Source organism: Pseudomonas sp. BN417, from assembly GCF_029871205.1.
In the GTDB taxonomy this organism is placed as follows: domain Bacteria; phylum Pseudomonadota; class Gammaproteobacteria; order Pseudomonadales; family Pseudomonadaceae; genus Metapseudomonas.
This window is the reverse complement of sequence record NZ_SSOJ01000156.1, coordinates 1-56,524: the sequence shown is the minus strand read 5'-3', so window position 1 is coordinate 56,524 and position 56,524 is coordinate 1. Positions and strand designations below refer to the sequence as shown.

At 66.8% G+C, this 56,524-nt stretch carries 49 protein-coding genes; 24 read left to right on the top strand and 25 right to left on the bottom strand.

Annotated features, from left to right (window positions below):
• Window positions 1-131: 131 nt before the first annotated feature.
• The 6 genes from E8F11_RS25475 to E8F11_RS25450 form a co-directional block, all read right to left on the bottom strand.
• The gene (locus tag E8F11_RS25475) at window positions 132-1,700 is read right to left on the bottom strand and encodes a FadD3 family acyl-CoA ligase (protein ID WP_280291700.1); all 1,569 of its coding nucleotides are present in this window, start codon (window positions 1,698-1,700) and stop codon (window positions 132-134) included.
• 64 nt (window positions 1,701-1,764) lie between these two features.
• Window positions 1,765-2,538, bottom strand: a complete 774-nt coding sequence (locus tag E8F11_RS25470) for an SDR family oxidoreductase (RefSeq protein ID WP_280291699.1) — start codon at window positions 2,536-2,538, stop codon at window positions 1,765-1,767.
• 316 nt (window positions 2,539-2,854) lie between these two features.
• Window positions 2,855-3,913 (bottom strand): ferredoxin--NADP reductase, encoded by a 1,059-nt coding sequence (locus E8F11_RS25465; protein WP_280291698.1) that lies wholly within the window; start codon window positions 3,911-3,913, stop codon window positions 2,855-2,857.
• Between the two features lie 13 nt (window positions 3,914-3,926).
• On the bottom strand, window positions 3,927-4,685 hold the full coding sequence (locus tag E8F11_RS25460) for a glucose 1-dehydrogenase (RefSeq protein ID WP_280291697.1): 759 nt from the start codon (window positions 4,683-4,685) through the stop codon (window positions 3,927-3,929).
• On the bottom strand, window positions 4,682-6,358 hold the full coding sequence (locus tag E8F11_RS25455) for an FAD-binding protein (protein WP_280291696.1): 1,677 nt from the start codon (window positions 6,356-6,358) through the stop codon (window positions 4,682-4,684). The genes E8F11_RS25460 and E8F11_RS25455 overlap by 4 nt, the downstream gene beginning before the upstream one ends.
• A gap of 9 nt (window positions 6,359-6,367) precedes the next feature.
• Entirely contained in the window at window positions 6,368-6,874 is a 507-nt protein-coding gene (locus E8F11_RS25450; protein WP_280291695.1) for a flavin reductase family protein, read from the bottom strand.
• Window positions 6,875-7,209: 335 nt separating this feature from the next.
• Between E8F11_RS25450 and E8F11_RS25445 the strand changes: the two genes are divergently transcribed.
• Both E8F11_RS25445 and E8F11_RS25440 read left to right on the top strand, forming a co-directional pair.
• Entirely contained in the window at window positions 7,210-8,394 is a 1,185-nt protein-coding gene (locus E8F11_RS25445) for a flavin-dependent monooxygenase (RefSeq protein ID WP_280291694.1), read from the top strand.
• 256 nt (window positions 8,395-8,650) lie between these two features.
• Window positions 8,651-9,784: an LLM class flavin-dependent oxidoreductase gene (locus E8F11_RS25440; protein WP_280291693.1), complete on the top strand. Its 1,134-nt coding sequence runs from the start codon at window positions 8,651-8,653 to the stop codon at window positions 9,782-9,784.
• A 194-nt stretch (window positions 9,785-9,978) separates the two neighbouring features.
• Here the strand turns inward: E8F11_RS25440 and fusA are convergent, their stop codons facing one another.
• Complete coding sequence (gene fusA / locus E8F11_RS25435; protein WP_280291692.1) at window positions 9,979-12,081, bottom strand: elongation factor G; 2,103 nt, start codon at window positions 12,079-12,081, stop codon at window positions 9,979-9,981.
• Between the two features lie 305 nt (window positions 12,082-12,386).
• Here fusA and E8F11_RS25430 point away from each other — a divergent pair, with 305 nt between their 5' ends.
• Window positions 12,387-13,103, top strand: a complete 717-nt coding sequence (locus E8F11_RS25430) for an EthD domain-containing protein (RefSeq protein WP_280291691.1) — start codon at window positions 12,387-12,389, stop codon at window positions 13,101-13,103.
• Between the two features lie 64 nt (window positions 13,104-13,167).
• Here E8F11_RS25430 and E8F11_RS25425 read toward each other — a convergent pair whose 3' ends face one another.
• Together E8F11_RS25425 and E8F11_RS25420 are read right to left on the bottom strand one after the other, a co-directional pair.
• Window positions 13,168-13,458, bottom strand: coding sequence for a GYD domain-containing protein (locus E8F11_RS25425; protein WP_280291690.1), 291 nt, complete (start codon window positions 13,456-13,458; stop codon window positions 13,168-13,170).
• 135 nt (window positions 13,459-13,593) lie between these two features.
• The gene (locus E8F11_RS25420; protein ID WP_280291689.1) at window positions 13,594-14,424 is read right to left on the bottom strand and encodes a methyltransferase domain-containing protein; all 831 of its coding nucleotides are present in this window, start codon (window positions 14,422-14,424) and stop codon (window positions 13,594-13,596) included.
• A 271-nt stretch (window positions 14,425-14,695) separates the two neighbouring features.
• On the opposite strand from E8F11_RS25420, the gene E8F11_RS25415 reads away from it, so the two are divergent.
• Both E8F11_RS25415 and E8F11_RS25410 read left to right on the top strand, forming a co-directional pair.
• Complete coding sequence (locus E8F11_RS25415) at window positions 14,696-15,349, top strand: peroxiredoxin (protein ID WP_280291688.1); 654 nt, start codon at window positions 14,696-14,698, stop codon at window positions 15,347-15,349.
• Between the two features lie 56 nt (window positions 15,350-15,405).
• Window positions 15,406-16,164 carry a Mut7-C RNAse domain-containing protein gene (locus E8F11_RS25410; protein WP_280291687.1) on the top strand — a complete coding sequence of 253 codons (759 nt, stop codon included), beginning with the start codon at window positions 15,406-15,408 and terminating at the stop codon, window positions 16,162-16,164.
• A gap of 257 nt (window positions 16,165-16,421) precedes the next feature.
• Here E8F11_RS25410 and E8F11_RS25405 read toward each other — a convergent pair whose 3' ends face one another.
• Window positions 16,422-20,909, bottom strand: a complete 4,488-nt coding sequence (locus E8F11_RS25405) for a DEAD/DEAH box helicase (protein ID WP_280291686.1) — start codon at window positions 20,907-20,909, stop codon at window positions 16,422-16,424.
• Between the two features lie 96 nt (window positions 20,910-21,005).
• Window positions 21,006-21,278 (bottom strand): hypothetical protein, encoded by a 273-nt coding sequence (locus tag E8F11_RS25400; RefSeq protein WP_280291685.1) that lies wholly within the window; start codon window positions 21,276-21,278, stop codon window positions 21,006-21,008.
• A gap of 949 nt (window positions 21,279-22,227) precedes the next feature.
• Here E8F11_RS25400 and E8F11_RS25395 point away from each other — a divergent pair.
• The 4 genes from E8F11_RS25395 (at window position 22,228) to E8F11_RS25380 (ending at window position 27,919) form a co-directional block, all read left to right on the top strand.
• A complete protein-coding gene (locus E8F11_RS25395; RefSeq protein ID WP_280291684.1) occupies window positions 22,228-23,661 on the top strand; it encodes an NAD(P)/FAD-dependent oxidoreductase in 1,434 nt (477 codons plus the stop codon).
• Window positions 23,662-23,697: 36 nt separating this feature from the next.
• Entirely contained in the window at window positions 23,698-24,702 is a 1,005-nt protein-coding gene (locus tag E8F11_RS25390; protein WP_280291683.1) for a 2-dehydropantoate 2-reductase, read from the top strand.
• Between the two features lie 340 nt (window positions 24,703-25,042).
• Window positions 25,043-26,440: a nucleotide 5'-monophosphate nucleosidase PpnN gene (gene ppnN, locus E8F11_RS25385; RefSeq protein ID WP_280291682.1), complete on the top strand. Its 1,398-nt coding sequence runs from the start codon at window positions 25,043-25,045 to the stop codon at window positions 26,438-26,440.
• A gap of 204 nt (window positions 26,441-26,644) precedes the next feature.
• Window positions 26,645-27,919, top strand: a complete 1,275-nt coding sequence (locus E8F11_RS25380; protein ID WP_280291681.1) for an MFS transporter — start codon at window positions 26,645-26,647, stop codon at window positions 27,917-27,919.
• Between the two features lie 97 nt (window positions 27,920-28,016).
• Here the strand turns inward: E8F11_RS25380 and E8F11_RS25375 are convergent, their stop codons facing one another.
• Window positions 28,017-28,436 (bottom strand): hypothetical protein, encoded by a 420-nt coding sequence (locus E8F11_RS25375; protein ID WP_280291738.1) that lies wholly within the window; start codon window positions 28,434-28,436, stop codon window positions 28,017-28,019.
• A gap of 166 nt (window positions 28,437-28,602) precedes the next feature.
• Between E8F11_RS25375 and E8F11_RS25370 the strand changes: the two genes are divergently transcribed.
• Window positions 28,603-29,193: a Crp/Fnr family transcriptional regulator gene (locus E8F11_RS25370; RefSeq protein ID WP_280291680.1), complete on the top strand. Its 591-nt coding sequence runs from the start codon at window positions 28,603-28,605 to the stop codon at window positions 29,191-29,193.
• Here E8F11_RS25370 and E8F11_RS25365 read toward each other — a convergent pair.
• Window positions 29,171-30,901, bottom strand: a complete 1,731-nt coding sequence (locus E8F11_RS25365) for an AMP-binding protein (RefSeq protein WP_280291679.1) — start codon at window positions 30,899-30,901, stop codon at window positions 29,171-29,173. The genes E8F11_RS25370 and E8F11_RS25365 overlap by 23 nt on opposite strands.
• A gap of 208 nt (window positions 30,902-31,109) precedes the next feature.
• On the opposite strand from E8F11_RS25365, the gene E8F11_RS25360 reads away from it, so the two are divergent.
• On the top strand, window positions 31,110-31,595 hold the full coding sequence (locus E8F11_RS25360) for a heme-binding protein (RefSeq protein WP_280291678.1): 486 nt from the start codon (window positions 31,110-31,112) through the stop codon (window positions 31,593-31,595).
• Window positions 31,596-31,604: 9 nt separating this feature from the next.
• Here the strand turns inward: E8F11_RS25360 and E8F11_RS25355 are convergent, their stop codons facing one another.
• Together E8F11_RS25355 and E8F11_RS25350 are read right to left on the bottom strand one after the other, a co-directional pair.
• The gene (locus E8F11_RS25355) at window positions 31,605-32,009 is read right to left on the bottom strand and encodes a VOC family protein (protein WP_280291677.1); all 405 of its coding nucleotides are present in this window, start codon (window positions 32,007-32,009) and stop codon (window positions 31,605-31,607) included.
• Window positions 32,010-32,069: 60 nt separating this feature from the next.
• Entirely contained in the window at window positions 32,070-32,945 is an 876-nt protein-coding gene (locus E8F11_RS25350; protein ID WP_280291676.1) for a LysR substrate-binding domain-containing protein, read from the bottom strand.
• Window positions 32,946-33,127: 182 nt separating this feature from the next.
• On the opposite strand from E8F11_RS25350, the gene E8F11_RS25345 reads away from it, so the two are divergent.
• Together E8F11_RS25345 and E8F11_RS25340 are read left to right on the top strand one after the other, a co-directional pair.
• Entirely contained in the window at window positions 33,128-33,478 is a 351-nt protein-coding gene (locus E8F11_RS25345; RefSeq protein WP_280291675.1) for a RidA family protein, read from the top strand.
• Window positions 33,479-33,514: 36 nt separating this feature from the next.
• Complete coding sequence (locus E8F11_RS25340; protein WP_280291674.1) at window positions 33,515-34,906, top strand: FAD-dependent oxidoreductase; 1,392 nt, start codon at window positions 33,515-33,517, stop codon at window positions 34,904-34,906.
• 13 nt (window positions 34,907-34,919) lie between these two features.
• On the opposite strand, the gene zapE is transcribed toward E8F11_RS25340, so the two are convergent.
• On the bottom strand, window positions 34,920-36,026 hold the full coding sequence (zapE, locus tag E8F11_RS25335) for a cell division protein ZapE (RefSeq protein ID WP_280291673.1): 1,107 nt from the start codon (window positions 36,024-36,026) through the stop codon (window positions 34,920-34,922).
• Between the two features lie 133 nt (window positions 36,027-36,159).
• Window positions 36,160-37,398 (bottom strand): diaminopimelate decarboxylase, encoded by a 1,239-nt coding sequence (lysA, locus tag E8F11_RS25330; protein WP_280291672.1) that lies wholly within the window; start codon window positions 37,396-37,398, stop codon window positions 36,160-36,162.
• 120 nt (window positions 37,399-37,518) lie between these two features.
• On the opposite strand from lysA, the gene E8F11_RS25325 reads away from it, so the two are divergent.
• From E8F11_RS25325 to E8F11_RS25310, 4 genes are all read left to right on the top strand, one after another.
• Window positions 37,519-38,445: a LysR family transcriptional regulator gene (locus tag E8F11_RS25325; protein WP_280291671.1), complete on the top strand. Its 927-nt coding sequence runs from the start codon at window positions 37,519-37,521 to the stop codon at window positions 38,443-38,445.
• A gap of 637 nt (window positions 38,446-39,082) precedes the next feature.
• Window positions 39,083-40,579 (top strand): PLP-dependent aminotransferase family protein, encoded by a 1,497-nt coding sequence (locus E8F11_RS25320; RefSeq protein ID WP_280291670.1) that lies wholly within the window; start codon window positions 39,083-39,085, stop codon window positions 40,577-40,579.
• A gap of 117 nt (window positions 40,580-40,696) precedes the next feature.
• A complete protein-coding gene (locus E8F11_RS25315) occupies window positions 40,697-41,770 on the top strand; it encodes a TIM barrel protein (protein WP_280291669.1) in 1,074 nt (357 codons plus the stop codon).
• 52 nt (window positions 41,771-41,822) lie between these two features.
• Window positions 41,823-43,088: an MFS transporter gene (locus E8F11_RS25310; RefSeq protein WP_280291668.1), complete on the top strand. Its 1,266-nt coding sequence runs from the start codon at window positions 41,823-41,825 to the stop codon at window positions 43,086-43,088.
• Window positions 43,089-43,168: 80 nt separating this feature from the next.
• On the opposite strand, the gene pbpG is transcribed toward E8F11_RS25310, so the two are convergent.
• The 3 genes from pbpG to E8F11_RS25295 all read right to left on the bottom strand — a co-directional run bounded on the left by pbpG (window position 43,169) and on the right by E8F11_RS25295 (window position 45,190).
• A complete protein-coding gene (gene pbpG / locus E8F11_RS25305) occupies window positions 43,169-44,110 on the bottom strand; it encodes a D-alanyl-D-alanine endopeptidase (protein WP_280291667.1) in 942 nt (313 codons plus the stop codon).
• Between the two features lie 237 nt (window positions 44,111-44,347).
• A complete protein-coding gene (locus tag E8F11_RS25300) occupies window positions 44,348-44,737 on the bottom strand; it encodes a DUF488 family protein (RefSeq protein WP_280291666.1) in 390 nt (129 codons plus the stop codon).
• Window positions 44,738-44,749: 12 nt separating this feature from the next.
• Window positions 44,750-45,190 carry a thioesterase family protein gene (locus tag E8F11_RS25295; protein ID WP_280291665.1) on the bottom strand — a complete coding sequence of 147 codons (441 nt, stop codon included), beginning with the start codon at window positions 45,188-45,190 and terminating at the stop codon, window positions 44,750-44,752.
• A gap of 98 nt (window positions 45,191-45,288) precedes the next feature.
• Here E8F11_RS25295 and E8F11_RS25290 point away from each other — a divergent pair, with 98 nt between their 5' ends.
• Window positions 45,289-46,248 carry a helix-turn-helix domain-containing protein gene (locus tag E8F11_RS25290; protein ID WP_280291664.1) on the top strand — a complete coding sequence of 320 codons (960 nt, stop codon included), beginning with the start codon at window positions 45,289-45,291 and terminating at the stop codon, window positions 46,246-46,248.
• A gap of 16 nt (window positions 46,249-46,264) precedes the next feature.
• Here the strand turns inward: E8F11_RS25290 and E8F11_RS25285 are convergent, their stop codons facing one another.
• Window positions 46,265-46,744 carry a nuclear transport factor 2 family protein gene (locus E8F11_RS25285; RefSeq protein WP_280291663.1) on the bottom strand — a complete coding sequence of 160 codons (480 nt, stop codon included), beginning with the start codon at window positions 46,742-46,744 and terminating at the stop codon, window positions 46,265-46,267.
• A gap of 181 nt (window positions 46,745-46,925) precedes the next feature.
• On the opposite strand from E8F11_RS25285, the gene E8F11_RS25280 reads away from it, so the two are divergent.
• From E8F11_RS25280 to E8F11_RS25260, 5 genes are read left to right on the top strand one after another with little or no spacing between them, the layout of a single operon-like run.
• The gene (locus tag E8F11_RS25280) at window positions 46,926-47,351 is read left to right on the top strand and encodes a nuclear transport factor 2 family protein (protein WP_280291662.1); all 426 of its coding nucleotides are present in this window, start codon (window positions 46,926-46,928) and stop codon (window positions 47,349-47,351) included.
• On the top strand, window positions 47,348-48,205 hold the full coding sequence (locus tag E8F11_RS25275; protein ID WP_280291661.1) for an SDR family oxidoreductase: 858 nt from the start codon (window positions 47,348-47,350) through the stop codon (window positions 48,203-48,205). Before E8F11_RS25280 ends, E8F11_RS25275 begins: the two co-directional genes overlap by 4 nt.
• Window positions 48,202-48,969 carry an SDR family oxidoreductase gene (locus tag E8F11_RS25270; protein WP_280291660.1) on the top strand — a complete coding sequence of 256 codons (768 nt, stop codon included), beginning with the start codon at window positions 48,202-48,204 and terminating at the stop codon, window positions 48,967-48,969. Before E8F11_RS25275 ends, E8F11_RS25270 begins: the two co-directional genes overlap by 4 nt.
• A gap of 13 nt (window positions 48,970-48,982) precedes the next feature.
• Window positions 48,983-49,738, top strand: coding sequence for an SDR family oxidoreductase (locus E8F11_RS25265; protein WP_280291659.1), 756 nt, complete (start codon window positions 48,983-48,985; stop codon window positions 49,736-49,738).
• A gap of 14 nt (window positions 49,739-49,752) precedes the next feature.
• Window positions 49,753-50,529 carry a glucose 1-dehydrogenase gene (locus E8F11_RS25260; protein WP_280291658.1) on the top strand — a complete coding sequence of 259 codons (777 nt, stop codon included), beginning with the start codon at window positions 49,753-49,755 and terminating at the stop codon, window positions 50,527-50,529.
• A 419-nt stretch (window positions 50,530-50,948) separates the two neighbouring features.
• On the opposite strand, the gene E8F11_RS25255 is transcribed toward E8F11_RS25260, so the two are convergent.
• The 4 genes from E8F11_RS25255 to E8F11_RS25240 all read right to left on the bottom strand — a co-directional run bounded on the left by E8F11_RS25255 (window position 50,949) and on the right by E8F11_RS25240 (window position 55,509).
• Complete coding sequence (locus E8F11_RS25255; RefSeq protein WP_280291657.1) at window positions 50,949-51,854, bottom strand: NAD-dependent epimerase/dehydratase family protein; 906 nt, start codon at window positions 51,852-51,854, stop codon at window positions 50,949-50,951.
• A 78-nt stretch (window positions 51,855-51,932) separates the two neighbouring features.
• A complete protein-coding gene (locus E8F11_RS25250; RefSeq protein WP_280291656.1) occupies window positions 51,933-52,811 on the bottom strand; it encodes an SDR family NAD(P)-dependent oxidoreductase in 879 nt (292 codons plus the stop codon).
• Window positions 52,812-52,848: 37 nt separating this feature from the next.
• Entirely contained in the window at window positions 52,849-53,685 is an 837-nt protein-coding gene (locus tag E8F11_RS25245) for an SDR family NAD(P)-dependent oxidoreductase (RefSeq protein WP_280291655.1), read from the bottom strand.
• A gap of 72 nt (window positions 53,686-53,757) precedes the next feature.
• Window positions 53,758-55,509 (bottom strand): FAD-binding protein, encoded by a 1,752-nt coding sequence (locus E8F11_RS25240; protein ID WP_280291654.1) that lies wholly within the window; start codon window positions 55,507-55,509, stop codon window positions 53,758-53,760.
• A 296-nt stretch (window positions 55,510-55,805) separates the two neighbouring features.
• Here E8F11_RS25240 and E8F11_RS25235 point away from each other — a divergent pair.
• A partial coding sequence (locus tag E8F11_RS25235) for a DUF1302 family protein (protein ID WP_280291653.1) occupies window positions 55,806-56,524 on the top strand: 719 nt, incomplete at its 3' end.

Below are 56,524 nucleotides of genomic sequence, written 5' to 3'. Positions count from 1 at the left end.
GCAGCAGCCCCAAGCTGACTCCCAGGCCGAACCTGCGGTCCGGTTCGCGAATGAATTCGCCCCCACAGAAAAGCGGCAAGCCTTTTGACCCCACCTTGATTGGCCAACAGGCTTGCAAGCGAACATAGAATCTACCCCGCCAGGGCGCGCAGCGCGTCCTTGGTGACCTTGCCGGCGGCATTCAGCGGCATCGCGTCGAGCAGCAGCGCTCGGCGCGGCACCTTGTAGTTGGCCATCTGCTCGCGGCACCAGGCGAGGAACTCGCCGGTGTCCAGGCGCTGGCCGGCAGCGGGCAGGAGGAAGGCCATGGCCACTTCGCCCAGACGCTCGTCGGGAATACCGATCACCGCCGCCTGCGCGACGCCCGGATAACGCAGGATCACCAGCTCGATCTCCGCCGGGTACACGTTGAAGCCGCCGGTGATGAACATGTCCTTGATGCGGTCGGTGATCCGCAGGTAGCCCGCTTCGTCGAGCACACCGATATCGCCGGTGTGCAGCCAGCCCTCGGCGTCTATGGCCTCGGCCGTGGCTTCAGGGTTGTTGAAGTAGCCCTTCATCAGGTTGTAGCCGCGTACCAGCAGCTCTCCCGGTTCGCCGGGCGGCACCGGGTTACCGGCGGCGTCCACGCAGCGCACTTCCACATCCGGGAAGGCGCGACCGGAGGTGGTGGCCACCCGCTCGGCCGAATCACCGGGGCGGCAGATGGTGACGAAGCCGCACGCTTCGGTCAGGCCGTAGGCCGTGACTATGGTCTCGAAACCAAGCTCGCTGGCCATGCGCCTGACCATTTCCACCGGCACCGAGGCGGCGCCCGTCACCGCCACCCGCAGGCTGGAGAGGTCGTAGCGCTCACGGCCGGGGAAGCTGAGGATGGATTGGTACAGGGTCGGCGGGCCAGGCAGCACATTGATCCGTTCGCGGGCGATGCGCTCCAGCATCACCGGCACGTCGAACACCTGCTGCGGAAGGATGCAGCAGCCGCGCAACAGCGCCGCCAGCCAACCGGCCTTGTAGCCGAAACTGTGGAAAAAGGGATTGACGATCAGGTAGCGGTCGCCCTGACGCAGGCCGACCATGGCGCTCCAGTCGCGGACGATGCGCAGGTTCTGGCCATGGGCGGTCATCACGCCCTTCGGCTTGCCGGTGGTGCCGGAGGTGAACAGCAGGTCCGACAGGCTGTGCTCGTCGACCTCCGCCTCGCGCACCGCCAGCTCCGCCGGCGAGACTTCGGCGCCCAGGGCCATGAAAGCATCCCAGCCCAGGCAGCCCTCCGCCTCCCCACGCAGGCAGATGCGCCTGCGCAGTTCCGGCAACGCCTCACCGGACAGCAGCGCCGGGTAGTCGGTGCCGAGGAACTGCCCGACGACGAACAGGAGGCTGGCGCCGCTCTCGCGCAGGATGAAGCCGGCCTCGGCCCCCTTCATCCGCGTGTTCAACGGCACCAGCACGGCGCCCACGCTCTGCAAGGCGACAGCGGCGACTATCCACTCATGGATGTTCGGCGCCCAGATGGCCACCCGCTCGCCAACCTGTACATCCAGCGCCAGCAGGGCTTGGGCGGCCCGGCGGCGCAGCTGGTCGAGCTGGTGGTAACTGATACGGGTGCTTTCGTCCTCGATGGCCATGGACTCGCCGTAACTCGTCGCGGCGGCGGCCAGCAGTTCAGGGATGGTCAGGGCGCATTCCAGGTTGGGCATGGGCTTTTCTCGGGCGCGAGGGGACAGCGGCCGGCAGGAGCAGGCCGCGGAAATGGCTGGGGAATCAGGCTTGCGGCGGCGCGAAGCGACGGCCGGCGGAGAAGCCACCGTCCACGGCGATCATCTGGCCGCTGACGAAAGAGGCATCATCCGAAGCGAGGAAGAGCGCGACGCTGGCCACCTCGTCCGGACGCCCGGCACGGCAGAGCATGTGCTGCGAGGCGAAGAAGGCGTGGAAGGCCTCCTGCTCCTTGACCATCTGGGTCATGGGGGTGTCGATCAGGCCCGGGCAGATGCCGTTGACGCGGATATTGGCGTGGCCGAAGTCGATGGCCATGGAACGGGTGAGCTGGCTGATCCCGCCCTTGGCGGTGTTGTACGCCGCGTTGCCGTCACAACCCTGCAGGCCGAAGATCGAGCCGAAGTTGATGATCGAGCCACTCTTCTGCGCGAGCATGGGTACTAGGGCGTACTTGCTGGTGAGCATGCTGCCGGTGAGGTGGATATCCAGCACCCGGCGCCACTCCTCGGTGGTCGTCTCGGTGATGCTGCCCCGGCTGGCGATGCCGGCAGCGTTGACCAGGGCGTCGATGCGGCCAAAGCGCTGCACCACCTCCTCCATCACCGCCTGCACCCGCGCCTCGTCACGTACGTCCAGGCTCAGGAATAGCGGCGCCGGGCTCAGGCCCTCGAGACTGGCGGCAACATCCGCACGCGGTTCGCCGACATCCAGCCCGACCACTTGCGCGCCCTCGGCGGCGAAGCGCCGGACGCAGGCCAGGCCAATACCCGAAGCAGCACCAGTGATGACCGCGACCTTGCTAGACAGACGTGCCATGGGGAACCTCGTTGGTTGTTCTTGGAATGGGGTTTTCGCGGAGTCTACCCCTGGAGTGGTCAGGAGTGATCGTCCGTTGGGACTACGCCCGTATCGCAGCGTGGGAGGCTCCATGTTGTGGGAGCGATTTCAATCGCGAATGAATTCGCTCCCACAAGATCCGGTGCCCCGCCTGCAAGGAAATGACCCGGCCGAAGCTTCGTAGGATGGCGTAGAGCGAAGCGAAACCCATCAAAAAAATACCCGGCCGAAGCCGGGCATAAAGGCACAGACATACACGCTCAATACCACCCGGCAGGGCGGCAGCCCCCGGCTGTCACCCCGGGAACTTCAGTTTCAGCCGCGCGCTGCCCGGGCGGCCCTGGCACGCCAGGGTCCAGCCTTCGGCCAGTTCGGCGGGGCTGAGAATATCGTTGCGGGAGAGGATCACTTCGCCCTCTTCCACCGTGCACATGCAGGCGCCGCAGAAGCCCTCCTCGCAGGAATAGGGCACATCCAGGCCGGCCGCCCTGCAACTCTGCAGCAAGGTCTCGCCGGGTTGCGTCGGCACCTCGGCGAGCTGGCCGTCCAGTTCCACCAGCAGCTGCTCGACGTCGGTGCCGGCCGGCACGGCGACGGCCTCCTGCTGGTCCGGATCGGGCGGCGAGACAAAGCGCTCCACATGGATCCGCGCCATGTCCTCGCCGGCCGCCAGCAGGGCACGCTCCACGGTGTCCATGAACGGCCCCGGCCCGCAGATGTAGAACTCCGCACCGGCGTGGCCGCGCACCAGCTGGCGCACTTCGCCATCGGTGAGGAAGCCCTGCACCGAGTCCAGCACGTGCACCACTTCCAGCCGCTCCACATGGGCCTTGGCGATGGCCCGCAGCTCGTCGCGGAAGATCACCGAAGCCTCGTCGCGGTTGGCGTACACCAGCTTGATGCGGCGCTGGCTGGTCTTCAGCGCCGACTTGAGAATGGAGAACACCGGGGTGATCCCCGAGCCACCACCGAACAGCACCAGGTCGTGCTCGCCGGGACGCAGGTGGAAGTGCCCGGCCGGCGGCAGCACGTCCAGCACATCGCCGGCGCGCACCTCGTCGTTGAACCAGTTGGACACCCGGCCGCCGTCCACCCGTTTGATGGTGACCTTGGGCAGGCTGTCGCAATCCGGCGAGCTGGACATCGAGTAGCAGCGCGTCAGCCGCTTGCCGCCGAGCGCCACGCGGAAGCTGAGGAACTGCCCCGGCTTGTAGCGGAAGCGTTCCTCCAGCCCCGCCGGAATCCGCAGCACCAGCGAGCGGCTGTCGTGGGTTTCGGCAATCACCTCGGCCACTTCCAACTGGAAGCTGCCGGACTGCTGGGGTTCGATCACAAGTGGCTGCGCACTACCCATGGTTCTCTCCGCTTCAGGCGACGCCGCCGATCAATTGCGCGTTGTCGATGCGCAACTCGCTGCCGCTGACGAAACGCGATTCGTCCGAGGCGAGGAAGAGCACCATGTTGGCGATGTCGCGCGGCGCGCACATACGGTTCATCGGGTTCTTGTCCAGCTCTTCCTGGGGAATCGGCTGGCCGCCGGCCAGGGCCTGGGTCATGGGGGTGTTGATGCCGTCCGGGTGCACGCTGTTGCAGCGGATGCGGTAGCCCTGCTGCTTGCAGTGCATCGCTATCGAGCGGGTCAGCGCCGCTACCGCGCCCTTGGAGGCGGAGTAGGCGCAGAACAGCGGCAGGCCGCCCAGGGCCGCCACCGAGGACATATTGATGATGGAGCCGCCGCCACTGTCCTTCATCGCCGCGATGGCGTACTTGCAGCCGAGGAAGTAGCCGTCGCTGTTGATCCGCTGCACCTTCTGCCAGAGTTCCAGGCTGGTGTCCTCGATGCTGGCGAGGACCAGGATGGCGGCGTTGTTCACCAGGACGTCGAGGCGACCGAACTTTTCCAGGGTGAGCTTGATGACGTTCTGCCAATCCGCCTCGCTGGCGATGTCCTGGCGGACGAAGAGCGCGTTGTCGCCGATTTCGGCAGCCACCTGGCGGCCGGCCTCCTCGTTGAGGTCGGTGAGCACCACCTTCGCACCCTCGCTGGCCAGCAGCAGCGCGTCTTCGCGTCCCACGCCACTGGCGGCGCCGGTGACGATGCAAACCTTGCCTTCGACTCGTTTCATTGTTGTTCTCCTTGGGAAGACTTGGCGGCGCGGACCAGGCCGGCCACATGGGCGCCGACACGACGCCCGGAGTAGACACAATCGGCCAGGGACAGGCCGGACACGTAAAAGTTGGACGCAACGCCCACCGCATTGCGACCGGCGCTGTAGAGGCCCGGCACCGGCTGCCGGTCCTCACCCAGCACCTGGCCGCTACCCTCGCAGACGCGCAGGCCGCCCAGGGTGATGACCGGACAGGGGTAGAGCGCGCTGTCGAAAGACAGGTCCAGCGCATACCAGGGCCCCTGTTCCAGGGACGCGAGGAAACCGGCGGACTTGCCCCAGGCATCTTCGCGCTCGCCACGGGCCGCCGCGTTGTAGGCCACCAGCGTCTGCTCCAGCGCCGCACGCGGCAGGCCGGTGCGCTCGGCGAGCTGACTGAGGGTCTTGCCGCGGCGCGCGTTGAACAGCAGGTTGAGCAGCGCCGGCAGTCGCTGGAAGGACCAGACCTTGCCCGGCCCGATCTGCGCAAAGGCTTCCTTGTACAGGGCCCGGTTGATGATCAGGATGGCCCGGCCACCCTGTTCTTCGACCATGGCGTGGCCGAGCTTGGCGCCATAAACCTCTTCATTGCAGTAACGCTGCCCGGCGGCATTGACTATCACGCCACGGGCCCAGGCCAGCGGCGGATTGATGAAACGCCAGGCGCTGGCCCGCTCCATCCGGTCCATGGCGCCCCCGGCGCTGTTGCCCAGGCGGATGCCGGCGCCGTCGCAGCCGCTGGTGCCCAGCGGCAGGCCACCGAGATAGCGCGGCGCGTGTACGGTCAGCATCGCCTGGTTGAAGACGAATCCGCCCGCACTGAGCAGGACACCGTGATCCGCACGAATCAGGCGCCGCTCGGCATGGGTCAGCTCCAGCTCGCGCACCTTGCGGCGCAGGCGCTCGGCCAGGGGCGGCGAATAGGGATGCAGCGCATCGGTCCAGCGTGCCAGGCGCGCATGGCGCTTCGCCGCCCGGCTACCAGCCGGGAGTTCCCACGCCTCGACGCCGATTACTCGGCCGGCGGCGTCCAGCACCAGGCGGCGTACTTCGCACTGGGTACGCAGGCGCACGCCCTGCCCCAGGGCGCTGGCCTTGAGTGGCGCGTAGAAGTTGTAGCCGGACATGCCCTTGCCCAGGGCCCGGTGCCCACGGGGCGCCGGCCGCGCCTGGCGGGCGTAGCTCGGCACGGCCTCGTTGCCGGAGTAGTAGAGGAAGTACTGGTCGCTCGGGTAGGAGGTTTTCACCGGTGGCATGCTGCCCTCGAAACCGGCCCCCTGGCGCTGCAGCCAGGCCAGTTGATCCCGGCTGCGTTTGCAGAAATCCCGCAAGGTGTCAGCGGAAACGGCGTCACCGACTTCCTGGCGCAGGTAGTCGAACATGGCCTGGGGCGAATCCTCGACGCCGGCAGCGGCCTGCTGCGGCGTACCGCCGCCGGCATAGACCACGCCGCCGCTGCGCGCGGTGGCGCCTCCTCCGGCGAAGCGCTCCAGCGCCAGCACGGAGGTGCCTTGGCCACGCGCCTCCAGGGCCGCGCATACGCCCGCGCCGCCGAAGCCGACGACCAGCAGGTCGGCGCTGTCATCCCACTTCACCTGCCCGGGATCGGCCACCCGCAGAGGTGCTTCCGGATGCTGCTGCATTGCCGTCATCGCAAACCCTCAGCCGGCCACGGCCAGGGATGAGGCGGTGGTGGTATAGGTCCCGTCGAGATAGACCAGCGGGCTGATCTCCGCGCTGTTGTGAATCTCGACGATGCGGCCGATGAAGACGGTATGGGTGCCGTAGCTGAACTTGCCGTCCTGCTGGCAGAGGATGGCCGACTGGGCATCGCCCAGGTAGGGAATGCCGCCGGAACTGTTGCGCCAGTCGCCACGCTGGAAGCGCGCCTCACCCTTCACCGGGCCGCTGCACAGGTGAGACAGCTCTTCCTGTTCCAGGCCGAGGATGTTCACGCAGAAGTCCGCCCCGCCATCCAGCACGGCGTGCAGGGACGCGGTGCGATTCACGCAGATCAGCAGGGACGGCGGCTCGGTGGAGAGCGAATCCACCGCCGTGGCGGACATGGCGAAACGCTCTTCGCCGTTGCTGGTGGTGATGATGGTCACGGACTTGGCCAGACGACGCATCGCCTGGAGCATTTCGCCTTTCAGATCAGACTGGCTCATGGCACGGCCCTCTTGTTGTTCTCAAGTGCTGCCGATTCTTCGCCAGGGCAGCGGGGACAACATCGTCCGAGGGGACTAGTTTGATTGCCGTGGCAAAGGCCGCTTCTCCTGTGGGGGCGAATTCATTCGCTAATGGCAGCGCAGCTGCCACCTGGGGTCCCGCAGGGCAGGCCTGCGGCCTGCATAGCGAATGAATTCGCCCCCACAAAAATCAGGCCGTGCCGATTCCCATCTCCGCCCTCGCCATATGGTCCGTTTGGAGGATGCTCGCGTCATTGCCCGTTGTTTGAATGCCCGGCGATAGGTGGAAAAGCCTTCAACAGGAGAACAACAAGATGCTCGACCAAGACCTGATCCGCCAACGCCTGAAACAACGAGCCCGCGAGCTGGTGCCGGTGCTGCGCGAGCGCGCGCCGCTGGCCGCGAAGAACGGCCTGCTGGCCGAGGAGACCATCCGCGACTTCCAGGAGGCGGGCTTCTTCCGCATCCTCCAGCCGGCGCGCTGGGAGGGCTACGAGCTGGAGCCCAAGGACTTCTTCGAGGTGCAGATGACCCTCGCCGAAGGCTGCATGTCCTCGGCCTGGGTGCTGGGCGTGGTGGCCATCCACAACTGGCAGCTGGCGCTGTTCGACGACCGCGCCGCGCAGGATGTCTGGGGCCAGGACTCGAGCGTGCTGATCTCCTCGTCCTATATGCCGGTAGGCAAGGTGACCCGCGTCGACGGCGGCTTCCGCCTGAGTGGCCGCTGGGGCTTCTCCTCGGGCAGCAAGCACTGTCAATGGGCCTTCCTCGGCGCCATGGTGCCGCCGGAGAAGGAAGGCGACGGCCCGGACTACCGTACCTTCCTGGTACCGCGCCACGACTACAGCATCATCGACAACTGGGACGTGATGGGCCTGGAGGCCACCGGCTCCCACGACGTGCTGGTGGAGGACGTGTTCGTGCCCGAATACCGCACCCACCGCTCCATCGACGGTTTCATGCAGAACAGCCCCGGCAATGCGGTGAACACCTCACCGCTGTTCCGCCTGCCCTTCGGACAGATCTTCGTGCGGGCGGTGTCGTCCTCGACCATCGGCGCGCTGCAGGGCGCCATCGACCTGTTCGTCGAGGCCAACAAGGGCCGGGTCGGGGTCAACGATGGCCGCAAGATCATCCAGGACCCCGGCGCCCAGACCGCCCTGGCCAATGCCATGGTCACGGTGGACGAATGCCGCACTGTGCTGCTGCGCAACTTCGAGCTGATGATGCAGCGCGCCAATGCCGGTGAGGCGCTGACCATGGCCGAACGGGTGAAGATGCGCTACGACTCGGCCATAGTTCCCGACAAGTGCGCCCAGGCGGTGGAAGCCCTGATGTACAACAGCGGCGCCTCCACCATCTTCCGCAAACACGGCATCAACCGTGCCTTCCGCGATATCCACACCGGCCGCGCCCACGTGGCCAACTGTCCGGGCAAGTACGCGCTGAACCTGGGTGGCGTGAGCATGGGGTTGGATAGCACCGACTTCTTCCTCTGAAGCAGCGCCCTGTAGGATGGCGTGGAGCGGAGCGATACCCATCACCGCGGATCGATGGGTATCGCAAGCTCCACCCATCCTACGAAAAGCGAACCGCAATACCGCACGACGCCCGCCCTGCGCGGGCGTCGTGCTTTCCGGCGGATCAAGGTGACTAGTCTTTTTGGAGGATTCAGCCGCGCTGCCGATCCAACACCATGCGTCCAAGACTCGGCATTCCGGGTTGACCGAACCAAGAACAACAAGGGCCAAGCGCATGAAATTCTCCCTGATCTACGAGGCACAGACGATCGACAGCAGCCGCGAAGGCGACCGTCGCATCTTCGACGAAACCGTCGAGCAGGCCGTGCTCGCCGACAAGCTCGGCTTCGACACCTTCTGGTGCGTGGAACACACCGCACTGACCAACTACTCGCACATGTCCGCTCCGGAGACCATGCTCGCCTTCGTCGCCGGCAAGACCGAGCGCATCGGCATCGGCCACGGCGTGGTCTGCCTGCCGCCGGCGATGAACCATCCGGTGAAGGTGGCTGAGCGCATCGCCACCCTCGATCTTCTGTCCAAGGGCCGCGTGCACTTCGGCGTGGGCAAGGGCGGCACCCAGCAGGAAGCCGGCACCTTCGGCTACGACCTGGCCACCCTGCAGCCGCAGATCGACGAAGCCATGTACCTGATCCCGAAGATGTTCGTGCAGGACGAGATCGAACATAACGGCGACTTCGTGAAGATCCCCAAGCGCCCCATCCATCCCAAGCCCTACCAGGACCCGCACCCGCCGATGTACCTGGCCTGCACCAACACCGAGTCGCTGAAGAACGCCGGCGGCCGCGGCATGGGCGCCCTGGTACTGGGCTTCGGTGGTCCCGAGGAAATTGCCAAGAAGGTCGCCGTGTACCACGAGGCCTGGGACAACCGTGACGAGAAAAACCAGGTGGGCTTCCGTCCCAACCGCCATATCGCCGCCCTGTGCCCGGCCATCGTCCTCGACGACAACGAGAAGGCCCGCCATATCGGCATCCGTGGCCAGCGCTACTTCATGGAGTCCCTGGCCTACTGGTACGCCGGCGGCGAGCGCCCGGACCCGGAGAAGTGGAAGGACGACACCTTCGTCGACGGCAATGGCCAGGCGGTGATCAAGTCGCGCTTCGCCTCCGAGGAAGTCAAGGTGGACTTCTCCGACCCGACCATGGCGATGATGAACCCCAACCATGCCTACGGCACCGTGGCGGACTGCATCGGCTACGTGCAACGCCTGATCGACGCCGGCGCCGATGAGATCCTCTTCATCTGCCAGATGGGCACTGTGCCGCAGTGGGCCCAGCTGGAGACCCTGAAGAACATCGGCGAGCACGTGATTCCCTACTTCCGCAAACAGAACGGACTGACCTGAGCAGCGGAAGTGTGGAATGGAAAACGGGCCTTCAAGGCCCGTTTTTCTTTTGGATGGCACGAGGCTGGGCTGGCTTTTCCTGTGGGGGCGAATTCATTCGCTAAAGGCTGTGCAGCAGCCCCTGTCAGATCCGCAGGGCAGCCCTTCGGCCTGCTCAGCGAATGAATTCGCCCCCACAATTCGACTCCACGGCCTTACCCCGACTTCTTCACGATCGCCTCGGCAATGCTCGCCGGGGCTTCGGCGTAACGGGCGAACTCCATGGAGAAGCTGGCGCGGCCCTGGGACATGGAGCGCACGTCGGTGGCGTAGCCGAACATCTCGCCGAGGGGTACTTCGGCGCGGATGATCTTGCCCGAGAGCCCGTCTTCCATGCCGTGGATCAGGCCACGGCGGCGGTTGAGGTCGCCCATGATGTCGCCCATGTAGTCCTCGGGCGTCACCACTTCCAGTTTCATCACCGGTTCCAGCAGCACCGCGCCGCCCTTCTGCGACAGCTGCTTGGTAGCCATGGAGGCGGCGATCTTGAAGGCCATCTCGCTGGAATCCACGTCGTGGAACGAGCCGTCGAACACCGCGGCCTTCAGGCCCAGCAGCGGGTAGCCGGCGATCACACCGTTCTTCATCTGCTCCTCGACGCCCTTCTGGATGGCCGGGATGAACTCGCGGGGAATGGCGCCACCGACCACTTCATTGCTGAACGCCAGGCCCTCCTCCCCTTCGTCCGCCGGGGCGAAACGAATCCAGCAGTGACCGTACTGGCCGCGGCCACCGGACTGGCGGACGAACCTGCCTTCGATCTCGCAGGTCTTGCGGATCGCCTCGCGGTAGGCCACTTGCGGCTTGCCGGTGTTGGCCTCGACGCTGAACTCGCGCTTCATGCGGTCGACGATGATGTCCAGGTGCAACTCGCCCATGCCGGAAATGATGGTCTGCCCGGTTTCCTCGTCGGTCTTGACCCGGAACGAGGGGTCTTCCTGAGCCAGCTTGGCCAGCGCGATGCCCATTTTTTCCTGGTCGGCCTTGGTCTTGGGTTCGACGGCGATGGAGATCACCGGTTCAGGGAAGTCCATGCGCTCCAGCACTATGGGCTTGTTGAGGTCGCACAGGGTGTCGCCGGTGGTGACGTCCTTCATGCCGATCAGCGCGGCGATGTCACCGGCGCGCACTTCCTTGATCTCGGCGCGGTGGTTGGCGTGCATCTGCACCATGCGGCCGACCCGTTCCTTCTTGCCCTTCACCGAATTGAGCACGGCATCGCCGGAGTTCAGCACGCCGGAGTAGACGCGGATGAAGGTCAGGGTGCCGACGAAGGGGTCGGTGGCGATCTTGAAGGCCAGCGCGGAGAAGGGTTCGCTGTCGTCGGCGTGACGTTCGTCCTCCTTCTCCGGATGATCCGGGTGAGTGCCGCGGATGGAGGGGATCTCGGTCGGTGCCGGCAGCAGCTCGACGACCGAGTCGAGTACCAGCGGCACGCCCTTGTTCTTGAAGGAAGAACCGCATACCGCTGGCACCACTTCGCAGGACAGGGTGCGGATGCGCAGGCCGGTCTTGATCTCCTCCTCCGAGAGGTCGCCTTCGTCGAGGTATTTGGTCATCAGCTCTTCATTGGCCTCGGCCGCGACCTCCAGCATTACGTTGCGCCAGTGCCGGGCCTGGTCCAGCAGTTCGCCAGGTATCTCCTCCTCACGGGGAGTGGCGCCCTGGTCGGTATCGTTCCAGTAGATGGCCTTCATGCGGATCAGGTCGATCTGGCCGTGGAAGTTCTCCTCCTGGCCGATGGGCAGCTGGATGGGCACCGGGGTATGGCCGAGGCGCTTCTTGATCTGCTCCACCACCCGCAGGAAGTCGGCACCGGCGCGGTCCATCTTGTTCACGTAGGCGATGCGCGGCACATGGTACTTGTCGGCCTGGCGCCAGACGGTTTCGGACTGCGGCTCCACGCCGTCGGCGCCGCTGAACACCACCACTGCGCCGTCGAGCACCCGCAGGGAGCGCTCCACCTCGATGGTGAAGTCGACGTGGCCGGGGGTGTCGATGATGTTGATGCGGAATTTCTCCAGCTGCTTGCGCGAGCCGGTCCAGAAGGCGGTGGTGGCCGCCGAGGTGATGGTGATGCCGCGCTCCTGCTCCTGGACCATCCAGTCCATGGTCGCGGCGCCGTCGTGCACCTCGCCCATCTTGTGGTTGACCCCGGTGTAGTAGAGAACCCGTTCGGTGGTGGTGGTCTTGCCGGCATCCACGTGGGCCACTATGCCGATGTTGCGGTAATGGCTGATGGGGGTTGTACGGGCCATGGCAATCACCTCCGTGCGGGTTTATGGGTTGGGGCTAGGCCGCACGCCCGCCGGCGGCACCAGGCGGCACCGACTCGGAACTGGAAAGTTGTGGGCGGCGAAGGACCGGGCGGCCCTGCCGTAAGGGCATGGCGCTACCGATGGCCGGCACCTCCCCCTTCTCTAACGCTAGCACCGCCACCGCCAGGCCACCGGCCGCTCATCCGCTAGTCCGCCCGGACGATGCATGGCCGGGCGCCGCACGGCATGGTCTGCCTGCCCGGCCGAATCCTGGCCGCCGTCACTGCCTCATGAGGGACCTTGCCGTGGAAAAGATCATCTACACCCTGTGGCGCGCGCCACAGGTCAGCCTCGACGCCTTCGCCGAACGCCTGCGCGGTGAAGTCGCCGAACGTCTCTTCACCCTGGGCGCCCGTGGCCTGCAACTGAACCTGGCGGATGCCGATGTGGCCCCCGCCGCCGGCCTGCGCCAGGAGAATAACCGGCCGCTGCCGGACGCCACCCTGTCGCTCTGGGTCGACAGCGCCAACACCGAGTCCCGCCGCCCGTTCGACGATGTGCTCACCGAGATCTCGAGCCGCCAGGCGGCCTATCTGGTGAGCGAATCGGTAGCCATTCGCAATACCCGCTTCCCGGCCCAACCCGGCCAGCGTACCCACGGCTTTTCGCAGATCGCCTTCCTCAGCTGCCCGCCGCGCCTGACCCGGGAGGCCTGGCTGGATATCTGGCGCAATCACCACACCCGGGTGGCCATCGACACCCAGGACAACTTCCTCTACGTGCAGAACCTGGTGGTGCGCGCCCTGACCCACGGCGCCGCGCCGCTGGACGCCATAGTCGAGGAAGCCTTCCCGCCGGCCGCCATGACCGATCCCATGGCCTTCTTCGATGCGGTGGGCGACGAGGCGAAGTTCCAGAAGAACCTGGCGGCGATGATGGACAGCTGCAACCGCTTCATCGACTTCGACAGGATCGATGTGCTGCCCACCAGCCAGTACCTGCTGAAAGTGGCTGCGGGCTGACGGGAACAGGCCGGTGCCGGGCATCCCTTGCCTGGCACCGCCCTGGATAGCGATCTACCGCCCGTTACGACAGTTTGCCGACGATGCCCCGGAACTCCTGCTCCGAGTATCCTCGCAGCGTCTGGGTCCTGACATTGCCCAGCATGCCGACCTTCAGCAGCAGCGTGGTCGCGGCCTCGTCGGACCCTTCGACGACCAGCACTATGTCGTAGTTGCCGACCGTCCAGTAGGCCGCCTTGACCGAAACGCCGAGCTGCTCGGCCATGGCCTTGAAGGCCAGGAAGCGCTCCGGGGAATCCTTGACGGACCGAATGCCCTGGTCGGTGAAGTTGGCAAGCGTGATGTACGTAGCCATTCTCTAGCTCCTGTTCAGGTTGCTGGATGGCGGCCGCCGCTTCGGAAACCATCATCTGGAGAGTGGCCGCCCCCTCGCCAGATCTGCCTTCCGCACACTGAATCTCCCCTGTCCGATACCGGCCTTGCCTGCCGTTCAGGCAACCCAGCCGCACTCCACGCTGTCGCCCTTGTGTGCCGTGATGACGAGAGCCGGCATGGCGAAGGCGACCGAGCCATCGGCTGCGGCAAACCCGCGCAGCGCCGGCTCCGCCTCCTGCCGCAACCGCGCGAACTGCCCTTCGTCGAGCATGCCGCCAAGGGTCCACACGCAGGCTCGCTCGGTGGAGATCAAGGCGTCGATGGAGGGAAAACGCACCGTACCCTCGTGCCGCATGACCTTGGCATCGGTGATACCCGCCTCGCTGCAGAGCGCCAGCAACAATCGCTCGTCGCCGAGCACGAACGGTGCGCGGAACGCATTGGCCACCTGGTCGCCGAACAGTCGCTGCAACAGCTCGGCGAGAGCGGCGTAGCCGGGCGAGTGCTCGAGCCCATCGCACACGGCGACGGCGAGGTTTCCGCCGGGCCGCAGCACGCGGCACATTTCCCGCAGGGCGGCTGGCCGGTCGTCGAAGAACATGAAACCGAACTGACTCACGACTGCATCGAAACTCCCGTCAGGAAATGGCAGGGCTTCGGCCCGCCCTTCCAGCCACTCGATGGACGCCGATTTGCGCCGGGCCACGGCAAGCATCTCCGCATTGGCGTCGAGCCCCACCACCTCGGCCTCGGGTCCGGCACGCTCGGCCGCAGCACAGGCCAGCACCCCGGTACCACAGGCCACATCGAGCACCCGCTGGCCGGAGGTGATGCCGGCCTCGGCAGCCACCCGTGCGCCCCACTGCTGGAACAGGGCCGGAACGAAGAATGCCTCGTACACCTCTGCAGGGGAGCGGTCGGACCGCCCGTTTTCATGCTTGACCATTCGACACCTCCCGTCGCGCCCGGGCCCATGCGGCCGGTTGGCGACCCGGGCAGTCCCGGTCACGGAGACACTGCCCCGTCCGATGCCCTCTTCTGGGTAGGAATAGCAGTCCGTCAGCCCCGCCGCATGACCACTGATCCAGCGCCGTCCGGGCAGGCGCGGGAGGGAGACCTATACTGTTACCCCCGACAGGTCCGAGGCGCCCGCCCGGCCTGCTAAATCGGCTGCCGCAGCGACGGCTCTTCCCCAGCCACCAGATAGGAGGTCGAACATGGCAATACGTATTGGCGACGAGGCCCCGGACTTCACGGCCGAAACCACCGAAGGCACCCTCAATTTCCACCAGTGGATCGGCGACCAGTGGGCCATCCTGTTCTCCCACCCGAAAGACTTCACCCCGGTCTGCACCACCGAGCTGGGCTACATGGCCAAGCTCAAGCCCGAATTCGACAAGCGCAACACCAAGGTGGTGGGCCTTTCGGTCGACCCGGTCAGTGATCACCGCAAGTGGGTCGGCGATATCGAGGAAACCCAGGGCCATGCGGTGAACTACCCGATGATCGGTGACGAAAACCTCACCGTGGCCAAGCTCTACGACATGATCCACCCCAATGCCAGCGGCGGCCCGCGCACCGCCGTGGACAACGCCACAGTGCGCTCGGTGTTCATCGTCGGCCCGGACAAGAAGGTCAAGGCCATGCTGGTCTACCCCATGAGCGCCGGGCGCAACTTCGACGAGGTGCTGCGTCTGCTGGACTCGTTGCAGCTGAACGCCAAGCACACGGTGGCCACACCGGTGAACTGGCGGCCGGGCGACGACGTGATCATCCCCACCTCGGTGTCGGACGAGGACGCGCAGAAGAAATATCCGCAGGGCTACAAGACCCTCAAGCCCTACCTGCGGGTAGTCGCCCAGCCGAAATGACCGCTCGCGCGCCCTCCGTCGGGAGGGCGCGCCTGCGGGCTGCCATACTGTCCTGCATGGCCAGCGCAACCTTCCGCTTCTATGAGGAGCTCAACGACTTCCTGCCGGCTGAAAGGCGTCGGCAAGCCTTCACCTGCGCCTGTGCGCGGGCGGCCACGGTCAAGCACATGATCGAGGCCTTGGGCGTGCCCCATACGGAGGTGGAACTGGTACTGCTCAATGGCGAGTCGGTCGGCTTCGATCGGCTGATCCTCGACGGCGACCGCCTGGCTGTCTATCCCAAGTTCGAGACCCTGGACATCAGCCCGCTGCTCAAGGTGCGGGCCCAGCCGATGCGCGTGCTGCGCTTCGTCGCCGACGCCCACCTCGGGGGGCTGGCCAGCCTGCTGCGCATGAGCGGCTTCGACACCCTCTACGACAACTGTTTCGAGGATGGCGAGATCGCCGAGATCGCCGCCCATGAGGGGCGCATCGTGCTGACCCGCGACCGCGAGCTGCTCAAGCGCCGCATCATCAGCCACGGCTGCTACGTGCATGCCCTGAAACCGGCCCTGCAGCTGCGCGAACTCTTCGAGCGCCTGGACCTGGCCCGCAGCGCCCGCCCCTTCAGCCGCTGCCTGCACTGCAACCGCCCCTTGCGGGAGATCGACGCGGAACTCGCCCGCCCGCGCCTGCCGCCGCGCATCGGCGCGCTCTACTCGCGCTTCCTCAGCTGCGACGCCTGCCAGCGCCTGTACTGGGAAGGCTCCCACTGGCGCAGCATGTGCGCCCTCCTCGACCCGCTCATGACTGTGGATAAGTCCGGCGAAGGCTGACGAACGGTTACCCACAAAGGCAGTGGATGAAGCTGTGGATAAGCTGTCGGGCGATGGCCAGGGGCCAGGTGTGGCGCGGCCTTGGCGGGGGTGGATCAATTTCGAGCTATTTCAAGTGGTTAGGCCCCACATCGACAGGTCATTGCTCCGCGCAAGGTTCGTTGGGCTTCGCGGAGCTCTGCCCAACCTACGGGTGCGCGAGCCGGAGACGCTTTACCTGTGGGGGCGAGTGAATTCGCCCCCACACTCGGCCCAACCTACAAGGGCATCCGCGCCCTTCTCGACTGCTGCCCGAGCGGTGTGGCCGCCGGCTGGCGGATCAGCGCCGCGCGCCATTCGTTGGCGGTGGCCGCGTCGACTTCCTGCAACAACGCCACCTTGCCCGCCACCAGGGTCGCCGCCGGCACCCCGTCCCGATAGAGCAGGCGGTTGCCCGCCAGCGCCGGCACCTTGGCACCGCCCAGCAGGGTGCCCAGCAGGTTGAGCGGGTCGCAGGCGGAGAGACTGATCAGACTGCTGTCCAGCGGCCGCTTGCGCACCTCCCGGAGCAGGCCCACGGCTTCCGGCAGGGCGAACTGTTCACCGGAGACCCCGGCCACGAAGCGTCCGCCGCGTATCTCGCCACGCGCCTCCAGGCGGTGGTAGACCCGCAGCAGGTCGCGCCAGGGCGGCAGCCAGTTCGCCTCGCGCTCCAGCAGACGCCAGCCGACCACGCCGTATCGGCGCAGCAGGGTGCGCGCCACATGCTCCAGGGCTTCGGCCGGTACCTTGCCCTGCCCTTCCTCGGCCTTGCCGCGCAGCAGCGCCCAGCGACCGGCGTCCTGCATATTGGCCAGGGCCAGTCGCGCGCGGCGGTCGTGGCGACTGCGCCGGGCCGCCGGCAGCAGCAGGGAACGCAGGCCGGCGAAGCTGTCGGCATTGCACAGGCCCAGGGCCACCAGTTCGCCGAGGCAGTCCTCCAGCTCGCTGCGCAGCAGGTGGGCCTCGTCCATCAGTTCGTCGAAGAACAACGCTCCCTGGCTGGCCAGCACCTGGCGCACCCGTTCGGCACGGGCGGACGGCTCCGCCGCTGGCGCGTCCTGCAGGCAGGCGCGCCAGAGGCCCAGGCTCTTGCGCGGCAGCAGCAGGATGGGCGTGCCGCGCACCGGTCCCACCGCTGCCTTCCCGCGCCCACCCAGGCGGCACCAGACCAACCGGCCGGCGCGGCACAGGTCGTCCAGCCAGTTGATGCCGTAGTCGGCCACCCGGCTCGGCAGGATTTCGCTTTCCCAGCCGCCCGCTGCCGCCTCGAAGCCTTCCAGCTGCCCCAGCACCCCGGCCAGGGCCTCGGCGCCGCGTACCTGGGCGCTAGGCGCGACGCGCTGCCAGTCGAACAGAAAACGCATGAAATCGGCCCGCTCCACCGGTTCGATTTCGCGGCGCAGGCGCTTGACCGTATAGCGGTGGATGCGCGCCAGCAGATGCCGCTCGCACCATTCCTCGTCCTGCGCGCCGGGCGTGAAACGGCCACGCAATACATGGCCTTCGCGCTCCAGGCTGGCCAGGGCGAAGGCCAGGGTGGATGGTTCCTGGCGCAGGTCAGCGGCCAGCCGCGCCAGGGGCAAGGGACCGAAGCCGCTGAGTCGGGCCCGCAACACTTCCACCAAGGCCACCTCCGTTTCCCAGGGCTCGGTGAAGCCTTCGGGCGCGGCGATGGACGGTTTCAGCGCCGCCTGAGGATAGAGCGCGCGAAACAGCTCCAGGCGCTCGGCCGCCAGCCACAGGGCCGGTTTGCCCTTCAGGTGCAGGCAGCCCGCCCGCCTCGCCTTGGCCAATTGCCTGAGCCAGTCGGCCCAGCCGCTGTTGGCCTCGGCTTCGGCCTGGGTGACGCAGGCCAGGGCCAGCAGCGCTTCGTGCATCTCGTCGGCATCGCGCACCTCGGGCCAGGCTTCTTCGGCCACCGCAGCGATGGCGTCGGCATCCAGGGCGCCGAGGTCGTCGGCCGATTGCGGGTCGCTCCAGCGGCGGCTCTGCACAGCCTGGGTACGGCGCTCTTCCAGCGGCGCGTCGTCGAGGAAGGCATAGGGTCGGGCGCCGAGGATTTCCGCCGCCAGGGCCGAGGGCGCCGGCAGGTCGCGGGCCAGCAGTTCCACCTCGCCGCGCTCCATGCGCCGCAGCAGCGCCAGCCAACCCTCGGCATCCATGGCTTCGTGCAGGCAATCGTCGAGGGTCTGGGCCACCAGCGGGTGGTCGGGAATCTCGCGCTCGCCCACCAGGTTCTCCTGGCAGGCCACCTGGTCGGGGAATACGCTGGCGAGCAGGTCTTCGCTGCGCATGCGCTGGATCTGCGGTGCCACCCTGCGCCCGCCGGAGAAGCGCGGCAGGGCCAGGGCGGCGGAGGCGTTCCAGCGCCAGCGCACCCCGAACAGCGGCGCATCCAGCACGGCCTGGACCAGCACCTGCTCGGCGCTGTTGGAATGCAGGTAGCGCCAGACCTCGTCCAGCGGGAAGCTGTGGCTGGTGGAGAGGGAGAGGATGAGGGCGTCCTCGGTGGCCGCCGCCTGCAGCTCGAAGTTGAAGTTGCGGCAGAAGCGCTTGCGCAGCGCCAGGCCCCAGGCACGGTTGATCCGGCTGCCGAACGGCGAATGGATGATCAGTTGCATGCCGCCGGATTCGTCGAAGAAGCGCTCCATCACCAGCCGCTGCTGGGTCGGCAAGGCCCCCAGCGCTGCCTTTGCCCGCGCCAGGTATTCGACGATCTGCCGCGCCGCACCTTCGCTGAGGCCGATCTGTTCCATCAGCCCCCGAACCGCCCGCTCGATCTTCTCCCCCCTCCCGCCTTTCTCCCCTCTCCCGCCTGCGGGGCGAAGAGGCACGCTTTTCGGAAGCATCGCTTCCGGTGCCGATGAGCGACTGAGCGCGAAGCGGTCAGGCCGGGGCGCAGGGCGGGGGTTGGGGGAGAGGGCAATGTCATCGGGCACAGACTCTCCCAATAACCGCTCCACCTCCCCCCTCAGCCGTGCCACCGCCGCCGACAGCTCATCGCTGCGCCCCGGCGCCTCGCCCAGCCAGAAGGGAATGCTCGGCGGCTGTCCCCGGGCATCCTCCACCCGCACCCGCCCGGGCTCGACGCGGAGGATGCGGTAGGACTGGTTGCCCAGCTGGAACACATCGCCGGCCAGGCTTTCCACGGCGAAATCCTCGTGCACGCTGCCCACCGGCATGCCCTGGGGCTCCAGCAACACGGCGTAGTCGGCGGTTTCCGGGATGGCCCCGCCGGAGGTGATGGCGGTCAGCCGCGCCGCGCGCCGGCCACGCAGGCGACGGTTCACCGCGTCGCGGTGGAGGTAGGCGCCACGCACGCCCTGGCGGCCGTTGTAGCCCTCGGAAAGCATCTTCACCAAGGCGTCGAACTGGCCACGGGCAAGGTCAGCGTAGGGCATGGCGCGGGTCATCAGGCGGTAGAGCTCGTCCTCGCCCCATTCCTGGCACGCCACTTCGGCGACCATCTGCTGGGCCAGCACATCCAGCGGCGCATGGGGGATGGTCAGGGCGTCCAGCTCGTCGCGGCGCACGCAGTCCAGCAGCGCCGCGCATTCGACCAGGTCGTCCCGCGACTGCGGGAACAGCCGCCCCTTGGGCGTGCCGCCGACGCTGTGGCCGGAGCGCCCGACCCGCTGCAGGAAGGCGGCGATGCTGCGTGGCGAACCGAGCTGGCAGACCAGTTCCACGTCGCCGATATCGATGCCCAGCTCCAGCGACGCCGTGGCCACCAGCACCTTGAGTTCGCCACGCTTGAGACGCTGTTCGGCGCCCAGGCGCAGGTCCCGCGCCATGCTGCCATGGTGCGCGGCCACCGCCGCATCGCCCAGGCGCTCGGAAAGATGGCGACTGGCGCGCTCGGCCAGGCGCCGGGTGTTGACGAAGACCAGGGTGGTGCGGTGCTCGGCCACCAGTTCGGCCAGGCGGTCATAGACCTTCTCCCAGGCCTCATTGCTCAGCACCGCTTCCAGGGGGACCGGCGGCACCTCCAGTGCCAGGTCGCGTTCGCGGCTGTAGCCGACGTCCACCAGGGTGCAGCCCTCCTCGCGCTGGCCCATGAGGAACTGCGCCACCCGCTCGATGGGCTTCTGGGTGGCGGACAGGCCGATGCGCTGCAGCGGCCGCCCGCACAGGGCCTCCAGCCGTTCGGCGCTGAGCATCAGGTGGCTGCCGCGCTTGCTGCCGGCGATGGCGTGGATTTCGTCGACTATCAGGCTGCGGCAGCCCGCCAGCATGGCGCGGCCGGAGTCGGAGCCGAGGAGGATGTAGAGGGATTCGGGCGTGGTCACCAGTATGTGCGGCGGGCGCTTGCGCATGGCGTCGCGCTCGGCCTGCGGCGTATCGCCGGTGCGCACTGCGGTGCGGATGGCCACATCCGCCAGGCCCTGGTACGCCAGCTCGGCGCGGATGCCCGCCAAGGGAACCTCCAGGTTGATGCGGATGTCGTTGGACAGCGCCTTGAGCGGCGACACATAGACCACCGTGCAACGGTCCGGCAGGCCGCCCCGCTCCAGGCCCTCATGCAACAGCTCATCGATGGCGGAGAGGAAGGCGGTGAGCGTCTTGCCCGAACCGGTGGGCGCCGCCACCAGGGTGCTGCGTCCGGCGCGGATCGCCGGCCAGGCGCGACACTGGGCCGCCGTGGGCGCGGCGAAGGTGGCGCGGAACCAGGCGGCGACGGCGGGATGGAAGCCCTCCAGGGCGGTGGCATGGGTCGAGGTCATGGCTACCAATATGGGTCGGCTCCGGATTGTGCTCAAGGGCGCTGGCCGACCGGCTCTTCATCTACTTCAGGCCCCCTCGCCAACCGCAGTGAGCGGCTATTCCGGCTCCTTGCCCGGCAGCTTGCGGTTGGCTTCAGTGCGAGCGACGGTGACGATCTCGAAAACCAACTGGTCCACCACCTCATCCAGGGCGCCGGGTCCCAGCAGGGACCGCATGGTGACGCCGCTGATGCGCATCGCCTCGCGGGTCGCCGGTTCGATCAGGCTCACATCGATCACGTTGTGCGAGGAGAACTCGCACTTCACCTGATAGCCCGGTAGCACAGCCGCCACTTGCGACTGGAGCTTGGCTTGCAGCCGGTACTTCATCCTTCCTCCCGGGCGTGGGCCCCAAGCCGCGCCGTAGTTGCCATTCATCGGAAGTGCGAAATCGCATCGCCAAGTTGCAGGTATAGCCCATCGCTTTGGCTCGGCCATCAGGGCTGATGACCGGTTGCCAAGCTGCCGGACACTTGCAGCAGGACGGGCGATAGGCCACTAAACTAAAAATTGTCCCGCGATTGCAGGACACGGAAGGCGCCACTCCAGCACCGCACGACTCAGCTGCTGTGGCTCCTTCCTCATTTTTCCGTATCTCCCCACCGCGCCTGCGCACTGTCCTCCAGGAAGCCAGCATCAGCCGTTTCCACCGCGCGGCGGCGATGCCCTTCAACCTGATACTGGAGGCGCGCAAGTAGGGTAATTCACCGTATTGGCCCACACCGGATCGGCAATCCGGTGTGAGGGGGCTTCATGTTTGGAGCCTTGCTCATTGCCGAGCGAGCTTCGGGTTTCTGTTTCGCCCTCCCGGGCGAGTCACTTCTTTCAAACGCCAAAGAAGTAACCAAGAACGCTTGCCCCGACATCCGGGTTTGGCTTCGCCAAACTCCCCTCCCTCCATCGTCGCTCCGGGGGCCCGGCGTGAGGGGCCATCCATGGCCCCGCACGCCTCTCGCGGCATCCATGCCGCTCGTCCCCCTCTGCAACGATTCCGCTCGGCCTCCTGAAGGGGCGGAATCGCTGCCCCACCGCTTCTGCTCAGCTTCAGGCGCGTTTGGGCTTCAATTCTGTTTGGCCGTTGCCGGCGCAAGTCCCCCCTCTACCGCTTGCGGGAGAGGGGCCGGGGGTGAGGGAAATCCCCCGCGAAGAACCGCAAGTAAGGGTGCATTAAATCCGTTGGCTATTTTGCTGAGACTCAATCGTTCTCTCGCCGGCATCAGGCGCGATCTAGCCTCCATCAGTTGAGTGGTCAGCTCGACTGGGATGGAGGATGCGCCTGATGACTGCAAGCACGATCGAGACGGATTACCTGGTTATCGGCGCCGGGGGCTCGGCCATGGCCTTCGTCGACACCCTGCTGGACGAGTCGGATGCCCAGGTGCTGATCGTGGATCGCCACGCCCAGCCGGGCGGCCATTGGAACGACGCCTACCCCTTCGTCCGCCTGCACCAGCCCTCCGCCTTCTACGGCGTCAACTCACGGCAACTGGGCTCCGGCCACAAGGACCGGTCCGAATGGGGTGGAGGCTTGTACGAGTTGGCTTCCGGGGCGGAGATTCTCAGCTACTTCGACCAGGTCATGCAGCAGCGCTTCCTGCCATCCGGCCGCGTCCGCTACCTGCCGATGTGCAATTACGAGGGTGATCGAAAGGACCAGCACAGCGTCACTTCACAGCTCACCGGCGACTGCTGGCAGGTGAAGGTGCGCAGGAAGCTGGTGGACGGGACCTGGGCGCAGACCGCGGTGCCCTCTACCCATCCGCCGAAGTATCGGGTCGCACCCGGGTTGCGCTGCATTCCCCCGAACGACTTGCCGAAGCTGCGCGAACCCAGCGCCCGCTATGTGGTGGTGGGCGGCGGCAAGACCGGCATCGACGCCTGCCTCTGGCTGCTGCAGACGGGCGTTGTCGCCGAGCGCATCCAGTGGATAGTGCCAAACGATTTCTGGCTGCTGGACCGAGCCAACTTCCAGCCGGGCCAGGAGAACGTCGTCCGCACCATCGGCAGCCTGGCCCGGCAGTTTGGGGCCATAGGCGCTGCCGAGTCCGTCGCCGATCTCTTCCTCAGGCTGGAAAGCGCCGGCGAACTGCTGCGCATCGACTGCTCCGTCGAACCCACCGCCTTCCGCGCCGCCACCATCTCCCAGGGAGAACTGCGAGCGCTGCAAGGTATCGGCAACCTGGTGCGCCTGGGACGCGTCCAGGCCGTCGAACCCGAGCGGATCGTCCTCGACCGTGGCAGTGTCGATGCCCATCCCGACGCCCTCTACATCGATTGCAGCGCCAGCGCCATTCCGGTCATTCCCGAAGGCAGTGTCCAGGTCTTCGACGACAACCGGATCAACCTGGTGACGGTGAGCAGCTACCAGCTCCTCTTCAGTGCGGCGGTTATCGCCTATGTGGAAAGCCACTTCGACGACCTGGCGCAGATGAACGACTTCTGCCGCGTCGTCCCGCTGCCGCTGTCGCCCCTGGACTGGCTGCGGATGTGGGCCGTCTACCTCGGCAACCAGCGGCGCTGGAAACAGGACGCCGGGCTGTCCAACTGGCTGGCGCGCTGCCACCTGCACCTGCTGCCCACCGTCCTGCGCAGCCTGCAGGAAAACGACCCGGAAAAGCTGGCCGCGTTGAACGACTTCACCCAGGCCAGGCAGCAGGCGCTGGTAAACCTGCCCAGGTTGCTGCAAGCCGCAGGTTGCGCCCTGCAGGCTTGAGCGGCCGCCAGGGCGCGCACAGGAAGGAGGACATCCATGCCATCCATCGTGATTTTCGGAGCTGGGACCATCGGTTGCTACGTGGGGGGCCGACTGGCGATCGGCGGCGCCAGCGTAACCTTCATCGGGCGCGGCCATATGGCGGACACGCTGGCGCAACAGGGACTGACCCTCAGCGACCTCACGGGCTGGCAGGCCAGGCTTGAGCCGGAACTGATCCGGTTCAGCAGTGATCCGGCGGTAGTGGCCGACGCCGAAGTCGTGCTGGTCACGGTGAAATCCGGGGATACCGCCAGCGCCGCCGAGGCCATGGCTCCGCATCTCAAGGCATCAGCCCGGGTGCTGACCCTGCAGAACGGCCTGCATAATGCCGAGCTGCTCGCCAGCCGCTTGCCGGACCACGATGTGCTGGTCGGCCTGGTGCCTTTCAATGTGGCGCAGATTGCCGCCGGGCATTTCCACCAGGGCTCGGAAGGTACGTTGCAGGTCGAGCGCACACCGCGGCTGGATGGCACCCTGAAGGCCTTCGAGCGCGCCGGCCTGCCGCTGGTGCAGCACCGGGACTTCCATGCCGTGCAATGGGCCAAGCTATTGTTCAATCTCAACAACGCCGTGAATGCCCTGTCGGGGCTGCCATTGCGCGCCGAACTGTTGCAGCGCCCCTATCGCCACGTGCTGGCGGCCGCCCAGCGGGAAGGCCTCGCCCTGCTGGAACAGAAGCACCAACCCCTCGCGCGCCTGACGCCACTCCCCGCTCGGTGGATTCCGGCACTGCTGGATGCGCCGGACTCGTTCTTCCGCCTGGCCGCCAACCGGATGCTCGCCCTCGATCCCCTCGCCCGCTCCTCGATGCAGGATGATCTGCTGGCCGGACGCAAGACGGAAATCGACTACCTGCAGGGGGAAATCCTCCAACTCGCCGACAGCCTGAACCGGCCGGCACCGGTGAACGGCAAGCTGCTGCAACTGGTCCATGCCGCCGAGCAGGGCGGGCAACGCAACTGGTCCGGGGAAGCCCTGCTGAAGCAGGTTCAGGGCTGAACCGGGTGAGCTCGATGGTGGAAATCCGCCTTGCGGATTTTCACCCCACCGGGCGCGTGCCTTGCTGTAGGCTGGACCAGGCTCTACCTGTTCACCCGCCCCACGCTATTGCCGGAAATGCACAGCGGCAGCGAACATCACCAAGAAATTTCTTGTCACACGGCCTGCAATCTCGCTATTACGCTGAAGCAGGACCCGGAACACACGCCCGCAACGAATTCGTAACCTCGCAGTGCCCAGATAAGAACAATCGCCTCAACCTGCGCCATCAGCTTCGGCGCGTAGTACCCCAGGGACGGGCCCGGCCTGGTCCGCCGCCATCGCTTTAAGGAAACATCGAATGCCCAGAAGACACGTCATCAATGCCCAGGTAAGCCCGAAGGGCAGCCTGGAAACCCTCTCCCAACGTGAAGTGCAGCTACTGAGCGAAGCCGGCTCGGGGCGCATGTACCAGCTCTTCCGCCAGTGCGCCCTGGCCATCCTCAATACCGGGGCGCAGATCGACAACGCCAAGACCATCCTCGACGCCTACCGGGACTTCGAAGTCCGCATCCACCAGCAGGACCGCGGCGTGCGCCTGGAGCTGATCAATGCGCCGGCGGATGCCTTCGTCGATGGCGAGATGATCGCCAGCACCCGCGAGATGCTGTTCAGCGCCCTGCGCGACATCGTCTACACCGAGAACGAACTGGACAGCCTGCGCATCGACCTCGACAGCTCCCAGGGCATCACCGACTACGTCTTCCACCTGTTGCGCAACGCACGCACCCTGCGTCCGGGCGTGGAACCGAAGATAGTCGTGTGCTGGGGCGGCCACTCCATCAGCACCGAGGAATACAAGTACACCAAGAAGGTCGGCCACGAACTCGGCCTGCGCCACCTGGACGTCTGCACCGGCTGCGGCCCCGGCGTGATGAAGGGGCCGATGAAGGGCGCCACCATTGGTCACGCCAAGCAGCGCACCCATGGCGGCCGCTACCTGGGCCTGACCGAGCCCGGCATCATCGCCGCCGAGGCGCCCAACCCGATCGTCAACGAACTGGTGATACTCCCGGATATCGAGAAGCGCCTGGAAGCCTTCGTGCGCGTCGGCCACGGCATCATCATCTTCCCCGGCGGGGTCGGCACGGCGGAGGAGTTCCTCTACCTGCTCGGCATCCTGATGCACCCGGACAACCAGGACCTGCCCTTCCCGGTGGTGCTCACCGGCCCGAAGAACGCCGCGCCCTACCTGGAGCAACTGCACGCCTTCGTCGGCGCCACCCTCGGTGAAGCCGCCCAGGGCCGCTACAAGATCATCATCGACAACCCGGCCGAGGTCGCCGTGGAGATGGCCCAGGGTCTGAAGGCGGTCAAACAGTTCCGCCGCGAGCGTAATGACGCCTTCCACTTCAACTGGCTGCTGAAGATAGACGAAGGCTTCCAGCGCCCCTTCGACCCCACCCACGAGAACATGGCCAGCCTCACCCTCAGCCGCGACCTGCCGCCCCATGAACTGGCAGCCAACCTGCGCCGCGCCTTCTCCGGCATCGTCGCCGGAAACGTCAAGGACAAGGGCATCCGCCTGATCGAGCGGCACGGTCCCTACGAGATCCATGGAGATGCCGCGGTGATGCAGCCGCTGGACCACCTGCTGAAGTCCTTCGTCCGCCAACACCGGATGAAGCTGCCGGGCGGCGCGGCCTATGTGCCGTGCTATCGGGTAGTGCAGAGCGGCGTGGAAGATCTGGCGGGCTGAACCCTTGATGCGCTGAGCCCAGGGTAACGCGCTTCACGCCAATACGCTCCTCCCGGAAACCCCGCGCGACTCCGGCAGGCGGTGGGCCCCGGCCCACCGGCCTGCTGGAAACGCCATGCTGGCGCGGCACGGTCCGACAGTCGCGGGATGGCGCGGTCGGGGCTAGTCTCTTCGGGACGCAGCGCCCCAGGGGAGAAAAGCGCCATGCGATCCAGCCTCGCCACCGGCGTGACCCGCCGGGAAATCTGGGCCTGGGCGATGTTCGACTTCGCCAACTCCGGTTACACCACGGTGATCATCACCGCCGTCTTCAATGCCTACTTCGTCGCCGTGGTGGCCGAGGGCAAGCCCTGGGGCACCCTGGCCTGGACCAGCACCCTGGCCCTCTCCTACGCACTGGTGATAGTCACCGCCCCACTCATCGGCGCCTATGCCGACGCCACCGCGCGCAAGAAACGCCTGCTGGCGTTCAGCACCCTGGGCTGCGTGGTCTTCACCGCCGCCCTGGCGCTGGCCGGGCCGGGCGCCCTGGCGGTGGCGGTACTGTTCGTGGTGCTGTCGAACTTCTGCTTCGGCACCGGGGAGAACCTGATCGCCGCCTTCCTCCCCGAGCTCGCCCGCGAAGAAGCGCTCGGGCGGGTTTCAGGCTGGGGCTGGGGCCTGGGCTATATCGGCGGCCTGGCCAGCCTGGGGGCCTGCCTGGGCTACGTCAGCTGGGCCCAGGGCCAGGGGCAGACGGCGGCGCAGTTCGTGCCGGTGTGCGTGTTGATCACGGCCTTGCTCTTCGCCGTCGCCAGCACGCCGACATTCCTTTACCTGAAGGAACGCAGCCAGCCGCAACTGGCCACCGGCCCGGGTGGGGCCTGGGCACGCTTCGCCAGGACGCTTCGCGAGGCCGGCCGCTACCGCGACCTGCTGCGCTTCCTCGCCTGCACCGTCTGCTACCAGGCCGGGATCTCGGCCGTGATCAGCCTGGCGGCCATCTACGCCGACCAGGTGATGGGCTTCACCACCCAGGACACCCTGCTGCTGATCTTCATCGTCAATATCACCGCCTCCCTCGGCGCCGTGGCGTTCGGCTGGCTGCAGGATCGCATCGGCCACCGCCCCACCCTGGCCCTTACCCTGCTGGGCTGGCTGGCCATGGTGGGCATGGTCTGGCTGGCCAGCGGCCCGGTGCTGTTCTGGGCCGCGGCCAATGTCGCCGGCCTGTGCATGGGCGCCAGCCAGTCCGCGGGGCGCGCCATAGTCGGCCTGCTGGCGCCGCCCACGCGGCTGGCGGAGTTCTTCGGCCTCTGGGGCCAGGCGGTGAAGCTCTCGGCCATCCTCGGCCCCATGACCTACGGCCTGGCCAGCTGGCTGTCCGGCGGCGACCATCGCCTGGCGATGCTGATCACCGGCAGCTATTTCGTCGCCGGCCTGCTGCTCCTGGCCAGCGTGCGCCTGGAGCGCGGCCGCCGCACGGCGCTGGCCGGCTGACGAATCACAGGCCGCAGGACTTGTAGGAGCGAGCTTGCTCGCGAACAGCCCGAGCGCGATCTGCAGGAGCAAGCTCGCGCCTGCAGATCGCGGGCCTTCAGCCCTCCTCGTCTTCCCTTACCAGCACGCAGTGCATGCCGTCGTCGTCTTCGTTGCAGTCGTAGAGGTAGAACATCTGCACCTCGCCGCTGGCGGTGACCACCGCGACGAAGTCGCCGGCATCGGCGAGGAAGAACTCACGGCTGGCGGGCTCGGCCTGGCATTCGATCAGGGCGGTGACGAAGGCGGCGGGGTCGATGTCGCCGAAATAGTCCTCACTGTCCTGGACGCTCCATTCGGCCGGCGCCTGGAAAGGTCCGGTGAAGAGGATGCGGGCATCGCCCAGGTCTTCCTCTTCGGCATCCAGGTCGTTCTCGTCGGGGCGGTAGAGGCTGCAGTCCAGGGCGTCGGCATGCCCGAGCACGGCCTGGCGGGCGGCCAGGCGCTTTTCCGGGTCGAGGCCTGCGGCCAGGCAGATCTGCGCCCAGCTGTCGTGTTGGCGTTGGGACACGGGGGTGTTCCTTCTTGGTGGGGGCTTGGAAGGAGTCTAGTGTCGGGTACGGCAACGCAGCGGGCAAATCCGTATTGCGGCAAGCCGCCGCGCCTGTGCTTAGATGAAGCCAATGCCCCCAGGCCGAGCCCCCATGATCCCCGCCGAGAACCAGGTCCAGTTGCACGAGATCTTCACCGCCCACGGCATGAGCGACCCGGCGCTGCTGGACTGCCTGCTGCAGTCACTGAAGCTGCGCGACTACGATCACGACCAGCTGATCATCCGCGCCGGCGAGCGGCCCACGCACTTCTACGTCATCCTCAGCGGCGTGGCGCGCTACTACTACCTGTCTCCCGAAGGCCGGCAGTGGAACAAGGCCTTCTTCCGCGAGGGCCAGCTGATCGGCTCCCTCAGCGCCTACTTCAAGCAGCAGCCCTGCACCTACAACATCGCCGCCGTGGAGCGCTGCCGGCTGGCCTGCCTGCCGCTGGCCCTGGTCGCCCGGCAGCGCGAGCGCTTCCCGCAATTGCAGCAGATGCAGGACCTGATGACCCGCCAGATCATGCTGCGCAACGAGGACCGCGAGGCGCTGCTGCTCACCAGCAACAGCGAGCAGCGCTACCAGTGGCTGCTGGAGCACGAGGCCTGGCTGCTCGACCGGGTGCCCCAATACCAGCTGGCCAGCTACCTGGGCATGGACCCGGTGTCCTTCTCGCGGATCAAGCGCAAGCTGGGGCACTGACCACTTCACGCACCTGCAGCCCCAGGGCCTCGGCGTGCTCGACGCAGCATGCCAGATGCCCGGCGCTCACCCCACGCAGGCTTATCCACAGGCCGCCTTCGGGTCCCTGTGCCACTTCGCAGGTCACCCCGGGGCAGTCGCTGCCGAGGCGTTCGAGGTAGACGCTGGCCGCAGCCATTTCCCGCAGGCGCTGCTTGTGGATCTTGCCCACCACAGTGACCGGCAGGGCCGCCACCAGGAACACCCGCTTGGGGCAGGCCGGGCGTTCGGCGATGTGCTCGAAGGCGTGCTGCTGCAGCTCCTCGACGCTGGCGGAAAGGTCCTGGCGCAATTGCACGAAGACCACCGGCAACTCGCCGGCGTACTCGTCCGGCATGCCCACGGCCGCGGCCAGGGACACCGCCGGGTGGCTCTCCAGACAATTCTCGATCAGCGCCGGGTCTATGTTGTGGCCGCTGCGGATGATCAGGTCCTTGGCGCGCCCGGTGATGAACAGGTTGCCCTCCTCGTCCAGGTGACCGAGGTCGCCGCTGCGCAACCAGCCATCCTCCAGGAGCGGCGCTTCCTGGCCGAGGTAGCCGGCGAACAGGGTGGGACCACGCACGCAGATCTCCCCGCCGTCGATGCGCACCTCGATGGGCGCCGCCACATGCCCGGCGCTACCGGGAATCGCCGGCCGGGCCAGGTTGGGCAGGGTGATGACGCCACTGCACTCGGTCATGCCGTAGGCCTGGTAGAGCTGCAGCCCGGTAACGGCTTGCACTTTCTCGCAGAGGGCCGCCGGCACCGGCGCACCGCCCGACAGCATGAAGCGCAGGCTGCCGATCTCGTGCCGGCCGATGGGAACGTCGAGCATGGCCGCCACCGAGGTGGGAATGCCGCCGCTGAGGGTGATGCCGTAGTGCTCCACCAGACGCCAGTGCTGGCGGATCACCTCCGGGTTGCGGAAGCCGCCCAGCGTCGGCAGCAGCATGCGCAGGCCGCTGGCCAGGCCGCCCAGACTGTTCACCAGGGCGCCGGCCACATGGAAGATCGGCAGACCGTTGAGCGCCACATCCTCGGGTCCTGCGGCCATGCACGCACGGTAGGCGCAAGCGGCGGCCACCTGGTTGGCGTGGGTTTGCCGGGCCAGCCTGGGCAGGCCGGTGGTGCCGCCGGTGTGGAAGTAGGCGGCGATGTCCCCGGGCCGGGGCCGCAGTGCGACTTCCAGAGCCGCGCCGCTGTATCTGTCGACCAGGCTGTCGTAGTGCAGCTCGCCGCCCGGGACCAGCACGGACAGGCACCCGGGTTGCTTCGACAGTCGCCGCGACGCGGCCAGGGCCTTCTCCCAGAGGTCGCTGCCCGGCACCGGGCCGAGGGCGACCACCAGGTCGGTGCCGGCCTTTTCCATCAGGCTGGCCAGCGCCTCTTCGTTCAGCAGCGGGTTGATCGGGTTGGCGATGCCGATACTGGCGGCGGCCCAGAGCAGGCTCTGGCTCTGCGGAATGTTCGGCAGCAGCAGGGTGATCACCGGCTTGCGGGTGCCGGCCAGGTCGAGCAGCAGGCGCGCGCTGCGGTTGAGCCGGGTGAAGAACCCCGCGTAGTCGAGATCCTGCTCGCCGATCTCCGCGCCCAGGCTGTGGATATAGGTCAGGGCGATCCGCTCGGGGTGCTCGGCCGCCGAGGCCTGCAGCAGTTCATAGACGGTGGTGGGAGCTTGGGCGGGCATGGCGGCCTCCTTGGACCTGCGCGTTGTTGTGCGCCGATTCTTGGGGGCCACGGCGGTCGCGGCATTAACAAATGTTAAGAAGGCTGGCTAGGCTGTAATGCACGGCCAGCGCCGCCCTGGCGACATCGTTCCGCCGTCCCTGTCCCCTGGCCGAAGGCAACGGCCACCCCGCATCGGCCCGGGCCGATGGTCGCGACAGGAGAATCCCATGAAGCCACTCCAGCTCCTTACCCTAGGCGGACTTGCCGCCTGCCTCGCCGCCCAGGCCGAGGTCGCCAGCGAAAAGAACATCACCCTCCCACTCGCCACGGAAATCGCCAGCGCCGTGGTGCAGGGCTGCGCCGCCAAGGGCTACAACGTCACCGCCACAGTGGTGGACCGCGCTGGCAGCGTGCGCGTCGTGCTGCGCGCCGACAAGGCCGGCCCGCACACCCTGGACTCCAGTCGCCGCAAGGCCTACACGGCCGCGTCCACCAAGCGCAGCACCACCGAGGTGCTGGAGACCGTGCAGAAGAATCCCGGCGCCCAGCACCTGCCGATGATCGACGACTTCCTGGTGGTGGGCGGTGGTGTGCCGATCAAGGTGGGTGACGAGGTGATAGGCGCCGTGGGCGTGGGCGGCGCGCCCGGCGGGCACCTGGACGAGCAATGCGCTACGGCCGCGCTGGATACGGTGAAAGCCCAGCTCAAATAGGCCACGGCCTCAATCGTGCTCGCCACCGCACCACATGCCTTCCAGCTTGAGTCCGTCGGGGTCGAGGAAGTACACCGCGTAGTAGTCCTCGTAGTACTCCCCGGCGGGGTCGACTATGGTCACGCCGTTCTGCTCGAGGAAGATCTGCAGCGCGTCCACGTCCTTGCGGCTGCGCAGGAAGAAGGCGTAATGGTGAAAACCCACCTCGCCGATGCGGTGCTTGTGCCTGCGGCCCTTGGCGTCGGCGGCGAAGATCCAGAAGCGGGTCTTCGCAGTCTTCCAGCCGATGGCGTTCTCGTACTCGTTGGAAACCTCCAGGCCGAGGAACTCGAAGAGCCGGCCGTAGAACTCCTTGGAACGCGGGAAGTCGCTGACGGAGATCACCAGGTGGTCGGTGTCCAGGACCCTGCTCATGGTCGGACCTCCCATTGCATGGCTGTCCTGGAGGTATAGACGCAATCGACGAGGCGGACCTCAGCCTTCCAGCCCGTCCCGGACCATCTCCAGGAAGGTCGCCAGGATGCGCCGCGAACTCTGCGCCCGCAGGCAGACCAGGGTCTCGGTGAAGCGCCGCTGGCAATCGAGGATCGGCAGGGCGCGAACCCGCGAGTCGGAACCCAGCTCGGCCGCCGAGACCACCCCGGCACCAATGCCGAACGCCACCGCCTCCAGCGCCGCTTCGCGCCCCTCCACCTCGATCGCCTTGCGGACGCGCAGGCCGGCGGCGGCCATCTCCTCCTCGAGGGTCTGCCGGGTGACCGAACCCTGCTCGCGCAGGACCAGCGGCGCGTCGTCGAGGTCGGCCAGGCGGATGGAGTCGCGCGCCGCCCAGGGATGCCCGTGGGCGACGAAGGCGACCATCGGATCGCTGCGCAGGTGCAGCGTGAGCAGGCGCTCGTCTTCCACGCTGCGCCCGAGCAGGGCCAGGTCGGCGCGGTGGCTGAACAGCCGCTGCAGGACATCGTCGGTGTTGCCGGTCTCGATCTTCACCTCGATACCCGGGTAGCGCGCGCAGAAGCGCGCGACATGGGGCAGCACATGCACCGGCGCATCCACGGCAAGGTTCAGGCTGCCGGTGGTCAGGGTGCGGTAGTCCATCAGCAGCTCGTGGGCATCGGTGCTGATGTCGAACAGACGCCGGGTCAGGCCGAACAGCCGCTCGCCCACGTCGGTCAGGCGCACCGAGCGCTTGTCGCGGTGGAACACCATCACCCCGTAGTACTCCTCGAGCTTGCGCACCTGGTCGGACACCGCCGGCTGGGACAGGCACAGCTGGTCGGCCGCCCGGGTGAAGCTGCCGTTCACGGCCACGGCATGGAACGCCCTCAACTGCGAATGGGAAACGGACATGGTGGCCTCTGGATAAGTTGAACTTATTTGAAAATACATCAAATCGATTTCAGTTATCCAAGCCAAGTTGCTCTGATGGTTGCCGCACGTTCCACAGCTGACAGGCCGGCCGGAGGAAACAGGACTCCCCGCGGTGGAGGCGCCTGCGTACCTGACCCCTTTCCCATGACCAGGAGAACAGCATGACGATCGAACGATTCGAGGTGGCCAGGCGCCGCTCGGAAATGGTCCTGCACGACAACCACCTCTACATCGGCGGCCAGGTGGCCGAAGACACCACGGGCGATATCGAGGCGCAGACCCGGGAAGTGCTGGCGAACATCGAGCGCCTGCTGCTCGACGTTGGCAGCAACCGCCAACGGCTGCTCTCGGTGCGCATCCTGCTCGCCCACCGCGAGGACTACGCGGGGCTCAACCGGGTCTGGGACGAATTTTTCCCCGAAGGCCATGCACCAACCCGCGCCTGCACCCTGGCGGAACTGATCGACCCGCGCTGGCGGGTGGAAATGATCGCGGTCGCCGCGCGCGGCTGATCACTGCACCCGAACCTATCCCACGGAGATGACCCCATGCGTCCCTACTGGCTCGACCAGGCCCTGAAGACCCAGCCCTCCACGCCCTGCCCCGCACTGCGGCAGGACACCCGCGCCGATGTCTGCATCGTCGGCGGTGGCTACACCGGCCTGTGGACGGCGATCATGCTCAAGGAGCAGAACCCCGAACTCGACGTGGTGATAGTCGAGGCCGACATCTGCGGCGCCGGTGCCAGCGGCCGCAATGGCGGCTGCGCGCTGTCCTGGTCGGCCAAGTACTTCACCCTCGAACGCCTGTTCGGGGTGGCCGAGGCCGTGCGCCTGGTCCAGGCCTCGGAGGACAGCATCCGGGCCATCGGCGACTTCTGCCGCCGCTACGCGGTGGATGCCGACTACCGGCTCGACGGCACCCTCTATACGGCGACCAACCGCGCGCAGCAGGGGGCGACCGACGCGGTGGTCGCCGCCCTCGAGCGCAACGGCATCAACTCCTTCACCAGGTGCCCGCTGCCCGAGTTGCAGCGCATGGCGGGTTCGGCCCGGCATATCGAGGGCTGGTTCTCGCCGGCGGCGGCCAGCGTGCAGCCGGGCAAGCTGGTGCGCGGCCTGCGCCGGGTCGCGCTGGAACTCGGCGTGCGCCTGTACGAAGGCACGCCGATGACCGGCCTGGAGGAAGGCCGCCCGGCCACGGTCGCCACCCCCGGTGGCCGCGTCGTCGCCGACCGCGTGGTGCTGGCGATCAACGCCTGGATGGCGCGCGCCTTCCCACGCTTCGAGCGCTCGGTGGCGATAGTCTCCAGCGACATGATCATCACCGAGCCGCGCCCCGACCTGCTCGAACGCATCGGCCTGACCAGCGGGGTGACGGTGCTCGACTCGCGGATCTTCGTGCACTACTACCACAACACCCCCGACGGCCGGATCATGCTCGGCAAGGGCGGCAACACCTTCGCCTACGGTGGCCGCATCCTGCCGGTGTTCGACCAGCCCTCGCCCTATGAAGCGCTATTGCGCAGGAGTCTGGCGGAGTTCTTCCCGGACTTCGCCGAGGTGGGCATCGAGGCGACCTGGAACGGCCCCTCGGATCGCTCGGTCACCGGCCTGCCCTTCTTCGGCCGGATGGGCGCCGGCGACAACATCTTCTACGGCTTCGGTTATTCCGGGAGCGGCGTCGGCCCCTGCCACATGGGCGGGCAGATCCTCTCCTCGCTGGTCCTCGGGCTGGACAATCCCTGGACCCGCTCGCCCCTGGTGCAAGGCCCCCTCGGCCACTTCCCGCCGGAGCCGATCCGCTACCTGGGCTCGCTGATGGTGCGCAACGCGATCCGCCGCAAGGAGCGCGCCGAGGACCACGGCCGGCGGCCCCGGCACCTGGACGTGCGCCTGGCGAAATTTGCCGCGGCGGCCGGCAAGGCGGACAAGGGCTAGGGCCCCTGTGCCGTCAGAAACGCTGCAGCTGCATCTCGCGCAAGCGGCTGAGGGTGCGCCGGAACGGAAACTCCAGGTAGCCCTCGGTATACAGTTGCTCCAGCGCCACGGCCGCCTCGACATAGAGCGGCACACGCCGGTCGTAACACTCGTCCACCAGGGCGATGAAGCGCCGCACGCTGTCGTCATGCACCGACAGCTGCGGCAGCTCGCGGTCGCCGGCAGCCACGCGCTCGGCGCCGTCTTCGGTGCCCCGGGCGATGCGCCCCTCGCGCCGGGGGGCACTGAGGCAGGGCACTTCGCCGAGGAGGATGGCCGGAAAGCGATCGCACAGGGCGATGAAGTCCAGCGCCGCCAGGGGCTGCTCGCAGAGGTCGGCATAGCGGAACCAGGCCGCCGCCGCGCAACGGCGTACCACCGGCACCGGGCGGTGGCCGAGGTCCAGCGGCTCGTTCGAGGAAACCTGCCCCGTCGCCAGCCGTTCGAACACCTCGGCCAGGGCGCTGGGCCCGCCGGGCGCGGCCAGCCAGTAGCGCTGGTGGAGGGCGCCGGGGTGCAGGCGATGGTCCTGGCCGCCGTCCACCGCCACCACCTGCATGTGCCGTTCGATAGCGGCGATGGCCGGGAGGAAGCGCTCGCGGTTGAAGCCGTCGGCGTAGAGCTGTTGCGGCGGCTGGTTGGAGGTGGCGACCATGGCCACGCCTTCCTCGAACATCGCCGTCAGCAGGCGGCCCAGGAGCATGGCGTCACCGATATCGTTGACGAACAGCTCGTCGAAGCAGAGCACCCGCACCTCGCGGCCCAGTTCGCGGGCCAGGGCTTGCAGCGGGTCGGGAGTGCCGGTGAGCTGGAACAGGCGCTGGTGCACCCAGCGCATGAAGTGATGGAAATGCTGGCGCCGGGCCGGAACCCGCAGGCTCTGGTGGAAACGGTCCATCAACCAGGTCTTGCCGCGCCCGACCGGCCCCCAGAGGTAGACACCGGTCACCCGGCCGGCCTGGTGCAGGGCCTCGTGGCAGGCCTGCAGCAATTCGACCGCCTGGTGCTGGGCGGGATCAGGCTGGAAGCCGCCCTGCTCCAGGGCATGCTGGTAGGCGGCAAGGGGGGAATCGAAGGTCATGGCGCCGCATTGTGCGGGTTGGGCGACTCATGAGAAAGCACTGCTGGACATTTGTAGGATGGGTGGAGCGTAGCGATACCCATCAATCGCTGCGATGGGTATCGCGTTGCTCCACCCATCCTACGGTTCTGGCTCAGAACTGCTCCAGCGCCAGCAGGTCGGCCAGGGGCTGGCGGCGGCGGATCAGGCGGGTCTCGTCGCCGTCCACCAGCACCTCCGGCAGCAGCGGGCGGCTGTTGTAGTTGGACGACATGGAAGCACCATAGGCGCCGGTGTCGTGGATCAGCAGCAGGTCGCCGACCTGGGCCGCCGGCAGCGCGCGCGGTGCCACCAGGCCACCGTCGTGCTGGGTGAAGACGTCGCCGGACTCGCACAGCGGGCCAGCCACCACGGTCGGACGCTGCGGGGCGCTGACCGGGTTGCCGGCATCGTCCAGCAGGCTCATGGCGTGGAAGCTGCCGTACATCGAGGGACGCATCAGGTCGTTGAAGCCGGCATCGACCATGACGAAGTGATTGTTGCCAACGTCCTTGGTCGCACGGACTTCGCTGAGCAGGCAGCCGGACTCGGCCACCAGGAAGCGGCCCGGTTCCAGCTCCAGGCGCACCGGGTGCCTGACGATGCCCTCGATCTGGCGGCGGGCCTGGTTCCACAGCTCGGCGTAGCGCGGGATATCCACCACCGGGTCGCCGTCGCGGTACGGGATGGACAGGCCGCCGCCGGCGGAAATGGCCTCCAGGTCGCAGCCCAGGTCGCGCACCGCGTCGACCATGGCGCCGCAGACCTGCTCCAGGTGGCTGTAGTCCACCCCGGAGCCGATGTGCATGTGCAGGCCGACCAGCGTCAGGCCGTAGTTGCGAATCACCGCCATCGCGGCGTCCAGCTGGCTGTGCCAGATACCGTGCTTGCTGTTCTCGCCGCCGGTGTTGGTCTTCTGGCTGTGGCCGTGGCCGAAACCGGGGTTGATGCGCAGCCAGACGCGGTGGCCGGGGCTTTCCTGGCCGAGCTGGGTGAGCATGTCGATGGAGCCGACGTTGACCTCGATGCCCAGTTCCACGGCGCGCGCCAGGGTGGCGCGGTCGAGCAGGTCGCAGGTCAGCACCACGCCGGCCGGTTCGCCCTTGGGCGAGTAGCCGGCCAGCAGCGCGCGTTCGATCTCGCCGAGGGACACCGCATCCACCTGCACGCCCTGTTCGCGCATCAGGCGCAGGATGCTCAGGTTGGAGCAGGCTTTCTGGGCGAAGCGGATCACATCGAAGCCCTTGAGCTGGGCAATGCGTTCACGGATCACCGCGGCGTCGTAGCACCAGAGCGGGGTGCCGTGTTCACGGACGAGGTTGGCGAGGGTGGCGGCGGGAATGTTCGGGCGCATGGCGGCCTCCAGAATCGGGATGGCGTCATGATGGCGAGGCTTGGCGATTCAATAAAATACCAATTTATCCATTCACCATTCATTATTGATATGGATTGACACCTGTAGCCGAGTGCCGCCATGGACCTTTCCATCCGCCATATCGAAGTCTTCCGCGCGGTGATGACCGCCGGCAGCGTGACCGGCGCCGCGCGCCTGCTGTTCACCTCGCAACCCACGGTGAGTCGCGAGCTGGCGCGCTTCGAGCACCTGCTGGGCTTTCGCCTGTTCGACCGCGAGGGCGGCCGCCTGGCGCCCACCGCCCAGGGCCTGGCGCTGTTCGACGAAGTGCAGCGCTCCTATTCCGGACTGGAACGCATAGTCGGCGCGGCCCAGGCCATCCGCCGCTTCGACCAGGGCCAGCTGGCGATCACCGGCCTGCCGGTGTTCGCCCAGACCCTGCTGCCGGGCTTCTGCCAGGCCTTCCTCGAACGTCACCCCGGCGTGCGCCTGGCCATCAGCGCCCAGGAATCGCCGCTGCTGGAGGAATCCCTGAGCGGCCAGCGGCATGACCTGGGGCTTTCGGAAACCGACATCCTGCCGCGCGGCACCCGGGGTTCGACGCTGTTCGCCGCGGATATGGTCTGCGTGCTGCCCGAAGGCCATGAACTGCTGGCCAAACCCGAGCTGGCCCTGGCGGACTTCCATGACCGGCCCTTCATCAGCCTGGCCGGCCTGGATATCTACCGGCAGAGCCTGGATGCCCACTTCCTCGCCGCCGGGGTCGAACGGCGAATGGTGGTGGAAACCAGCACCGCGGCCTCCGTCTGCGCCATGGTCCGCCAGGGCCTGGGCCTGGCCATCGTCAACCCGCTGAGCGCCCTGGACGAGGCCGGGCGCGGGCTGCAGGTCCGCCGCCTGAGCACGTCGATCCCCTTCCGGGTGCAACTGATCCGCCCCGAGCACCGCCCCTCCTCGGCCCTGGTGGATGAGGCGGAAGCCGTGCTGCACCAGCAGGCCCGACAGATGATCCGGGTGCTGGAGGATCGCCTCGGTCGGCTGGATTGATATGCCCTTTTTGGGTTCCACGCGAATGTCAGGGTACAGGTGGGGCTCACGTACGCATTGGCAATCCGGTGTGAGGGGGCTTGATGCTGCTGAGTTCAGCTCATTGCCGCGTGGGCTTCGGGTTTCTGTTTCGCCCTCCCGGGCGAGTCACTTCTTTCAAACGCCAAAGAAGTAACCAAGAACGCTCGCCCCTGCATCCGGCCCCGGCTTCGCCGGGGTCCCCTCGCTCCATCGTTGCTCCGGGGGCACGGCGTGAGGGGCCATCCATGGCCCCACACGCCTCTCGCGGCATCCATGCCGCTCATCCCCCTGCACAACGATTCCACTCGGCCTCCTGACGGGGCAGAGTCGCTGCCCCACCTCTTCTACACAGGTTCAGGCAATGACCAGGCATCAGGATTGCTGCGCCCTGTCAGGCGCGAGTCACCCCTCTCCACTTCAGGGAGAGGGGCCGGGGGTGAGGGAAGCTACCGGCTGCACTGTGCCAAACCAGGGCTCTCACAAAATCTTGCCAATCCAGTGTGCATTTCATCTGCTCGAATTTCCTTGAAGGCCCCTATCCGCGACAGGCCGAAGTACCAACAATGACAGTCCGGCCTGTTTCGGGCCGGGCTGAACAATTCGAGGCAAGCAGAAAATGAAATCCCCCGGCGGCATGCTGCTGACAGGTATCGAGCTGGATCGCGGCAGCACCGTTCCCCTCTACCGCCAGCTCTACCTCCAGGTGCGCAAGCAGATCCTCGCTGGGCGCCTGCCGGGCGGTACGCGCCTGCCCTCCACGCGCACCCTGTGCAAGGAGCTGGAGCTGTCGCGAATCACCATACTCAACGCCTTCGACGAGTTGACCGCCGAAGGCTTCCTGGCACCGCGCACCGGCGCCGGCACCTATGTCGGGGACGAGTGGGAACGCCGCGACGCCGCCGCCGACGGCCCACGCAAGCCACCGCGCCTGTCGAGCCTGGGGCAGTCGGTGCACTCGCTGCGCAGCGAGCATTTCAGCGGGGTGTCCTACGCCACCTGGGCGCCCGAATGCCCGACTTCCTTCCTGCCCAGCCACCCGGCCTACGATGCCTTCCCGCTGCCGGTGTGGAAGCGCCTGATGAACCGTCACCTGCGCCAACCGACCAAGGCGCTGCTCGGCTATGGCGAACTCAAGGGCTTGCAGCGCCTGCGCGAGGCGATAGTCGAGTACGTCTTCGACGCCCGTGGCATCGAGTGCAGCCTGGACCAGGTGGTGATCGTCTCCGGCGCCCAGCAGGCCTTCAACCTGCTCGGCATGCTGCTGCTCGACCCGCAGGACGGCGTGTGGATGGAAGATCCCGGCCATATCGCCGCGCGAATCGCCTTCCAGGCCCAGGGCTGCCGCCTGGTGCCGCTGCGCATCGACGACCAGGGCCTGGACGTGCAGCAGGGCCTGCGCGAATGCCCCGATGCCCGCCTGGCCTTCACCACGCCCTCGCGCCAGCACCCGCTGGGCACCACCATGAGCTACGCCCGCCGCCAGGAGCTGATCGAGTGGGCCGGCCGTGGCCACGGCTGGATAGTCGAGGACGACTGCGACAGCGAGTTCCGCTACGTCGGCCGTCCCTTGCCGGCACTCTTCGCCATGGACCCGTGGCAGAAGGTCATCTACGTCGGCACCTTCAGCAAGGTGCTCTACCCGTCCCTGCGGCTGGGTTATGTGATCCTCCCCGAGGCGCTGGTCGAGCCCTTCTGCGCCATCCGCGCGGTGATGGACCGCAGCCCCTCCACCCTGCACCAGGAAACCACCGCCGACTTCATGATCGAGGGCCACTTCCTCGGCCACATCCGTCGCATGCGCGCGCTTTACCAGGGCCGCCAGGCGCGCCTGCTGGAGCAGTTGCAGCGCCGCCTGGGCGGCTTCATGCGAGTCGCCCCCGTGGAGGCCGGCCTGCACCTGATCGGCTGGCTGGATGACGCCGCGGATGAAGACGCCATCGCCCTTGGCCTCGCCCGGCAGGAGATCTACACCTATGCCCTCGGCGACTACTGCCTCAAGCGCTACCTGCCGCCGGGACTGCTCATCGGCTTTGCCGGCACCCCCGAGGAACAGGCCGCGCAGAAGGTCGAGGCGCTGGCGCGGGCCTTGGAGAAGCTGGGCCATCGGCTGTAGCGACCAGCCCCCAAAGTGGTCATAACAATTAAAAAATAATGGCTATATCGATAGCGCCATTCCGGAGAGATAAAGGCAGCGCCGGGCAAACCGGCACCTTTTTCAGGAATGACAAGAATGAACGCTATCCAAGCCCGCTTTGCGACCCTGCTGCGCCACAACGCCAGCAGCGAGGCCCCGCCACCGCCGCTGACCCCCACCCTGGCCCAGCGGCTCCTCGAACGCCTCGACGGCATCCGCCTGTTCGCCCATGGCTACCCGCTGCTGACCAACCTGACCCTCGGCCGGCTCAAGCCGGAGGACATGCTGGACTTCGCCTACCGCCACGAACTGCAGGGCCTCAGCCTGCACCTGCTGGACGGCGAGGAGAACAGCCTGTCGCAGATGGGCCCCGCCGAGCTCCAGGCCTTCGCCGACAAGGCCCGCGCCCTGGGCCTGGACCTGCACCTGGAAATCAGCAGCACCCGCCGTGAAGACGTCGACCAGGTGGTAGCCATCGCCCGAGCCGTCGGCACCCGCAACATCCGCGTTTACTCGCGCTACGAGGGCCACCTGTCGCGGGTCATGGGACTGATCGAGGCGGACCTCCGCTACCTCGGCCAGCTCGCCGACCAGCACGACCTGCATTTCGACTTCGAGCAGCACGAAGAACTCAAGAGCTTCGAGATCGCGCAGCTGCTGCGCCAGGTCGGCAACCCGCGCCTGAACGCGCTGTTCGACTTCGGCAACATGATCAACGCCTGCGAGCAACCGCTGCCTGCGCTACAGGCCCTGGCCCCGCATATCCGCCAGGTGCACCTCAAGGGCGTGCGCATCGTTCCCGAGCAGAACGGTTTCGGCCACTACGGCGTGCTGCACGGCAGCCTCGATGACGACCTGCCCGGCGCGCGGATGCTGTTCGAGCTGCTGATGCTCGGCGAGCGGGAGCCCCAGGTGATCGCCTTCATCCTGGAGCAGGAAAACCACTACATCGCCCCCTCGTTCCGCCAGTCCGACGAAGCCGAAGACCCCTTCATCCCCTACCGGGAGATGAGTGAAACCGCCTTGCCGCCGGGCTACACGGCCGACCGCATGATGGCCGACGAACAGCGTTGGGCGAACAACCAGATCCGCCATGTGCGCGGGCTGCTCACCGAGCTGCGCGTGCTGGCCGAACTCACCCTGGCCGAGGCCGGCCAATCCCCTGCCTGAGCCGTCAGCGGCGACAGGTGAGATCTCAATCCGGAAACTGTGGAGAACAACAATGACAGCACAGGCCAAGGCCAAGTGGCTCCGCTTCCTGGTCCTCGTCCTCGGCGGCGGGACCATCTACAAGCTGGCGAACCTGAAGGACGCCTTCTACGTGCCCATGCAGGAATACATGGGCCTGACCCACACCGAGATCGGTACCCTGCTCAGCGCCAACGCGATCATCGCCACCGCGCTGTTCGTGGTCGGCGGCTTCCTGGCGGACCGCTTCGACACCCGCAAACTGATACCCCTGGGCCTGATCGGCACCGGCGCCCTGGGCCTGTACCTGGCCACCTTCCCCGGTTACAGCCAGTTGCTGATCGTGTTCAGCCTGTTCGCCATCTGCGCGGACTGCATCTACTGGCCGGCGCTGCTCAAGGCCATCCGCAATCTCGGCGACGATACCGAGCAGGGGCGGATGTTCGGTTTCCTCGAGGGCGGCCGCGGCGTCGTCGACACCCTGGTGGCTTTCTCCGCCCTGGGCGTGTTCGTCGCCATGGGCTCCGGCGAAGACGGCCTGAAGTCGGCCATCCTGTTCTACTCGGTGATCGACATCGGCGCCGGCCTGCTCACCTGGTTCCTGCTCAAGGAGAGCAAGCAAGGCGCTGCCAGCAAAGAAACCATCGGCCTGGCCGGGCTGCTGGAAGCCGTGCGCGTCCCGGGTATCTGGCTGGTCAGCCTCAACGTGTTCATGGTCTACATCGTGTACTGCGGCCTGACCTACTTCATCCCCTACCTGAAGGACATGTACCACTTGCCGGTGGCCCTGGTGGGCGCCTACGGCATCATCAACCAGTACTTCCTCAAGGTTCTGGGTGGTCCGGCCGGCGGCTTCATGGCGGACAAACTGGTCAAAAGCCCGAGCCGTTACCTGAAGTGGGCTTTCCTGGCGCTGCTGCCGCTGATGGCGGTGATCCTGACGATTCCCAAGGGCGAGAGCTTCATCTATGCCGGCATGGCCGCCACCCTGTCGTTCGCGCTGATCGTCTTCACCATGCGCGGCGTGTTCTGGGCACCCATGAGCGAGGTGGGGATACCCTCGCGCATCACCGGCTCGGCCTTCGGCATCGGCTGCCTGATCGGCTATGCACCGGGCATGTTCGCCTACGTGATCTACGGCGCCATCCTCGACCACTTCCCGGGGGAGCAGGGCTACACCTACGTGTTCACCCTGATGAGCGGGCTGGCGGTGATCGGCTTCATGGTCTCCAGCCTGCTGCACCGGGCAGTGCAGAAGCGCGTTCACGGCCTGCCGGGCGAGGCGGTGACACTGGGCTGACCGAGTGGCCTGAAACGAAGAAGCCAGCCTTGCGGCTGGCTTCTTCTTTGGGGCAGGCATCTTCCGGTAGGAACCAGGCGTTACGGCTTCACGCTGCTCTTCACATTGCTCGGCACGTTCGTCGATGTGCTGGCCGGCGCGTTGGTCTGCACGGTCGCCTGGCCCAGCTTGCTGTCCTCGTACTTGCGGTAGTTCTTCGCCGCCGCCGGCACCTTGCCGCTGTAGCCGGTTTCCAGCCAACGACGCATGCGGGTAGCGTCGGCCATGTGGGTGTAGCGGCCAAAGGCGTCCAGCAGCACCAGCGCCATCGGGCGCGAATTCACCTTCGTCAGCATCACCAGGCAGTGTCCGGCTTCATCGGTGAAGCCGGTCTTGGTCAGCTGGATGCTCCAGTCCGGCTTGCGCACCAGGCCGTTGGTATTGCGGAAACCCAGGCTGTAGCGCGGCTTGATGAAACTGACCACCTTGGCCGAGGTGGTGCTGTATTGGGTCATCAGCGGGTACTTGCGGGTTTCCTTCAGCAGGCGCACCAGGTCGTTGGCGGTGGAGACGTTGAATTGCGACAGCCCGGTCGGCTCGACATAGCGGGTGCCACTCATGCCCAGGGCCTTGGCCTTGGCGTTCATCGCAGCGATGAAGGCCGAATAGCCGCCCGGATAGTTGTGAGCCAGGGTAGAGGTGGCGCGGTTCTCCGAGGACATCAGGGCGATATGCAGGAGTTCGCCACGGCTGAGCTGACTGCCCAGGCGCACGCGCGAGTAGACCCCTTTCATTTCCCTGTTCTCGCGGATGGTGACGGTGAGCACTTCGCCCAGCGGCTGCTTGGCTTCCAGAACGACCACCGCAACCATCAGCTTGGTCACCGAGGCGATGGGCATTACCCGGCCGGCGTTGCGCGAGTAAACGACTTTGTCGGTGGCGAGGTCGACCAGCACGGCACTGCGGGAGGAAATCTGCAGTTTTGCCGGGTCACGAACCGGCAAGGGCGGTTCTTGCGCCTGGGCCGGAGCACCTGCGAGCATGAAAAAGCAGGAGCTTAGAACAAAAAGTTTGGTGATCGAACTGCGGATTCTCACGATTCATCCAAAGAAAAATGGGGCAAGGGAAGGTCTGCTGCACAAATGAAGTATAGGAACGAAGGCGCCTACGTACTCAGCACCTTCGGTCGGCGGGGCGCGATTTTGCGCCAATCGTCGGAGGCTTGCCACTGGTGCCGGCTCCACGGCGCCAGGCGGAGCAAATCATGCCGGTAGGCCCCCTCAGTTCCTCAGCACAGCGCCGCGCTCGGCCAGCAGCTGGCGCAGCAGCGAGCGGTGGCAGCGGTCCTCGTTCTCGCAGTAGCAACCCACGGCGAACTGGCTGCTGTGGGACAGCGCCGCGAGCAGGTCGAGCACCCGGGCGCCTTCGCCGCCTTCCATCTCCGCGCGGTAGCGCTTGGCGAAGCGCGCCCAGTCGGCGTCGCTTTCCGCCGCCTTGCCCTCGGCCATCAGCTCGGCGCTGGGCGCCAGCAGCGGCAACCAGGTGTCGTAGTAGTCGCGGCTGGCGAACTCGGCCTTGGGGACACCCCGCGGCGGCCGCCGCACCGTGCCGATGCGCAGCCCCTCATCGGCGCCGCGCGGCGTGCCCAGCTGGACGATACTGATGCTCATCTCCCCTCCTCCCTAGCGGCTGCTGCTGGGCAGTTCGCGGAAATCCTCGCTCCGGTCCATGGCCTGGAGGGCCTCCAGCAGCTTGGCCGTGGGTGTGACCAACTTGCGCTGCTCCAGGTCGAACCAGCCAACGGTGGAGGTCACCCGCGCCGCCAGGGTGCCGCTGCGGAAGAACTCGTTGCGCAGCAGCATCCGGCTGCCATCGGCCGATAGGCCGGCGGCGCTCATGGTGATCTGCAGTTCATCGAGCAGGTGGCACTCGCGGAAGTACTCGATCTCGTCCTTCATCACCACAGGTCCCAGGCGCAGGCGGCGGAACTCGGACATTGGGAAGCCGAAGTCGGCGAAATACATCATGCGTACATCGGCGGACTTGTCGAGGTAGGCGGTGTTGCGCATGTGGGAATTGAAGTCCATGTCGCCCCAGCCGGCGGTGAGGGTCTTCTGGTACATGAGGGGTCTCCGGGGTCGTGCAGTGGTGGCATCCACTGTATGGCGACCGGGCCCTCTGCAATACTGGCGCGATTGACAACTTTGGTAGCGATCGCGCCATGAAGATCACCGTCCTCGCCCTCGAAGGGGTTTTCGACACCGGCCTCGCCGCCGTGCTCGACGCCCTGACCACCGCCAACGAACTGTCCGCCCTGCATGGCCTGCCTTGTCCGCAGTTCGAGCTGGCCCTGGCCGGGGTGCGGCCCGAGGTGAGCAGCTCCCTGGGCTTCGGCGTGCCGGTACGCCCGGTACGCGACTGCCCGGCGCCGGACTGGGTGATAGTCCCGGCCATGGGCTACAAGATGCCCGGACCGCTGCAGGAAGCCTTGGCGCGCCCGGACGTGGCCGACGCCGTCAGCGCCCTGCGCGGCTGGGCTGCCGGCGGAACGCGCATCGCCGCCGCCTGCATCGGCACCTTTGTGCTGGCGGAAACCGGCCTGCTGGATGGCCATGAAGCCACCACCACCTGGTGGCTGACGCCGTTGTTCCGGCAACGTTATCCACAGGTGCAGCTGGACGCCGGGCGCATGATCGTCAGCGCCGGCCAGTTGGTGACAGCCGGCGCCGCCCTCAGCCACCTGGACCTGACCCTCTGGCTGATCCGCCAGACCAGCCCGGAACTGGCCGCCCTGGTGGCGCGCTACCTGATCGTCGACTCGCGCCCCTCGCAGTCGGCCTATGCCCTCTCCGACCACCTGGCCCATGCCGACCCGCTGGTGCAGCGCTTCGACCGCTGGGTACGCGAGCGCCTGGCAGGAGGGTTCAACCTGGATGCGGCGGCCCGGGATCTGGCTACCAGCAAGCGCACCCTCGCCCGGCGCATCCACGAAGTGCTGGGCAAGACGCCCCTGGCCTATGTCCAGGACCTGCGCATCGAGCGCGCCGTGCATCTGCTCAAGACCAGCGAGCACAGCGTCGACCAGGTCGCCGCCCTGGTGGGCTACGCCGACGGCGTGACCCTGCGCACCCTGCTGCGCAAACGGCTGGGCAAGGGCATCCGCGAACTGCGCGCCGGTTGAACCAGCGGCCCCGCGCTCAGGCGGGCTGGCCGAACCAGCTGGAGATCACCTTGAACTGCTCGGGGATGGGCGCCGTGACCGTCTCGAATACGCGCCGGTAGCCGGTGGCGAGAATCTGCCAGGCCCCGTCGCGCTTGACGTATTCGTCCTGGTAGAGGGCCGTGCCGTGCACCATCCAGCCGTTCTCCGTGTCGATCACATGGTCCTCCAGGTACCAGGTGCCCCGGGCCCGATCTGGCGCGACCAACTCGATCTCCGGGTGGTGCCCCTGATGCTTGGACAGCAGGGTCGGCCGGTCCATCAGGCCACGCAGGCCCGCCACGAACCCGGCACGACCGGAAAAGGCGTACTTGCCGCTGTCCAGCGCGGTGGTCACGTCCTCGGCCACGCAGGTTTCGAACAAGGCCCAGTCATGGCAGTCGATCGCCCTGAAGTAGCGGTACTTCAGCTGTTTGATCTGCTCGATTTCCAGAAAGGTTTCAACGCTGTCGGCCATCTCTGCTGCTCCATGTAAGGGGAACGCCCAACCTAATCGTCACTCCCCGGTCGCTCATCGTCCGAGGGGACTAGCGCCCCGCGCGGCGGGCAATAGTCCGATCGGCCGATGCCCCTCTGCCCCGGCGATGCGAGCTTCCCCGCACCTGCAACTGCGCAGGCCAAACAAGGAGGCTCATGGCATGTCCGAGGCATCGCACAAGCAAGCGCTCTATGAACTCGTCTGTCGTTATGCACAGGCGGTGGATCAACGCGACTGGGCGGCACTGGCCCGCCTGTTCGCTCCCGACGCGGTCCTCAAGGGGCCGGGTTTCAGCTTCGATGGCGTGGCGGCCATCGTCGACGGCATGAATGGCCTGGGCCGCTTCAGCGTCACCCAGCACCATGTCCACAACCACCTGGCCGAGGTGGACGAACTGGAGGCCAGCGCCGAAACCTACTGCGTCGCCAACCACCTGTATGACGCCGATGGCGTCGTTCGCAAGCTCGACTGGGGCATCCGCTACCGCGACCGCTTCGCCTGCATCGACGGCCTCTGGCGCATCACCCGGCGGGAGCTGCTGCTGGACTGGAGCCAGGACCTGCCCTTGCAAGGGGCCACGCCATGAAGGCGCCCCTCGCAGGCAAGACCGCCCTGATCACCGGCGGCACCGGCGCCCTGGCCAAGGCCTGTGCCCTGGCCTTGATCAAGGATGGCGCCAGCGTGGTGCTGACCGCGCGGCGCGCCGAAGCACTGGCCGAGGCGCGCGCCTACTTGCTCGAGCTGGTGCCCGACGCCCAGGTCGAATGCTGCGTCGGCGACGCCTGCCAGGAGGACGACCTGCTGCGCGCCCTGGACCAGGCATACGGCCTGCAGCAGCGCCTGGATATCCTGGTCCCCACGGTGGGAGGCGGCGGCTTCCGTCCGCTGCTGCAGCATGACCCGGCCAGCTTCGGCGCCGAACTGAACACCAACCTGATCAGCGCCTTCCTCGCCATCCGCCACGGCGCCCCGCTGATGGCCCGCAACGGCGGCGGCGCCATCGTCTGCATCTCGTCCACCGCTGCGCAGATGACCTTCCGCTGGCTGTCGTCCTACTGCACCGCCAAGGCCGCCCTGGAAAGCCTGGTGCGCTGTGCGGCGGAAGAACTGGCCAGTGCCGGCATCCGCGTCAACTCGGTGCGCCCGGGCCTGTTCCACAGCGAAGCCACCAGCGACCTGTTCGACACCCCCGAGCTGTGCCGGCCCTTCCTCGACGAGGTGCCTCTAGGCCGTCTCGGCAAGCCCGAGGACATTGCCGGGGCTGTGCGCTATCTGGCCGGACCCGAGGCAGGCTGGACCACCGGCCAGAGCCTGGCCATCGACGGCGGCAATGAACTGCGCCGCAATCCCCAACTGGACCACCTGATTTCGGCCATCTATGGCGAAGACGCCTTGCGCGCCGCCCTGGCCGGCCAGGAACCCCCAAGGAGCCCCGCATGAAACGCGTGCAAGACAAAGTCGTACTGATTACCGGCGCCGCCAGCGGCGTCGGCAAGGCCGATGCCCTGTTGCTGGCCGCCGAAGGCGCCCGCGTGGTGCTCGCCGACATCGACCGCGTGGCCGGCGAAGCCCTGGCTGCGGAGATTGGCGCCGGCGCCCTGTTCGTCGAACTGGACGTCGCCGAGGAAGCGCACTGGCAACGCACGATCGCCCAGACCCTGGCACGCTTTGGCCGTCTCGATGTGCTGGTCAACAACGCCGCCATCTGCCCGCTCGGCACTGTCGAGGAGGCAAGCCTGGCGCAGTGGCGCAGCGTGATGCGGGTGAACGCTGACGGATACTTCCTCGGCTGCAAGTACGGCATCGAGGCGATGAAGCGAAACGAAAGTGGCGGTTCGATCATCATGATGTCCTCGATAGCGGCCCTCGGTGGCCTGCCCCCGATGTGCGCCTACAGTGCCTCCAAGGGCGCGGTCACCGCGTTGACCCGCAGCGTGGCGGTGCACTGCAAGAACAGCGGTTACCGCATTCGCTGCAACTCGATCCACCCCGACGGCATCTGGACACCCATGACCCAGGCCCTGGTGCCGAATCTGGACCCGGTCGCGCTGGGCATCGGCGACAACCCCATGGCGCGCATGTGCATGCCCGAGGACGTGGCCAACCTGGTGCTGTTCCTCGCCTCGGACGAATCGCGCTTCATCAACGGTGCCGAGTTGCGCATCGACAACGCGCAACTGATCTCCGGAATCGCCGGCAACTAAGGAGTTATCCACAATGAAGATGCTGCAAGACAAGGTGGCGCTGGTCACCGGCGGCGGCCAGGGCGTCGGCCAGGGCATCGCCTATGCGCTCGCGACCGAGGGCGCCCGCGTGGCCGTTGCCGGCCGCACCGTCGCGACCCTGGAAGAAACCTGCGCGGAGATCCGCCGTCGCGGCGGTACCGCCCTGGCGGTCGCGTGCGACGTGATGAGCCAGACGGACATCGACCGCTGCGTCGCCCAGGTGGTTGAGGCCTTCGGCGGCCTGAACATCCTGGTCAACAACGCCCACATCGTGCCACTGGGACGCATCCTCGACGTCACCGACGAGACCTTCATGCAAGGCATCGACTCCGGGCCCATAGCCACCCTGCGCCTGATGCGCGCCTGCTATCCGCACCTCAAGGGCGACGGCGCAGTGGTCAACCTGGCCTCCTCCGCGGCTGTGCGCTGGGACGCCTCGGGCTACGGTCACTATGCCGCCACCAAGGAGGCGATCCGCTCCCTCAGCCGGAGCGCCGCCTGCGAATGGGGCGTGGACGGCATCCGCGTCAACGTCATCGCCCCCCACGCCCTCTCGCCCGGCCTGCGTGGCTGGATCGAAGGCAACCCGAAGGAGGCGGAAGCCTTCTTCAGCAGCATTCCACTGCGCCGCGTCGGCGACTGTGAACACGACATCGGCCGCACCGTGGCCTTCCTGGTCAGCGACAACGCTCGCTACCTGACCGGCGCCACCATCCCGCTGGATGGCGGCCAGGCCTATTGGGGTTAATCAAGGAGAAACGCATGCAACGTTTGGCAAACAAGGTCGCCATCATTACCGGCGGCGCGCGCGGCATGGGCGCGCAAACCTCGCGCCTGTTCGTCGAGGAAGGTGCAACTGTGGTCATCGCCGACCTGCTGGAAAGCGAAGGCCAGGCGCTGGCCGCGGAACTGGGCGACAGGGCCAGTTTCCACCGCCTGGATGTGAGCGACGAAGAGGGCTGGCAACGCCTGGTCGGCGAGACCGTGGAGCGCCACGGCCGTATCGACGTGCTGGTGAACAATGCCGCCGTGCTGGTGTTCGGCGCCATCGAACAGCTGTCCAAGGCCCAGTTCGAGCGCGCCCTGTCCATCAACCTCACCGGCACCTTCCTCGGTATCCACAGCGTGGCCCCGATCATGCGCGAGCAGCGCAGCGGCTCCATCGTCAACATCTCGTCCGTGGATGGCCTGCGCGGGGTGAATGCCCTGGCGGCCTATGTGTCGAGCAAGTGGGGCGTGCGCGGCCTGACCAAGGTCGCGGCGCTGGAGCTCGGTCCGCATGGCGTGCGGGTCAACTCGGTGCATCCGGGTGGCGTGGATACCGTCATGTCCAACCCCACTGGCACGACGCGGGAAGCGCTCGCAGAGCAATACCGCATGGTGCCGCTGCAGCGCATCGGCGCGCCGGAGGAAGTCGCCCGCGCCACGCTGTTCCTCGCCAGCGACGAGGCCAGTTACTGCAACGGCAGCGAGCTGTCGGTGGATGGCGGGATGGTGGCCGGCTTCTACTACCAGGGCCTGCCCGGCTCGCCGATCTGAGTTGGCGGGTGGAAACGGAAAGGCCCGCGATTGCGGGCCTTTTTCATTCATCGGTTCTCGGTGGTCGTGGATGGGTCGGGATCCTGGCGGGGTGCTTTTCCTGTAGGGGGAATTCATTCGCCAAGCAGGCCACAGGTTTGCCCTGCGGAGTCCGAGCAGGGCACAGCATCCCTCACCCCCGGCCCCTCTCCCAGCGGTAGAGGGGTGACTCGCGCCGGCACCTCCATGCGCCCCTGCGCTTTTCTGTGGGGGCGAATTCATTCGCGTTGCAGGCCGCAGGTCTGCGCAGGGCTCAACATCCCTCTCCCCCGGCCCCTCTCCCAGAGGTAGAGGGGTGACTCGCGCCGGCACCTCCATGCGCTCCTGCGCTTCCCTGTGGGGGCGAATTCATTCGCGAAAGCGGGCCGAAGGCCCGCCCCTCAGCCCCGATACTGCGCCACCACCTCATTCACCGCGCGCTGGATGTCATTGCGCACATACCCCAGCAGCGCTGTCTCGGCAGCGTCCGGCTCGTAGCTGACGGTATTGCCACGGCCGGTATAGAGGGCCATGTCCGGCAGCAGCGGGTGTTCCTGGTCCAGCGATGGGACCTCGGCGTCGTTGCCGGCGGCGCGCAGGAAGGTCTCGAAGTACTCCGCGTAACTGAGGTTCTCGTCCCCCACCAGGTACGCCTTGCCGGACTCGCCATGCAGCAGCGCGCCGAGGATCGCCTGGGACAGCGAACGGGTGGAGATGAAGTTGCTGCCGCCAGCCGGACCATAGAACGGCAGAGGCGCGAACTTGCCTTCGGCATAACGGGTGTAGGCCTCGAACATATCCACTTTCAAGCCGGGTACGGCGCCCACCACGAAAGGCGCGTTGACGCTGCACACCTTGAAGTCCGGAGCGGAAAGCGCACGCACGGCCTGGTCGGACAGATGCCGCGAACGGACGTAAGGAATGCTGTCGATCAATTCCGGCGCCACCTGCGGATAGAAACTCCCCACCAGCACCGCCTGCTTGATGCCCGCACTGCGGGCCAGTTCGAAGAAGCGCGGGATGGCCTCCACGTTGGCGCGCTGCCAGTGGGCGTCGAGGTCGCCGCCCTGCGGGGCGTGGCGGATATCGCTGCCGGCAGCGAATACCAGGGCGTCGTAACCCGCCAGGTCGTCACGGCTGAAGGTGCCGGCGACATAGTCCCCCTGCAGCTGCTTGAGCTCGGCCAAGGCACTGCCGGCAGCGGCCGGTTTGCGACCGCCAATGGTCACGTCGTGCCCATCGGCTTTGAGGTAAAGCGCCGCGTGGCCGCCGATCAGGCCGGTTCCACCAATCACAAGAATCTTCATCGCTTGGTCACTCCTGTTGGGGCCTGGTTTCAAGCCCCTGGGTTGAGGCACCGGGGCAAGGGCCCGGTAACGGATCGATCAGATCACCCGAGCCGGGTGCTGCGGGCGCGGCGCGCCAAGCATCTCGCGGTAGGACGGCGGCTGGCGGCCCTCGGCTTCGGTGATGCCGTAACCCTGCGCCACTTCGGCGGTGATCAGGGTCTGGCCGGACAATGTCTGGAGGTTCGGATCGCCCAGCAGAGCATGGATGACTCGGCCGTTGAACTCCGGGGTCTCCGCCATGGCGAGGAACTCCTCGTACTGGTCCGCACGCTCGGCGCCGGCGATGGCGGTACGTTCGGTGCGCTGCGGGCCCAGCCACAGCGATACGGCGGCGACACCGGTGTTCTCCAGATCGATGGCCATATCGGCGGCGAACTTGTCCACGCCCGCCTTCTGCGCGCCGTAGGCCGGGCCGTGCATGTAGCAGCCCGCGCCGAAGGAGGAGACGAAGGTGATCAACCCGTGGCCGTTCTTCACCAGCAACGGCGCGGCGTGATAGCAGGCGACATAGGCCGAGCGCAGGCCGATGTCGAGGATGTCCACCATCTCCAGGGACTTCTCCCAGAAGGGACCTGGATCGATCAGGTTCTCGTGGATGAAGGTGGCATTGTTCACCAGCAGGTCGAGGCGGCCCTGCTCACGTTCGACGCGGGCGAAGAGCTCACGCACCTGTTCGTCATCACGGTGGTCGCAGGGCACGGCGATGCCCTTGCCACCCGCGCGCGTCACGGCTTCGGCGGTTTCCGCCAGGCTCCCGGGCAAGGGTTTGCCGCGCAGCTGGCTGTTGCTCTGGGTGGCCGAGCGGCCGCTCAGGTAGACGGTCATGCCCGCCGCGCCAAGGGCGATGGCAATGCCCTTGCCGACGCCACGGCTGGCGCCGGTGACCACGGCGACCTGGTTATTCTTCGCGTTCATCTGGGGTTCCTTCTTGCAGTCAGCGAATGCTGGAGGCTCAGAAATTGAAACCGTTGCCGGTAATCACCGGAACGTTGGTCCAGGTGCCTTTCGCATCGCGGTACCAGCCGGCTGCGGCCAGGGCGCCGCCATCCACATGCAGGGTGGTGCCGGTGACCCAGCCCGACAGCGGGCTGGCGAGGAACAGCGCGGCTCCGGCCATGTCTTCCGGCTGGCCGAAGCGGCCCAGCGGAATCCAGTTCGGCATCTGCGCGCGGTGCTCGGGGGCGATCATCAGCGACATGGGCAGTTGCGGGGTTTCGGTCGACTCGGGGGCGATCTGGTTGACGCGGATGCCCACCGGCCCCAGCTCCAGCGCCAGGCTCTTGGTGAAGCCGCCGATGGCGGCCTTGAACGCGGCATAGACGCTGCAGTTGGGAATACCGCGGAAGGCTTCGATGGACGACAGGCTGATGATGCTGCCGCCGGCGCCCTGGCGGCGCAGCAGTGGCAGCATGGCGCGGGTCACGCGGAAGATGTGCTGCAGGTTGACCGCGTAGAGACGGTCGATGTCGTCATCGCTGTAGGCATCGAACGGCTTGGCGATCATCAGCGAATCACCGACATTGTTGACCAGCACGTCGAGCCCGCCGAAGCGCGCCTCCACCTGTTCGGCCAGCGAGGCCACCTGGGCCCCATCGGTGACATCGGCCTGTACCACCAGCGCCTCCCCGCCCTGGCTGGCCAGCCAGTCGCACAGGGCGGCGGCACGCTCGGCGTCCACTTCGGCGACCGCCAATCGGGCCCCGGCGCGGGCGAAGGCCTCGACTATGGCCCGCCCGATGCCCACGCCACCGCCGGTGACCAGGACGGTCTTGCCTGCGAAATCGATCATCTCGTCTACCTCTTGTTGTTAGTCGTTGTGGGAGCGAATTCATTCGCGAAGGGCCGCCAGGCGGCCCCGGATTCAGGAGGACAGGCCTTCGGCCTGTTTCGCGAATGAATTCGCTCCTGCAGGCGCAGAGCCGTGGATGTGCTCGGCCGCGCGGAACCCGAAGACCATGGCCGGTCCGATGGTGGAGCCGGCGCCGGGGTAGGTGCGGCCCATCATCGAGGCGGCGGTGTTGCCGATGGCATAGAGACCTGCGATGGGCGTGCCGTCTTCGCGCAGCACGCGAGCCTGCACGTCGGTGAGCAGGCCACCCTTGGTGCCGATATCGCCGGCGTCGATCCTCACCGCGTAGAAGGGCGCTTTCAGCAGGGGCGCCAGGCAGGGGTTGGGCTGCACGGTCGGGTCGCCGTAGTAGCGGTCGAACAGCGAATCGCCCTTGTTGAAATCCAGGTCCTTGCCCGCCTCGGCCATGGGGTTGAAACGATCCAGGGTGCGCATCAGGCCGGCCGAGTCGACGCCGATCTTGCCGGCCAGTTCCTGCAGGCTATCGGCCTTGTGGTAGTAGCTCAGCAGGTGCTTCGGCAGGCGGCTGTCGGGCATGGCATAGCCGGGCAACAGCGCGCCACAGGGATACTTGCGGCGGAAATCGGCATCGAAGATCAGCCAGCACGGCACGCTGGTGGCGCCCTCGCGGTTGTTTTCGTACATGGCGTAGACGATGTCGGTATAGGGTGCGGCTTCGTTGACGAAGCGCTGGCCCGCCGAGTTGACCATGATGCAGCCGGGCAAAGTGCGCTCGACGAACAGCGCGCGCTGTTTCTCCTCGCCCTCGACATGGGTGGTCGGCGCCCACCAGCTGTGTCCCATCAGCGCCGTGCTGGCGCCCAGGGCCTGGCCCGCGCGGATCGCATCACCGGTGTTGTAGGGCGGCGTCGCGCTCCAGTCGCTGCGCGACGGCTGTGGGTGGTATTGCGCACGCATCGCCTGGTTGCGCTCGAATCCACCGGCCCCCAGCACCACGCCACGCCGGGCCTGGATGCGCAGGCGCACACCATCACGAACCACTTCAGCGCCAACGACCCGACCGTCTTCCTCGATCAGGCGCTCCAGCCGGCAGTCGAGCGTGAGCGGTACCTGGCGGTCCATCAGCGAGCAGCGCAGAGCGGCGATCAGGGCATTGCCCAGGGTGAGGAAGCGGTCGCGCCTGGAACGCAGGCGCCAGCCCAGGTCGCGCCAGTAGCGCCAGAGCACCCTCAAGGTCAGCCCGACCCAGCCGGGGCCCCGGCACAGCAGCACCCTGGCCTCCTTCATGGTCATGGTCATGCGGCCCATCATCAGCGTGCCGGGGGATGGCTCGCGCAGGCGCAGGAACTCTTCGCCCAGCTCACGGGCATCGAACGGCAGCGGATCCATGGAGCGGAAACCGGGCTTGCCGCCTTCCACCTCCGGGTAGTAATCGGCATAGGCCGCCTGGGCCTCGAAGCGTACGCGGGAGTGCTGTTCGAGATACTCGATCGCCCGGTGGCCATGTTCGACATAGGCCTCGATACGGCCATCGTCGATCTCGTCATGGGTAACGGTGCGGATGTAGCGGACGGCCTCCTCGGCCGAATCCTGGCCACCCACGGCAGCGATGCGGTGGTTGCAGGGAATCCAGATGCCGCCACCGGAAATCGCCGAGGTGCCACCGAAACGGTCGCTCTTTTCCACCACCTGGACCTGCAGTCCAAGGTCGTGTGCACGCAGCGCGGCGGTCATCGCACCGGCTCCCGAACCCACCACCAGTACGTCGCAACTTTGATCCCATTGCGGGCTATTCGCGCTCATCGGGCTTGCTCCCTTGTTGTTGTTCGTGGTGCGCAATCAGCCCGGATTCTCAGTGCGCCCCTGACACACAACATCGTCCGTTGGGACTAAGCGCGACGGCGCCAACCGACCGCTCAGCCCGTTCGGAGTGCAAGTGCCGATGGATAGTCTTTTTGGACGATGTTGTGCCTCGACCGCGACCACATAGTCACGTCGCCACACTCAACTCAACCCTGGGCCTGGCGAACCAAGCTGTGCCCAGCGACGCCGAGAGCGACATGATGATAAAAACAACAAGACGCCAACCCCGTAATCCCTTGCAGTTCGCGATCCGCGTTGCACTGCTTGGCTTGGCCACCGGCTGCGCAAGCCAGGTCCAGGCGCTGTCGTTCCAGCCCAACGAAGACCTCAAGCTCGACTGGAACACCACGCTCACCTATGGCCTCGCGTGGCGTACCGAGTCCCGCGATCACGCCTTGTCCAACGGTTTCCCGAACCCGGCCATCGCCAACATCGACGACGGCAACAACGCCTTCGACAAGGGCAGCCTGATCACCAACCGCTCCAGTTTCCTCACCGAGGCCAACTTCAACTGGAAGGAGGACTTCGGCCTGTTCATGCGTGCCAGCGGCTTCTACGACGACGTTTACAACCGCAGCAACGACAACCACACCGGCACCTCCAACTGCTTCGCCGGCGGCCGCTGCTCGCAACCCAACCACTTCCCCCACGACACTATCGACCAGCATGGCAAGGACATCCGCCTGCTCGATGCCTATGTCTATGGCGCCTGGGACCTCGGCGGGCACAACCTCAACCTGCGCGTCGGCGACCAGGTCGTGAGCTGGGGTGAGAGCCTGTTCATCGGCAACGGCATTTCCGGCGCCATGGCCCCGGTTGATGCAACCAAGGCCAACACCCCCGGGGTGGAACTCAAGGAACTCTTCCTGCCGGTAGGCCAGGTATTCGGCCAGATCGACCTGACCGACAGCCTCAGCTTGCAGGCCTACTACCAGTACAAGTGGGAGAAGACCGA

Excerpts from the sequence above, each read along its gene's own strand:
- E8F11_RS25405 (WP_280291686.1), bottom strand. The coding sequence starts at position 20,909 with ATGACCTCGACCCATGCCACCGCCCTGGAGGGCTTCCATCCCGCCGTC.
- E8F11_RS25400 (WP_280291685.1), bottom strand. The coding sequence starts at position 21,278 with ATGAAGTACCGGCTGCAAGCCAAGCTCCAGTCGCAAGTGGCGGCTGTG.
- E8F11_RS25265 (WP_280291659.1), top strand. The coding sequence starts at position 48,983 with ATGAAGATGCTGCAAGACAAGGTGGCGCTGGTCACCGGCGGCGGCCAG.
- E8F11_RS25285 (WP_280291663.1), bottom strand. The coding sequence starts at position 46,744 with ATGGCCGACAGCGTTGAAACCTTTCTGGAAATCGAGCAGATCAAACAG.
- E8F11_RS25260 (WP_280291658.1), top strand. The coding sequence starts at position 49,753 with ATGCAACGTTTGGCAAACAAGGTCGCCATCATTACCGGCGGCGCGCGC.
- E8F11_RS25240 (WP_280291654.1), bottom strand. The coding sequence starts at position 55,509 with ATGAGCGCGAATAGCCCGCAATGGGATCAAAGTTGCGACGTACTGGTG.
- E8F11_RS25460 (WP_280291697.1), bottom strand. The coding sequence starts at position 4,685 with ATGAAACGAGTCGAAGGCAAGGTTTGCATCGTCACCGGCGCCGCCAGT.
- E8F11_RS25310 (WP_280291668.1), top strand. The coding sequence starts at position 41,823 with ATGACAGCACAGGCCAAGGCCAAGTGGCTCCGCTTCCTGGTCCTCGTC.
- fusA (WP_280291692.1), bottom strand. The coding sequence starts at position 12,081 with ATGGCCCGTACAACCCCCATCAGCCATTACCGCAACATCGGCATAGTG.
- zapE (WP_280291673.1), bottom strand. The coding sequence starts at position 36,026 with ATGACCTTCGATTCCCCCCTTGCCGCCTACCAGCATGCCCTGGAGCAG.
- E8F11_RS25295 (WP_280291665.1), bottom strand. The coding sequence starts at position 45,190 with ATGTACCAGAAGACCCTCACCGCCGGCTGGGGCGACATGGACTTCAAT.
- E8F11_RS25365 (WP_280291679.1), bottom strand. The coding sequence starts at position 30,901 with ATGCCCGCCCAAGCTCCCACCACCGTCTATGAACTGCTGCAGGCCTCG.
- E8F11_RS25270 (WP_280291660.1), top strand. The coding sequence starts at position 48,202 with ATGAAACGCGTGCAAGACAAAGTCGTACTGATTACCGGCGCCGCCAGC.
- E8F11_RS25475 (WP_280291700.1), bottom strand. The coding sequence starts at position 1,700 with ATGCCCAACCTGGAATGCGCCCTGACCATCCCTGAACTGCTGGCCGCC.
- E8F11_RS25445 (WP_280291694.1), top strand. The coding sequence starts at position 7,210 with ATGCTCGACCAAGACCTGATCCGCCAACGCCTGAAACAACGAGCCCGC.
- lysA (WP_280291672.1), bottom strand. The coding sequence starts at position 37,398 with ATGCGCCCGAACATTCCCGCCGCCACCCTCGCCAACCTCGTCCGTGAA.
- pbpG (WP_280291667.1), bottom strand. The coding sequence starts at position 44,110 with ATGCTCGCAGGTGCTCCGGCCCAGGCGCAAGAACCGCCCTTGCCGGTT.
- E8F11_RS25275 (WP_280291661.1), top strand. The coding sequence starts at position 47,348 with ATGAAGGCGCCCCTCGCAGGCAAGACCGCCCTGATCACCGGCGGCACC.
- E8F11_RS25325 (WP_280291671.1), top strand. The coding sequence starts at position 37,519 with ATGGACCTTTCCATCCGCCATATCGAAGTCTTCCGCGCGGTGATGACC.
- E8F11_RS25450 (WP_280291695.1), bottom strand. The coding sequence starts at position 6,874 with ATGAGCCAGTCTGATCTGAAAGGCGAAATGCTCCAGGCGATGCGTCGT.
- E8F11_RS25410 (WP_280291687.1), top strand. The coding sequence starts at position 15,406 with ATGGCCAGCGCAACCTTCCGCTTCTATGAGGAGCTCAACGACTTCCTG.
- E8F11_RS25390 (WP_280291683.1), top strand. The coding sequence starts at position 23,698 with ATGCCATCCATCGTGATTTTCGGAGCTGGGACCATCGGTTGCTACGTG.
- E8F11_RS25320 (WP_280291670.1), top strand. The coding sequence starts at position 39,083 with ATGAAATCCCCCGGCGGCATGCTGCTGACAGGTATCGAGCTGGATCGC.
- E8F11_RS25290 (WP_280291664.1), top strand. The coding sequence starts at position 45,289 with ATGAAGATCACCGTCCTCGCCCTCGAAGGGGTTTTCGACACCGGCCTC.
- E8F11_RS25360 (WP_280291678.1), top strand. The coding sequence starts at position 31,110 with ATGAAGCCACTCCAGCTCCTTACCCTAGGCGGACTTGCCGCCTGCCTC.
- E8F11_RS25340 (WP_280291674.1), top strand. The coding sequence starts at position 33,515 with ATGCGTCCCTACTGGCTCGACCAGGCCCTGAAGACCCAGCCCTCCACG.
- E8F11_RS25470 (WP_280291699.1), bottom strand. The coding sequence starts at position 2,538 with ATGGCACGTCTGTCTAGCAAGGTCGCGGTCATCACTGGTGCTGCTTCG.
- E8F11_RS25345 (WP_280291675.1), top strand. The coding sequence starts at position 33,128 with ATGACGATCGAACGATTCGAGGTGGCCAGGCGCCGCTCGGAAATGGTC.
- E8F11_RS25465 (WP_280291698.1), bottom strand. The coding sequence starts at position 3,913 with ATGGGTAGTGCGCAGCCACTTGTGATCGAACCCCAGCAGTCCGGCAGC.
- E8F11_RS25355 (WP_280291677.1), bottom strand. The coding sequence starts at position 32,009 with ATGAGCAGGGTCCTGGACACCGACCACCTGGTGATCTCCGTCAGCGAC.
- E8F11_RS25280 (WP_280291662.1), top strand. The coding sequence starts at position 46,926 with ATGTCCGAGGCATCGCACAAGCAAGCGCTCTATGAACTCGTCTGTCGT.
- E8F11_RS25350 (WP_280291676.1), bottom strand. The coding sequence starts at position 32,945 with ATGTCCGTTTCCCATTCGCAGTTGAGGGCGTTCCATGCCGTGGCCGTG.
- E8F11_RS25440 (WP_280291693.1), top strand. The coding sequence starts at position 8,651 with ATGAAATTCTCCCTGATCTACGAGGCACAGACGATCGACAGCAGCCGC.
- E8F11_RS25455 (WP_280291696.1), bottom strand. The coding sequence starts at position 6,358 with ATGACGGCAATGCAGCAGCATCCGGAAGCACCTCTGCGGGTGGCCGAT.
- E8F11_RS25380 (WP_280291681.1), top strand. The coding sequence starts at position 26,645 with ATGCGATCCAGCCTCGCCACCGGCGTGACCCGCCGGGAAATCTGGGCC.
- E8F11_RS25415 (WP_280291688.1), top strand. The coding sequence starts at position 14,696 with ATGGCAATACGTATTGGCGACGAGGCCCCGGACTTCACGGCCGAAACC.
- E8F11_RS25420 (WP_280291689.1), bottom strand. The coding sequence starts at position 14,424 with ATGGTCAAGCATGAAAACGGGCGGTCCGACCGCTCCCCTGCAGAGGTG.
- E8F11_RS25255 (WP_280291657.1), bottom strand. The coding sequence starts at position 51,854 with ATGAAGATTCTTGTGATTGGTGGAACCGGCCTGATCGGCGGCCACGCG.
- E8F11_RS25395 (WP_280291684.1), top strand. The coding sequence starts at position 22,228 with ATGACTGCAAGCACGATCGAGACGGATTACCTGGTTATCGGCGCCGGG.
- E8F11_RS25250 (WP_280291656.1), bottom strand. The coding sequence starts at position 52,811 with ATGAACGCGAAGAATAACCAGGTCGCCGTGGTCACCGGCGCCAGCCGT.
- E8F11_RS25425 (WP_280291690.1), bottom strand. The coding sequence starts at position 13,458 with ATGGCTACGTACATCACGCTTGCCAACTTCACCGACCAGGGCATTCGG.
- E8F11_RS25315 (WP_280291669.1), top strand. The coding sequence starts at position 40,697 with ATGAACGCTATCCAAGCCCGCTTTGCGACCCTGCTGCGCCACAACGCC.
- E8F11_RS25300 (WP_280291666.1), bottom strand. The coding sequence starts at position 44,737 with ATGAGCATCAGTATCGTCCAGCTGGGCACGCCGCGCGGCGCCGATGAG.
- ppnN (WP_280291682.1), top strand. The coding sequence starts at position 25,043 with ATGCCCAGAAGACACGTCATCAATGCCCAGGTAAGCCCGAAGGGCAGC.
- E8F11_RS25370 (WP_280291680.1), top strand. The coding sequence starts at position 28,603 with ATGATCCCCGCCGAGAACCAGGTCCAGTTGCACGAGATCTTCACCGCC.
- E8F11_RS25245 (WP_280291655.1), bottom strand. The coding sequence starts at position 53,685 with ATGATCGATTTCGCAGGCAAGACCGTCCTGGTCACCGGCGGTGGCGTG.